This window comes from Nocardia sp. NPDC058244 (assembly GCF_042882065.1).
Lineage (GTDB): Bacteria > Actinomycetota > Actinomycetes > Mycobacteriales > Mycobacteriaceae > Nocardia.
The window spans coordinates 391,512-448,435 of the sequence record NZ_JBHVWX010000003.1 but is presented as its reverse complement, the minus strand read 5'-3'; the positions used below and the strand labels follow the sequence as shown (position 1 = coordinate 448,435).

The 56,924-nt window shown below is 67.7% G+C and carries 52 protein-coding genes (2 of these 52 cut by a window edge); 33 read left to right on the top strand and 19 right to left on the bottom strand.

What is annotated here, in order from left to right; translation table 11 throughout:
- Both ACFVW6_RS11750 and ACFVW6_RS11745 read left to right on the top strand, forming a co-directional pair.
- A protein-coding gene (locus ACFVW6_RS11750; protein WP_378831606.1) for an RND family transporter crosses the window boundary here: on the top strand, window positions 1–1,104 show its end. The gene continues 1,314 nt to the left of window position 1, outside the view; the window shows 1,104 of its 2,418 coding nt (coding positions 1,315–2,418); its start codon lies off the left edge, out of view; its stop codon occupies window positions 1,102–1,104.
- The gene (locus ACFVW6_RS11745; RefSeq protein ID WP_378831603.1) at window positions 1,101–2,861 is read left to right on the top strand and encodes an AMP-binding protein; all 1,761 of its coding nucleotides are present in this window, start codon (window positions 1,101–1,103) and stop codon (window positions 2,859–2,861) included. The genes ACFVW6_RS11750 and ACFVW6_RS11745 overlap by 4 nt, the downstream gene beginning before the upstream one ends.
- Window positions 2,862–2,886: 25 nt before the next feature.
- On the opposite strand, the gene ACFVW6_RS11740 is transcribed toward ACFVW6_RS11745, so the two are convergent.
- Window positions 2,887–3,582: a TetR/AcrR family transcriptional regulator gene (locus ACFVW6_RS11740; RefSeq protein WP_378831601.1), complete on the bottom strand. Its 696-nt coding sequence runs from the start codon at window positions 3,580–3,582 to the stop codon at window positions 2,887–2,889.
- Window positions 3,583–3,619: 37 nt separating this feature from the next.
- Here ACFVW6_RS11740 and ACFVW6_RS11735 point away from each other — a divergent pair, with 37 nt between their 5' ends.
- Complete coding sequence (locus ACFVW6_RS11735; protein ID WP_378831599.1) at window positions 3,620–4,351, top strand: alpha/beta fold hydrolase; 732 nt, start codon at window positions 3,620–3,622, stop codon at window positions 4,349–4,351.
- A gap of 58 nt (window positions 4,352–4,409) precedes the next feature.
- Here ACFVW6_RS11735 and ACFVW6_RS11730 read toward each other — a convergent pair whose 3' ends face one another.
- From ACFVW6_RS11730 to ACFVW6_RS11700, 7 genes are read right to left on the bottom strand one after another with little or no spacing between them, the layout of a single operon-like run.
- Entirely contained in the window at window positions 4,410–6,494 is a 2,085-nt protein-coding gene (locus ACFVW6_RS11730; protein WP_378831596.1) for an MMPL family transporter, read from the bottom strand.
- Window positions 6,491–7,414: a hypothetical protein gene (locus tag ACFVW6_RS11725; RefSeq protein ID WP_378831594.1), complete on the bottom strand. Its 924-nt coding sequence runs from the start codon at window positions 7,412–7,414 to the stop codon at window positions 6,491–6,493. Before ACFVW6_RS11725 ends, ACFVW6_RS11730 begins: the two co-directional genes overlap by 4 nt.
- The gene (locus ACFVW6_RS11720; RefSeq protein WP_378831593.1) at window positions 7,411–7,893 is read right to left on the bottom strand and encodes a type II toxin-antitoxin system RatA family toxin; all 483 of its coding nucleotides are present in this window, start codon (window positions 7,891–7,893) and stop codon (window positions 7,411–7,413) included. Before ACFVW6_RS11720 ends, ACFVW6_RS11725 begins: the two co-directional genes overlap by 4 nt.
- Window positions 7,886–8,920 (bottom strand): SDR family oxidoreductase, encoded by a 1,035-nt coding sequence (locus tag ACFVW6_RS11715; protein WP_378831591.1) that lies wholly within the window; start codon window positions 8,918–8,920, stop codon window positions 7,886–7,888. The genes ACFVW6_RS11720 and ACFVW6_RS11715 overlap by 8 nt, the downstream gene beginning before the upstream one ends.
- Window positions 8,917–9,732: an aminoacyl--tRNA ligase-related protein gene (locus tag ACFVW6_RS11710; protein WP_378831588.1), complete on the bottom strand. Its 816-nt coding sequence runs from the start codon at window positions 9,730–9,732 to the stop codon at window positions 8,917–8,919. Before ACFVW6_RS11710 ends, ACFVW6_RS11715 begins: the two co-directional genes overlap by 4 nt.
- The gene (locus ACFVW6_RS11705; RefSeq protein ID WP_378831586.1) at window positions 9,729–9,974 is read right to left on the bottom strand and encodes a hypothetical protein; all 246 of its coding nucleotides are present in this window, start codon (window positions 9,972–9,974) and stop codon (window positions 9,729–9,731) included. Before ACFVW6_RS11705 ends, ACFVW6_RS11710 begins: the two co-directional genes overlap by 4 nt.
- Entirely contained in the window at window positions 9,971–10,834 is an 864-nt protein-coding gene (locus tag ACFVW6_RS11700) for a diiron oxygenase (RefSeq protein ID WP_378831584.1), read from the bottom strand. The genes ACFVW6_RS11705 and ACFVW6_RS11700 overlap by 4 nt, the downstream gene beginning before the upstream one ends.
- Before the next feature lie 375 nt (window positions 10,835–11,209).
- Here ACFVW6_RS11700 and ACFVW6_RS11695 point away from each other — a divergent pair, with 375 nt between their 5' ends.
- Window positions 11,210–11,779, top strand: a complete 570-nt coding sequence (locus ACFVW6_RS11695) for a TetR/AcrR family transcriptional regulator (RefSeq protein ID WP_378831581.1) — start codon at window positions 11,210–11,212, stop codon at window positions 11,777–11,779.
- 83 nt (window positions 11,780–11,862) lie between these two features.
- On the opposite strand, the gene ACFVW6_RS11690 is transcribed toward ACFVW6_RS11695, so the two are convergent.
- The 5 genes from ACFVW6_RS11690 to ACFVW6_RS11670 form a co-directional block, all read right to left on the bottom strand.
- Window positions 11,863–12,270 carry a hypothetical protein gene (locus tag ACFVW6_RS11690; RefSeq protein WP_378831579.1) on the bottom strand — a complete coding sequence of 136 codons (408 nt, stop codon included), beginning with the start codon at window positions 12,268–12,270 and terminating at the stop codon, window positions 11,863–11,865.
- A 6-nt stretch (window positions 12,271–12,276) separates the two neighbouring features.
- Window positions 12,277–13,542 carry an aspartate kinase gene (locus ACFVW6_RS11685; protein ID WP_378831576.1) on the bottom strand — a complete coding sequence of 422 codons (1,266 nt, stop codon included), beginning with the start codon at window positions 13,540–13,542 and terminating at the stop codon, window positions 12,277–12,279.
- Complete coding sequence (locus ACFVW6_RS11680) at window positions 13,539–16,325, bottom strand: beta-ketoacyl synthase N-terminal-like domain-containing protein (protein ID WP_378831574.1); 2,787 nt, start codon at window positions 16,323–16,325, stop codon at window positions 13,539–13,541. Before ACFVW6_RS11680 ends, ACFVW6_RS11685 begins: the two co-directional genes overlap by 4 nt.
- Window positions 16,326–16,550: 225 nt before the next feature.
- The gene (locus ACFVW6_RS11675) at window positions 16,551–16,748 is read right to left on the bottom strand and encodes a hypothetical protein (RefSeq protein ID WP_378831572.1); all 198 of its coding nucleotides are present in this window, start codon (window positions 16,746–16,748) and stop codon (window positions 16,551–16,553) included.
- Window positions 16,749–17,054: 306 nt separating this feature from the next.
- The gene (locus ACFVW6_RS11670) at window positions 17,055–20,162 is read right to left on the bottom strand and encodes an amino acid adenylation domain-containing protein (RefSeq protein ID WP_378831569.1); all 3,108 of its coding nucleotides are present in this window, start codon (window positions 20,160–20,162) and stop codon (window positions 17,055–17,057) included.
- Window positions 20,163–20,476: 314 nt separating this feature from the next.
- Between ACFVW6_RS11670 and ACFVW6_RS11665 the strand changes: the two genes are divergently transcribed.
- Genes ACFVW6_RS11665 through thrB form a run of 4 tightly spaced genes read left to right on the top strand, consistent with a single transcriptional unit; the run spans window position 20,477 to window position 25,590 of the window.
- Window positions 20,477–22,186, top strand: a complete 1,710-nt coding sequence (locus ACFVW6_RS11665) for an MFS transporter (protein ID WP_387791491.1) — start codon at window positions 20,477–20,479, stop codon at window positions 22,184–22,186.
- Between the two features lie 2 nt (window positions 22,187–22,188).
- Window positions 22,189–23,529 (top strand): homoserine dehydrogenase, encoded by a 1,341-nt coding sequence (locus ACFVW6_RS11660; RefSeq protein ID WP_378831567.1) that lies wholly within the window; start codon window positions 22,189–22,191, stop codon window positions 23,527–23,529.
- Window positions 23,529–24,599 carry a threonine synthase gene (thrC, locus tag ACFVW6_RS11655; protein WP_378831565.1) on the top strand — a complete coding sequence of 357 codons (1,071 nt, stop codon included), beginning with the start codon at window positions 23,529–23,531 and terminating at the stop codon, window positions 24,597–24,599. The genes ACFVW6_RS11660 and thrC overlap by 1 nt, the downstream gene beginning before the upstream one ends.
- Before the next feature lie 25 nt (window positions 24,600–24,624).
- Entirely contained in the window at window positions 24,625–25,590 is a 966-nt protein-coding gene (gene thrB / locus ACFVW6_RS11650; protein ID WP_378832090.1) for a homoserine kinase, read from the top strand.
- On the opposite strand, the gene ACFVW6_RS11645 is transcribed toward thrB, so the two are convergent.
- Entirely contained in the window at window positions 25,577–26,032 is a 456-nt protein-coding gene (locus tag ACFVW6_RS11645) for a hypothetical protein (protein ID WP_355279752.1), read from the bottom strand. The two genes, thrB and ACFVW6_RS11645, sit on opposite strands and share 14 nt — an antisense overlap.
- 249 nt (window positions 26,033–26,281) lie before the next feature.
- On the opposite strand from ACFVW6_RS11645, the gene ACFVW6_RS11640 reads away from it, so the two are divergent.
- Window positions 26,282–26,845 (top strand): TetR/AcrR family transcriptional regulator, encoded by a 564-nt coding sequence (locus tag ACFVW6_RS11640; RefSeq protein WP_387791487.1) that lies wholly within the window; start codon window positions 26,282–26,284, stop codon window positions 26,843–26,845.
- A 252-nt stretch (window positions 26,846–27,097) separates the two neighbouring features.
- Here the strand turns inward: ACFVW6_RS11640 and ACFVW6_RS11635 are convergent, their stop codons facing one another.
- The gene (locus ACFVW6_RS11635; RefSeq protein WP_378831559.1) at window positions 27,098–28,036 is read right to left on the bottom strand and encodes an NAD-dependent epimerase/dehydratase family protein; all 939 of its coding nucleotides are present in this window, start codon (window positions 28,034–28,036) and stop codon (window positions 27,098–27,100) included.
- A 132-nt stretch (window positions 28,037–28,168) separates the two neighbouring features.
- Between ACFVW6_RS11635 and ACFVW6_RS11630 the strand changes: the two genes are divergently transcribed.
- Complete coding sequence (locus ACFVW6_RS11630) at window positions 28,169–28,852, top strand: TetR/AcrR family transcriptional regulator (protein ID WP_378831556.1); 684 nt, start codon at window positions 28,169–28,171, stop codon at window positions 28,850–28,852.
- A gap of 66 nt (window positions 28,853–28,918) precedes the next feature.
- On the top strand, window positions 28,919–29,371 hold the full coding sequence (locus tag ACFVW6_RS11625) for a flavodoxin domain-containing protein (protein ID WP_378831554.1): 453 nt from the start codon (window positions 28,919–28,921) through the stop codon (window positions 29,369–29,371).
- A gap of 42 nt (window positions 29,372–29,413) precedes the next feature.
- On the opposite strand, the gene ACFVW6_RS11620 is transcribed toward ACFVW6_RS11625, so the two are convergent.
- Window positions 29,414–30,034, bottom strand: a complete 621-nt coding sequence (locus ACFVW6_RS11620) for a DUF1345 domain-containing protein (RefSeq protein ID WP_378831551.1) — start codon at window positions 30,032–30,034, stop codon at window positions 29,414–29,416.
- Window positions 30,035–30,146: 112 nt separating this feature from the next.
- On the bottom strand, window positions 30,147–30,953 hold the full coding sequence (locus tag ACFVW6_RS11615; protein ID WP_378831548.1) for a TetR family transcriptional regulator: 807 nt from the start codon (window positions 30,951–30,953) through the stop codon (window positions 30,147–30,149).
- On the opposite strand from ACFVW6_RS11615, the gene ACFVW6_RS11610 reads away from it, so the two are divergent.
- From ACFVW6_RS11610 to ACFVW6_RS11595, 4 genes are read left to right on the top strand one after another with little or no spacing between them, the layout of a single operon-like run.
- Window positions 30,886–32,106, top strand: a complete 1,221-nt coding sequence (locus ACFVW6_RS11610; protein ID WP_378831546.1) for an acetyl-CoA C-acetyltransferase — start codon at window positions 30,886–30,888, stop codon at window positions 32,104–32,106. The two genes, ACFVW6_RS11615 and ACFVW6_RS11610, sit on opposite strands and share 68 nt — an antisense overlap.
- On the top strand, window positions 32,103–32,858 hold the full coding sequence (locus ACFVW6_RS11605; RefSeq protein WP_378831543.1) for an SDR family oxidoreductase: 756 nt from the start codon (window positions 32,103–32,105) through the stop codon (window positions 32,856–32,858). The genes ACFVW6_RS11610 and ACFVW6_RS11605 overlap by 4 nt, the downstream gene beginning before the upstream one ends.
- 30 nt (window positions 32,859–32,888) lie before the next feature.
- Complete coding sequence (fabG, locus tag ACFVW6_RS11600; protein ID WP_378831541.1) at window positions 32,889–33,647, top strand: 3-oxoacyl-ACP reductase FabG; 759 nt, start codon at window positions 32,889–32,891, stop codon at window positions 33,645–33,647.
- Entirely contained in the window at window positions 33,644–34,096 is a 453-nt protein-coding gene (locus ACFVW6_RS11595; protein WP_378831538.1) for a MaoC family dehydratase, read from the top strand. The genes fabG and ACFVW6_RS11595 overlap by 4 nt, the downstream gene beginning before the upstream one ends.
- A gap of 149 nt (window positions 34,097–34,245) precedes the next feature.
- Here the strand turns inward: ACFVW6_RS11595 and ACFVW6_RS11590 are convergent, their stop codons facing one another.
- Window positions 34,246–35,205 (bottom strand): alpha/beta hydrolase, encoded by a 960-nt coding sequence (locus ACFVW6_RS11590; RefSeq protein ID WP_378831536.1) that lies wholly within the window; start codon window positions 35,203–35,205, stop codon window positions 34,246–34,248.
- Between the two features lie 156 nt (window positions 35,206–35,361).
- On the opposite strand from ACFVW6_RS11590, the gene ACFVW6_RS11585 reads away from it, so the two are divergent.
- The 3 genes from ACFVW6_RS11585 to ACFVW6_RS11575 are packed head-to-tail and all read left to right on the top strand — an operon-like array spanning window position 35,362 to window position 38,127.
- Window positions 35,362–36,024 carry a hypothetical protein gene (locus ACFVW6_RS11585; RefSeq protein WP_378831533.1) on the top strand — a complete coding sequence of 221 codons (663 nt, stop codon included), beginning with the start codon at window positions 35,362–35,364 and terminating at the stop codon, window positions 36,022–36,024.
- Window positions 36,017–37,366, top strand: coding sequence for a glutamine synthetase family protein (locus ACFVW6_RS11580; protein ID WP_378831531.1), 1,350 nt, complete (start codon window positions 36,017–36,019; stop codon window positions 37,364–37,366). Before ACFVW6_RS11585 ends, ACFVW6_RS11580 begins: the two co-directional genes overlap by 8 nt.
- Window positions 37,363–38,127, top strand: a complete 765-nt coding sequence (locus ACFVW6_RS11575) for a gamma-glutamyl-gamma-aminobutyrate hydrolase family protein (RefSeq protein ID WP_378831529.1) — start codon at window positions 37,363–37,365, stop codon at window positions 38,125–38,127. Before ACFVW6_RS11580 ends, ACFVW6_RS11575 begins: the two co-directional genes overlap by 4 nt.
- 63 nt (window positions 38,128–38,190) lie before the next feature.
- On the opposite strand, the gene ACFVW6_RS11570 is transcribed toward ACFVW6_RS11575, so the two are convergent.
- Window positions 38,191–38,868, bottom strand: a complete 678-nt coding sequence (locus ACFVW6_RS11570; RefSeq protein ID WP_378831527.1) for a TetR/AcrR family transcriptional regulator — start codon at window positions 38,866–38,868, stop codon at window positions 38,191–38,193.
- Between the two features lie 283 nt (window positions 38,869–39,151).
- On the opposite strand from ACFVW6_RS11570, the gene ACFVW6_RS11565 reads away from it, so the two are divergent.
- The 15 genes from ACFVW6_RS11565 to ACFVW6_RS11495 all read left to right on the top strand — a co-directional run.
- On the top strand, window positions 39,152–40,759 hold the full coding sequence (locus ACFVW6_RS11565; RefSeq protein ID WP_378831524.1) for a class I adenylate-forming enzyme family protein: 1,608 nt from the start codon (window positions 39,152–39,154) through the stop codon (window positions 40,757–40,759).
- A gap of 10 nt (window positions 40,760–40,769) precedes the next feature.
- Window positions 40,770–41,534: an enoyl-CoA hydratase/isomerase family protein gene (locus tag ACFVW6_RS11560; RefSeq protein WP_378831522.1), complete on the top strand. Its 765-nt coding sequence runs from the start codon at window positions 40,770–40,772 to the stop codon at window positions 41,532–41,534.
- On the top strand, window positions 41,531–42,625 hold the full coding sequence (locus ACFVW6_RS11555; RefSeq protein WP_378831519.1) for a Zn-dependent alcohol dehydrogenase: 1,095 nt from the start codon (window positions 41,531–41,533) through the stop codon (window positions 42,623–42,625). Before ACFVW6_RS11560 ends, ACFVW6_RS11555 begins: the two co-directional genes overlap by 4 nt.
- 32 nt (window positions 42,626–42,657) lie before the next feature.
- The gene (locus ACFVW6_RS11550) at window positions 42,658–44,115 is read left to right on the top strand and encodes an aldehyde dehydrogenase family protein (protein WP_378831517.1); all 1,458 of its coding nucleotides are present in this window, start codon (window positions 42,658–42,660) and stop codon (window positions 44,113–44,115) included.
- A 114-nt stretch (window positions 44,116–44,229) separates the two neighbouring features.
- Complete coding sequence (locus ACFVW6_RS11545) at window positions 44,230–45,888, top strand: flavin-containing monooxygenase (protein ID WP_378831515.1); 1,659 nt, start codon at window positions 44,230–44,232, stop codon at window positions 45,886–45,888.
- Window positions 45,885–46,259 (top strand): hotdog domain-containing protein, encoded by a 375-nt coding sequence (locus ACFVW6_RS11540; RefSeq protein ID WP_378831512.1) that lies wholly within the window; start codon window positions 45,885–45,887, stop codon window positions 46,257–46,259. The genes ACFVW6_RS11545 and ACFVW6_RS11540 overlap by 4 nt, the downstream gene beginning before the upstream one ends.
- Window positions 46,260–46,264: 5 nt before the next feature.
- The gene (locus tag ACFVW6_RS11535; protein WP_378831510.1) at window positions 46,265–47,563 is read left to right on the top strand and encodes an NAD(P)/FAD-dependent oxidoreductase; all 1,299 of its coding nucleotides are present in this window, start codon (window positions 46,265–46,267) and stop codon (window positions 47,561–47,563) included.
- Window positions 47,564–47,710: 147 nt separating this feature from the next.
- Window positions 47,711–48,691, top strand: a complete 981-nt coding sequence (locus ACFVW6_RS11530; protein ID WP_378831507.1) for an NAD(P)H-dependent flavin oxidoreductase — start codon at window positions 47,711–47,713, stop codon at window positions 48,689–48,691.
- A gap of 214 nt (window positions 48,692–48,905) precedes the next feature.
- Complete coding sequence (locus tag ACFVW6_RS11525) at window positions 48,906–49,601, top strand: transporter (RefSeq protein WP_378832088.1); 696 nt, start codon at window positions 48,906–48,908, stop codon at window positions 49,599–49,601.
- 46 nt (window positions 49,602–49,647) lie between these two features.
- Window positions 49,648–51,006, top strand: a complete 1,359-nt coding sequence (locus ACFVW6_RS11520; protein WP_378832086.1) for a flavin monoamine oxidase family protein — start codon at window positions 49,648–49,650, stop codon at window positions 51,004–51,006.
- 136 nt (window positions 51,007–51,142) lie between these two features.
- Window positions 51,143–51,961: an SDR family oxidoreductase gene (locus ACFVW6_RS11515; protein ID WP_378831505.1), complete on the top strand. Its 819-nt coding sequence runs from the start codon at window positions 51,143–51,145 to the stop codon at window positions 51,959–51,961.
- Window positions 51,962–52,170: 209 nt separating this feature from the next.
- Complete coding sequence (locus ACFVW6_RS11510) at window positions 52,171–52,926, top strand: tyrosine-protein phosphatase (protein ID WP_378831502.1); 756 nt, start codon at window positions 52,171–52,173, stop codon at window positions 52,924–52,926.
- A 110-nt stretch (window positions 52,927–53,036) separates the two neighbouring features.
- Complete coding sequence (locus ACFVW6_RS11505; protein WP_378831500.1) at window positions 53,037–53,903, top strand: alpha/beta fold hydrolase; 867 nt, start codon at window positions 53,037–53,039, stop codon at window positions 53,901–53,903.
- 97 nt (window positions 53,904–54,000) lie between these two features.
- Window positions 54,001–55,371 (top strand): FAD-dependent oxidoreductase, encoded by a 1,371-nt coding sequence (locus tag ACFVW6_RS11500; RefSeq protein ID WP_378831498.1) that lies wholly within the window; start codon window positions 54,001–54,003, stop codon window positions 55,369–55,371.
- A 55-nt stretch (window positions 55,372–55,426) separates the two neighbouring features.
- On the top strand, window positions 55,427–56,924 hold the 5' portion of the coding sequence (locus tag ACFVW6_RS11495; RefSeq protein ID WP_378831496.1) for an AAA family ATPase. Its footprint extends 572 nt past the window's final position; only the first 1,498 of its 2,070 coding nucleotides appear in the window; the start codon lies at window positions 55,427–55,429; the stop codon falls past the right edge of the window.

Below are 56,924 nucleotides of genomic sequence, written 5' to 3'. Positions count from 1 at the left end.
TCCCAGATCTCGATTGATCAGAAGGTCAACGAAGAACTGCCCGCCGGCCATCCCGCACTGGTCGCGCAGCGCACCTTCGAACAGGAGTTCACCGGATTTCTCGGTCCTGAGCTGTGGATCCGACCGACGTCGGGCACGATCGGCGACCATCGTGAGCAACTCGTACAGTTGGTCGATCAGCTGTGCGCGCAGCCGGAGGTTCGCTACGTCGGTTCGGTCCTCGATCTGATCCCGCAGCCGATGGCCCCGGGCGCCGCCGACGGCCCGAACTGCCGCCGCGAAGCCGCCGACCTGACACCCGCGGTCGCCGCGCGAGCCGGCGCGTACGGACCCGGGCTGCACCAGCTCTCGCGGTCTGTGCTCGATGCCGATGCCACCCAGGCGGCGGTGATCATTCGCGTCGCCGATATCGGCACCAAGGCATCGATCCCGTTCTCCGTCCGGGTCCAGGACATCGCCCGGCAGGCGATGCCGTCGGCAGACATCGACCTCGTCGGGCCGTGGTGGCTGGCCCAGCAGGGGATGCACTCGTTGTCCTTCGAGATGGGATTGTCCGCCATCGCCGCGCTCGCGCTGATCCTGCCGGTGATGTGGGTCGCCATCCGGGACCGTCGCCTGTTCCTGGCGGCGATCGTGCCCACCGTGCTGCCGATCATGGCGGTGCTCGGATTCATGGGACTGGCCGGCATCACGGTTCGGATCGGCACCGCGATGATGCTGGCCATCGCGCTCGGTCTCGCCGCGAGCAACACGATTCATCTGTGCCTGCGAATCCGTGACCGGGTGCGCGCCGGAGTCGACGCCGAAAGTGCGGTGAGCGCCGTACTGCTGCGCACCGGAACCCCGGTGATGTTCGGTTCCTATGTCCTCATCGCCGGCTTCGTCTCCATGCTGGGCAGTTCGTTGCTCGCGTTGCAGGACATGGGCGCGGTCGGCACGTTCACCATGGCGTTCGCGATGGTCGCGGACCTACTCGTCGGCCCTGCGGTCTACCTCCTGCTCGTCCGTATCGGAAAGCCCGGATCGGCGAACCGGCCCGCCGACACCGAACCCGTACAGATCACGCCGGTGCTCGAGACCGTCCCAACAGGAGCCCTACGATGACCCACACCCTCGCCGCTGCCCTGCGCGACACCCTCGCGCGACACCCCGAACGACCGGCCATCACCTATCGCGCAGCACACGGTTGGCATACCGTCACCTGGCACGAGCTGGGCAGTCTCGTGGCCGACACCTGCGATCGACTCGACTCCATCCAGCTCGGCCGGGTGGTCGCGGTGATCGCCGAGACCGATGCCAGGTATCCGATTCTGGAGCTGGCGTTGGGACTGACCGGCCGGATCGTCATGCCGCTGTACACGACCAGCAGTCACGACGAACTGCGCGAACTGCTCGCCGCGGCGCCCGCCGATGCGGTCGTCGTCGGTGACGCCATGTCGATTCCGGGCAGCACATCAATCCCGGTACACCGCTTGGTCGACCTCGTTCCGCTGCCGGGTGTCGACAGGGGAGTGGAGGTGCTCGGTGCCGATGTCGAGCCGTTCGACTCGAGCGATGTCCTGCACCGGATTTCGGTGTTCGATCCACCCGCGCGAGCGGCCGCGCTGTACTTGCAGAGCACGGGCACTACCGCACCGGCCGGGCTGATCGAGCTCTCCGGCGCCGCGATGGCCGCCGCCGCCGACGCGCTCGCCGAGTATCCGACCCAGAAGCACCCGCGATTTCTGTCCTTTCTGCCGACCGCGCACATCTCCGAACGGTTGCTGACGGTCTACCTGGCGGTGTGGGTGGCCGGCCACACCTGGTACGGCGGGGGCCTCGCCGACCTGCCAGCCGATCTGCGGGATTGCCGACCCACGCTGTTGTTGGCGCCACCGCCGCTGCTGCGCACGATCCGGCAGGAAACCGAGACGGCCGCGGCGGGCTCCGCGCTCGGACGATCGCTCGTAACGGCCGCCGAACGGACTGTGGCCCGGATTCTGCTCGCTGGTCGAACGGGGGTCACCAGAAGAGGACTCGCGCCCCGGCTATTGGGGCGATCGGTGCGCGCCTCGCTGGGGCTCACCGCGGTCAGTGAGATCTTCGCTGGGACAAGCCCGCTGGACGCGTCGACCCAGGCATGGTGGGAGGCAGTCGGGTTGCCTGTGCGCAACGTCTACGGGCAGACCCAGATTGCCGGCGCGGTGTCGTCGACCGCGCTGGTCGGTGCGCGGCTACCCGGGGTCGGTACCCCGGAAGGATCGGTCAGGGTGCGGATCGGCGACGATGACGAGCTGCTGATCGACAGCCCGGCGAACTTCACCCGCTATGTCGGTCCGGATGGGCCCGAGCGCACTGCGGCGGCGTTCACCGCCGACGGCTGGCTTCGTACCGGCGACCGAGCGCGGTTGACGGAGGACGGCGAGCTCGAAGTGATCGGCCGGACGCACGGTGTGTTCGGCCCGCCGGCGGCCGCGTTGTCCGCCGAGGTATTGGTCGGGCGGCTGGTCGAGCGCTTCGGTTCGGTCGACGCCGTTGTCGCCGCCCCCGAATCCCGTGACAGCGCGGTGCTCTACCTCGCGTTCCGCCCCGATCGGTGGACCGAGGCGGACCGGAGCGCCGAATCCTCGATAGACGCTCTCGCCGAGGACGACGCGCGCTTCGGTTCGGTCGCCGACGCCCTCGCGGTGGCGGATCCGCTGGGTGTCGTCACCGCGGTGTGTCTGCTCGACGGCGCGTTCGGCATGAGCACCGGGGAGGTCGGCCCGACCGGCAAACTCCGTGCATGGCGTATTCACCAGCTGCGGTCGAACAGCCTGGTCGCCCGCGAGCGGATGGGGGTCGACGCGCTCTCGGCCGAGTCGGCGGGGCTGAGCACGTAGGCACACCGCGAACGAGCAGGCCTGATCAACGGGCCTGCTCGTTCGCCGTTCGCTCGTGATCGGCGTCCCGTTCGGTAGCGCCAGTGCGGCGGTGTGTTCCGTGCGCGACGATGTCGGCGATCGTGTCGATGTAGTCAGGGCTGAGCGTCAGCCCACGCAGCACCAGCCGCGCCCACAGCGAGCCTGCCAGTAGATCGATCACGGTGCCTGCATCGATATCGGCCGGTACCTCCCCGCGTGCGACGGCTCTGTCGAAGATGGCCTGCTCGCGCTCGAGTCGTTCGCTGAAGAACCGGTGACCGACAGTGGCGAGCGCCGGTCGTGACGCCGATGCGGACAGGACCGCCGCCGCGATGGCCGCGGTGTCCTCGGCTGTCAGCAATCGGGCGATCTCGCGCGCGAGCGCGGCGAGATCACCGCGGAAGGTGCCGGTGTCGGGGAGGGAAATCCGTAACGGTGCAGCAACAGTCAGGGCCGCGGCCAACAACGCGTCCTTGGATGGCCACCACCGATACAGCGTCGTCTTGTTGACCCCGGATCGGTGGGCGACCGCCTCCATCGTCATGGCGTCGTACCCGGCGTCGGCGAGAAGCTCCAGGGCGGCGAGGTAGATGACCTCGGCTTTGCGTGGGCCTGCGGTGGGTGGGTCGGTTGCGGACACACCGTCACGATACAACGCAACGTTGCGTTGGATATCCGGCTGAGATACGCTCGAATGCAACGCAACGTTGCGTTGCTTTTCGCGAGGAGGGGTTGCGATGTCGGATCGTCTGCCGGTGGTTCTCGTTCATGGAATCAGACTGAGCGGCGCGGCCTGGACCACGGTCGCCGATCGCGTCGCCGACGCTCATCCGGTGATCGCCGTCGATCTGCCGGGTCACGGACGGCGTCGTGGCGAGAAGTTCACGCTGGTCGCCGCCGCCGAAACGGTCAGCGCCGCCATCGATTCCGTCGGTGGTCGCGCTGTGATCGTCGGGCACTCCCTGGGGGGATATGTCGGTATCGCGGCCGCCGCCGAGGCTCCTGGCGCAGTGGCAGGCCTGGTCGTCGCCGGCTCGACCTGCGTGCCGAGCCGGTCGCTGATGCTGCCGTTCTCCGTGATGCATCGGGTGCTGTCGCTGCAGCCCGATGGCGGTCAGCGGTCGAGTGCGCGACTGTTCGACATGATGCTGCCGCGGCCGGTGGCAGTCGCCATCAACGGTGCGGGCATCGCTACCGAGGTGATCCCGGACGTGGTCGCCGAGCTCAGCCGATTCGACGTGCTCGCGGCGCTGGCCTCGTACCAGGGTCCGGTGTGGCTGATCAACGGCCGACACGATCACCTGCGGATACACGAACGCCGCTTCGTCCGGGCCTGCCACACCGGACGACTGAGCGTGGTCCCCCGAGCCGGGCACTACCTGCCACTGGCGGATCCGGTGCGTTTCGCCGACTTCGTTCTCGAAGCGGCGGCGTCGGCCGAGCACCGGCTGAGTACCGATCCGAACTGAATTTCCGAAGCCCGACGAATGATGGCCCGCAGGCGTGATGCCCGCGGGCCATCGACGGTCAGCGCTGCGACACCGTGGCCTTCGTGTCGGCCGCGGGCAGATCGTCTCGGTGTAGCGCCGAAGGCCACCAGTTGTAGCGGCCGAGCAGACCCATCAACGACGGCACGAGCAGAACCCTGACCAGGGTCGCGTCGAGCACGACAGCCAATGCCGCACCGGCACCGAGCATCTGCACCGGGGTGAGTTGTGAAGCCAGCAACGCGCCCAACGGAATGACCAGCAGCAGTGCCGCCGCGGTGACCACCGGCGCGGTACTCGCGAGACCGACATCGACCGACTCGCGAGGTGACGCCCCGGCCTGGCGGGCCTCGGTCATGCGGTGGAACAGGAACGAGGCGTAGTCGGTCGACAGGCCGTAGGCCAGCACCGCGACGATGACCAGCGCGGTCACTTCCAGTGCGGGCGAACCACCGATCGCGGTGTGCTGGAACACGATAACGAGGATGCCGAGAGTGGCGCCCAGTGACAGCACACCGATGACCGCGTTCTTGATCGGGATGACCACCGACCGGGTGAGGACGCCAAGGAACAGCCCGCTCAGCACGATCAGCAGGAGCGCGACGTACGGCAGTCGGTGCGCCAGGCTCTGCAACAACGATTCGAATCGCGCGACCTCGCCGAGAACCTGCGCATCGGGGACGGTGCCGCGCACCGACCGCAGAATTTCGCGACTGCGGGGCGAGGTGGCAGGGGAATCCACGGCAGCGTTGATCACACTGGATCCATCCGACAACGGGACGGGGGGCTGCACCCGGAGTATCCCGGGCAGGGCGCCGATCAGTTCGGCGGCTCGCTGTGGCGTCATGGGAGAGCTGGCGTCGACGAGCACGGCGATGCCGGTATCGGCATGGTCGAAGTCGTTGCGTAGCATCGTGGTTACCCGCGCGGCGGCGGAATCCGCGGGCAGTACGTCGGTGTCGTACCCTTGGATCCGGGCGCCCAGTGCTGGTGCCGCGAGTAGTGCCAGCACCAGCGTTCCGGTCACCGCGACCACGGCCGCATGACGTTGGACCAACCCACTCCACTGCCGCCACCGTCGGCCGGCATCGGCGGGACGTGCTCGCCGCAGGCTCAGTGCCTCGATCCGGTCGCCCAGCAACAACAGAATCGCGGGCAGCACCACCAGCGCGAAGATCAGGCACGCCCCCGTCAACGCGACGCCGGCGATCCCCATCGAATACAGGAAACGCTGCGGCAGCAGGCACAGCGTCGCGAGCGCCGACATCACGGTCAATCCGCTGAACGCGACAGTGCGCCCGGCGCTGCGCATCGCGACGTAGACCGCGTGCGGCACCGCCGACGTGCGACGCTCGGCGCGGTAGCGCGTAATGATCAACAGGCTGAAGTCGATCGCGAGCCCCGTGCCCAGGGCTGTGATGAGATTGAGGGCAAAGGTCGACAACTGCAGGGCCTGTTGGGCGACGAGCAACGCGACGAATGTGGTCAGGACGCTGAACCCGGCGCCGATCAGCGGAATCGCGGCAGCGACCGCAGTGCGGAACACCCACAGCAGCGCGATGACCAGCAGCGGAAACGCGACCAGTTCGGCGATGAACAGGTCCTCGGTGGAGATGGTCGCGGTGTCGTGGTTCGCCACGGTAGGACCGCCGACGATCGACCGCTGCGCGAGTCCGGGTACGGCCTCGATCGCACGCTGGACCTGGTCGAGGAAATGGGTGTCGCCGCCCGCGTCACGATCCAGGGCCACCAGCAGATAGGCGTGATCGCCATCGTTCGAGATCATCCGGGGGTCGCCGGTGGTGTCGAAATCCGCCACCGCCACGATGTGGGCGACACCGAGCAGTGCGGGGCGGATCTCGGTGAGTTCGGGGCACGGGTGTGTGCTCCCACGGGTGCAGTCGACGATCACCTGCAACCCTTGCTCGGAGTCGATTCCGGTGCGCTGGGTGTAGTCGGCCATCGCCGCGCTGAAATCGGAGTTGGGGTCGTCGTAGTCCGCCAGCGAGGCAGTCATCTTCGGCGCGACGAGCACGGCCGCCAGCATGCCGAGTGCGGCGAGCGCCAGGGCCGCGGCGACGACAGTGCGAGGGCGCAGCAGTGCGAGGCCGATCAGAATTCTCATGCGAGCACCCCGGTCACGGTTGTGAGATCGATGCACGTCCAATAGTTGTGCCCGCTCGAGACCGCCATCACCCGGTCGCCCGCCGCCATGGTCGGCGCGTAGGTGTCGAGGTTGACCAGAACATCGGCCGCCAGGCAATGGCCGTGCGCGGCGGTCTGCCGCAGCATCCGCGCCGGGTCGAAGCCGCCGAGGCGGGCGAACATCTGGACCACGGTGTCACCGAGATTGCCACAGATCAGGTGTGGGAACGCCGTCGGCGCGATATCGGCGAAGAAGCCGCGGTAGGCGCGCTGGATTCCGGCGACGGTGCCGCGAACCATGTCCATGGTGTCGACCGCCGGATCCACATCGTGCATGCCGTGGTCGACCGAGGGGGTGATCTTGCCGATCGCCCACGAGGTCGAGTTCGGCGCCGGTGCGGCGGAGACGATGGCCGCGGCGGCGGCATCGCTCATCAAACAGGTGCCCGCGTCCACGAGCCGCGGACGGTCGTCCCAGATGTCGGTGGTGACAATGAGAACGGTGCGATGCTCGCCCGATCGCACGGCGTTGCGTGCCGTCGCGAGCGCCGCGCCGAAGTTCGCGCAGACATTGCCGGTGACGGCGATCAACGGTGTCGTCCTGCCGCCGAGCGCGTCGGCGAAACGGTTGGGGTCCTTGCTGATATCGGCACGGGTGTCGGTTGATTCGGTCGAGTACAAGATCACATCGACCTGGGTGATATCGAGGTCGGCTCGTCGCAGTGTTGTTGTCGCGGCTTCGTGAGCGAGTTGCCATGGGGCGCAGTCGGCGCGGAAATAGTACTCGATGCCTTCGGCGCCGGTCCGTGCGCGCAGTGCCGGGTCGGCGTCGATTTCGTCCAGGAACGACTGCTTTTCGCCGTGCGCCCAGGTGATCGAATGCAGGTACGCGGTGGTCATGCGGGTACTCCCGGGTGTTGCGCCGCGCTCGAGGGCGGGGTGAACGCGGTATCCGGACCGAGCAGCGCGGTCAACAGCGCACGCATCGTGTCGTCGAAGGCGCGGTGGGCGATGGGTTCGAGTACGTCGGCGACAGCGGGCATCCCGAGGTCGAAGGTGGCGTTCAGGGTGACGCGGGTGGGTCGGTCGAGCTCGCCGGTCACCTGCCAGGCTCCCGCGAACTCGGCGAAGTCGCCGTCGATCTGGCGGAAATCGATGCGGTGGGCCGAGGTATCGATGGTGTCGTGCTCGCGCCATTTCAGGATTCCGCCGTGAAACCGCACTGCCCACTCCGAACTCGGTGGGTCGCCCGCGTGGTCGACGGTCAGCGAAACGATGACCTCGGGCACCAGGGCGGGATAGCGGCGGAAATCGGAGACCAGAGTGAATGTGGCTTCCGGCGGTGCCGTGGTGGTGGCGGTGATGGTGTATTCAGGCATGAACGATCGCCTCTTCCCTCGAACGCGGTGCTGCGCCGGCTCGAGCCCAGTGGTCGAGCGAGCGGTTCAGCTGAAGCAGTGGATCGGTGACGGCGGGCTGGTAGTCGCCGACGGTCGTGGCGTCGGGAAACGGGTCGACGATCGACACGTAGGGAGCCACATGGGTGAACAGGTTGTCGATCCGCCGGGCCAGGCCCGGGTCGAGCTCGGACAAGAAGACAGGGCGAATCAGTCGCTCGTATTGGTCACGGTCGATGAAGCGTGGGGCGCGGGGGCGTGGCTCTCCCGTCGATCGCGGGGCGAGGAAGGCCTCGATCACCTCCCAGACGCGAGGGGCCGCCGCGCCGCAGGTGAGCCACACCAGATCGTGCCCGGTGTCACCGCGATCCAGCGCGACCCGGCTCAGCTGCGCCAGTGCGGCAGCGACGACATCCTGGGTGATGATGTCGACGCGGGAATCGGCGCCACACGGGAAGAAGGGCAACCGACCGCCCCGAACGAGTTCGGCCAGCCGGAACAGGCCCTGGTAGTCGGCGATGTGACCGTCGCTCGAATCGCCGATCACGATGGAAGGGCGCACGATGGTCCAGCGTCGGGCGTGGTCGGTGACGAGGCGTTCGCCGACGAGTTTGGATTCGGCGTAGTTCAAACGCGCGCCGCGGTTCTCGGCCCGGTCGATGGCCTCGACGAAGGCGGTGCTGACGTGGATCAGCGGGACATCGGCGTCGTTGGCCAGCTCGATCGCGTGCCGGGTGCCGCGGGCGTTGTCCTCGGCGAGCACGGCGGGATCGGCATTGAGGGAGGTGTTCGCGGCACAGTGCAGCACGCACCCGGTGCCCTCGATCAGCTGGTTGTACGCGGTGTCGTCGAGGCCGAACCGTGGCGCGGTGATGTCGCCGGTGATGGTGTCGACGCCGGGGAGTGGCGTGCGATGGGTGAGGGCGGTGTAGGACCCGGCAGTGAGCCGCTCCCGCAACGCGGTGCCGACGACACCGGTGGCGCCGGTGAGCAGGATCGGGTTGCTCATTCGCCGCTCGCCGTCGTGTCGAAGGCGACGATGGCCGCGTGCGCGGCCGCCCAATCACCGTTGAACCTGCGGTCCAGTGCGTGCACCCAGCGTTCGAGGCCGAACGCCACGCAACTGGTGTGCACCGGATCGCCCCGGAAGCTGATGCGGGCACGATCACCGAAGAAGTTGCGGTGGCTGTTGAACGAGGCGATGGCGACGCCGTCGTCGGTCACGATCTCTTCCTTCACCGGCAGCAATCGCTGCATCAGCGCTCGGGATCCGTTCGGGTCGAAGAACGGATCGGTGGCGTGCTGCACCTGCACCGACAACCCGAGGTGTTCGGTCAACGACAGCACGCGGGGTTTGACATGGGTCAGGTGCGTGGTGGCATGGTCTGCCGGACCCAGGGCGACCAGCTCTCGCATCGTGAACTGGTGCAGTCGGCGTAAGCCGTGATAACGGGTTTCGTTGCGGCAGCACCGGCTCGCGACAGTCACGAGCAACGGCTCCTCGAGTACGGTGTCGGTCAGTGCGGCGTATGCCCCATAGCAGGCCGCCGAGGTGATGAACAGCTCCTCGTGCGAACCGTCGGCGTCGGCTGTCATGGTCGGTGTCGCGGCGACGGCGAGGTGCGGGAAGTTGTCGAAATAGTCGAAGGACGTCAGTTGCGAACGGGTGAGCAACGCGGGCAGATCCCACGGTTGCGCGTGGATCTCGGTGGCCCACTGCTGAAAGATCGCGTCGATGGCGTATTTCACGCGAGTGACATCCGGGCCGAATACTGCGAGGCCGTCGGTGACGCGGTATCCGGGTGTGGTCGTCTCGATCATGGATTCCTCGGGGTGAAGTAGGTGTCACGGAGCCCTCGTAGGCTGCGAATCGAGTCGAGATCGAGTGTCTCCATGTCGATTTCGTCTCCCGTGAGTTCTTGGATCAGCAGCAGGAACTCCACCAGGCCCAACGAGTCCAGGGTGCGGCTCTCGATCAGGTCCAGATCGGGATCGTCGCCGGTGAAGTCAGGGTTGCGGGTGGCGAGAAAGCTGATGACCTCCTGCGGTAGGTGGTGGGTCACTCGTCCCACCCACCCGCGTAGAGACCGAGGCGTCGGTAGAAGCGGTCCAGGCGGCGCATGATCTCGGTGTGGACTTGTGCGCGGGCGGGATGGGTCAGCAGCCGGCGACGCATCGCCAACGGGTTGTCCACGCCGGCGTAGGCATAGCAGCGGGGGTTGTACATACTGGCCACCGAATAGCGGATGTAGTTCTTGACGTAGTTCGCGACGTCGCCGTGTTCGGCTTCGCCGCCGTTGCTCATCGCCTCGGCGTAGAGCGACTCGACGAGCCGTTTGCCGAACGCGACGTGGCGGTTCTCGTCGTGGTGATGCACCGCATGTAATTCGGCGATGATCGGCGGGATGAGGGTGCTGCCACCCAGCCGCGCGTTGTAGTAGTCGAACAGCTCCTCGAAGACCAGGATCCTGCTGAACACCATGAAGTCGGTCCATGGGCCCTTGGCTACCGGACTCGCCAGTGGGCTGGGCGCCGCCGCGGGATACACCCCGTCCCAATAACGGTTGCAGAATTCGGCGAAGAACCACATGTGGTCGTTTTCTTCACCGATGAAATGGTGTAGATACTCCGATTCCGGACGGAATCGGGGAGTGTGGATTCGCGCGGCGACCTCGCCCATGAGTTCACGTATGCCGTGGACGTGCAGGCTGAAGAAGTTGATCGTCTCGGCCTGGGAGAGGCGTATCGCATCAGCGCTATCCCAGTGCTGCTCGGTTCCGTGACTGGTCAGGAAAGGTGGGTCCATCCACCACACTTCGCGGTCGACCTCGGCCGGCCAATCGAACCGTGTGTACGGGTTGTAGAAGTCACGTCGAGACAGGTCCGTCAACCGTCCCAACGCCGCCTCGAGTTTCGCATTCATCGCATTCCTAGGTAGGGCGGGGTCCCGCGCGGTTCCGGCGGACATGTCGGGTTGAGCATGCGTAATGCGAGGGCGTCGACTCAACGGGTTTCGTCACGGCCCCCTCGACTCGATGCCGGGTCGATTCGATGTGCGTCGACGATCCCTGTGAGCAACCGCGCAATCGAGGTGGGACCGACCTCTTGCGTTCCGGCGGACCGTGGGTCACAGTGGTGTCTGACATATGTCTGTCATCGTGTATGACATGCCGTTATTGCCGGGCCTGCCGCTGAGCTCTCAGCTCGTGTCCGAGCCGGTGGAGGAGGTTCCCGCGAGATGCTTACGAATCGGACGTCGTCTGCGAAAGCGCGCCGCAAGCAGGCCGCAGCGGATCTGATGGTTGCCTTGCGAGAGCTGCTCGAGGAGGGAACGGCCTTCTCCGACATCACCATCCAGCAGATCACCGAGCGCGGCGGGGTGTCACGCCCCGCCTTCTACAGCCACTTCGTCGACAAGAACGAGTTGTTGTCCAGGCTGGTGGTCGATGCGCTGTCGCCGGTCACCGCGCGGATGAGTGAACAGATGGGGGAGTGGCCGTCGGGGCCGGCGCACATGCCGGCGGCACTACGCGCTGCGATCGAATATCTGGAGCCGCACCGCGTGGTGATCGCCGCCTTCCTCGAGGTGGCCAACTATGACGCCGATGTCGCCGCGGCACTACAGGCCTCCCTCACCGCGTTCCGCGGCGAGCTGACGCAGCGGATCCAGCGACAGCAGGAGGCGGGTGTGGCGCTCGGCGGTGACGCGAGCACGATCGCCCTGGCGCTGTCCGCGCTCGCGATCGAAATGGTTCGTGAGTTCGTCAACGGCGAGAACGGCGTCGACGCGCAACGATGGGTCGAGATCATGTCACTGGTGTGGGGTCGCGTCGTCTACGGCGACCAGGCCGACGCCGCGGCGGGCTGACCAAGCGCCCTGTCGACGGACCGACGACACAAGGGGTCGGCCGGTGATTCGAGTCACCGGCCGACCCCTCGTCGATTATCTGGTCAGTCCGGGGTGGAGGTGAAAGCCACTACCACCGAAGAGATCGACGCAGCCGCGATCACGCCACAGACGATGTTTCCGCCGGCGGTCGTGATGCCCTGCCACTGCTGGATCGCGATCGGCATGAATGCGGCGGCGATCACGCAATCGACCACGATCACGGCGACGATCGACCGTTCGTCGGTGAGCAGCCGCCGTAGCTGTGTGATCATGGTGGCGCCGCCGATCACACAGGCGATTCCAGCGAAAGCGAGCAATGCGGGTGTCAATCCATGGTGGACCGGCCAGAGTCCGCTGACGATCGCCACGAGCGCGGTGCCGCCGAGGATTTTGACCGTCGCATCGAAGAGCAGGCCGATCCGTGCGGTGGATAGGGCGGAGGCGGGCGGCCGAGAATTCAGAACAGACACAGACGATCAGCGCCCCGTTCCCGCGTACACCACCGCGGTGGTGTCACCGGCCAGGTCGAAAGCCTTGTGCACGGTCTTGACCGCGGTGTCGAGATCGGTGTCGGCGACCAGGACCGAGATGCGGATCTCGGAGGTCGAGATCAGGTCGATATTGATCCCGGCCTCGGCGAGCGACTCGAAGAACATCGCTGTCACGCCGGGGTGCGACTTCATCCCGGCGCCGACCAGGGACACCTTGCCGACCCGATTGTCGTAGGCGATCCGAGTGAATTCGATGTCGGCGCGGTGCTCGGTGAGCAGGCCGACCACACGCTGACCGTCGGAGCTGGGTACGGTGAAGGTGATGTCGGTCCTGCCGCTCTCGATGACCGACACGTTCTGCACCACCATGTCGATATTGATGCCGGCGTCGGCGACGACGCGAAACACCTTCGCGGCATAGCCGGGCAGGTCGGGAATGCCGACAACGGTCACCTTGGCCTCGCTGCGGTCGTGTGCGACGCCGCTGAGGATTGGTTGTTCCATGACAATCTGCTCCATCGATCCGGTGACGAGAGTTCCGGTGTTGTCTGTGTAGGAAGACCTGACGTGGATCGGCACGTTGTATCTGCGGGCGTACTCCACGCACCGCAGCATCAGAACTTTCGCGCCACAAGCGGCCAATTCCATCATCTCCTCGTAGGAGATCGTGTCGATCTTGGTGGCATCGGTGGCGAGGCGCGGATCAGCGGTGTACACGCCGTCGACATCGGTATAGATCTCGCAGACGTCGGCCCCGAGTGCGGCGGCGAGTGCCACCGCCGTGGTGTCCGATCCGCCGCGCCCCAGGGTGGTCACATCATCGGTGTCCTGTGCGATCCCCTGGAAGCCTGCGACCAAGGCGACGCAGCCATCGGCCAGTTCCGGTTTCAGCCGGCTCGGAACCATGTCGATGATCTTGGCGTTGCCGTGGGTTCCGGTGGTGATCACACCGGCCTGGGCGCCGGTGAACGACTTGGCCCGGACTCCGAGTGACTGGATAGCCATGGCCACCAACGCATTCGAGATCCGCTCGCCGGAGGTCAGCAACAGATCGAGCTCACGAGACTCGGGCTCGGCGCAGACCTGGCGGGCCAGATCGACGAGATCGTCGGTCGTGTCGCCCATCGCCGAACAGACCACCACCACCTCGTGCCCTTGCCTCTTGGTCGCGACGATCCGTTCGGCGACCCGACGGATCCGTTCGGGAGTGGCGACCGACGAACCACCGAACTTCTGGACGATCAGACTCATGCGACCACCTCGGTGTCGCCCACGGCCCCTGCTGCCACCGCGGCGGTGAAGGCGGCCGCCAGCGCGGGCACGAGGTCGGCGTCGGTGAACATCGTGTAGTGGTTGCCGGGGACCGAGATGATGTCGACCTCGCCCGCCAGGTGGGCGATCCACGCGTCCTTGGGGACGAGTCGAATCCGCAGCGAGGCGAGTTCGTCCTCGGGGTGTTCCTCGGCGGCGTCGAAGATCACGCAGCGGCCCCGGAACCGACTGTCCGGGTAGTAGCCCTTGAGCGCGTTGTGGTTCTGGCGCCAGGTCTGGGCGAAGCCGACGATGTCCTCGTCGGAGATATTGAGCCACTCCGGGCGGGACTCGAGCAGGGTCGGCAGTTCTACCAGGGTGTCGGCGGTGCGGTCCGTGGCCAGAGTGAGACCGGGCACCGCGGCCGAGATCATCTGCGGCAGGGCAGTCAGGAACTCCGCTTCGGTGAGCTCGTCGCCGAGGTAGGCCAGCGGCGCGTGCGAGTCGAACAGGTAGAGCTCGGTCACTGTGTCACCGGCCGCCTGCAGCTGCAGCGCCATCTCGAGCGCCACATTGCCGCCGAAGGAGTAGCCGCCGAGGCGGTACGGGCCGCTGGGCTGGATGGCGACGAGCTCGGCCACGTTGCGCCGGGCCAGCTCTCGGATGGAGGCGGATTCGCCGTGGGCCGGCGCGGTGAAGGCCACGATCGGCCCGCTGTTGTCGAGGTGGCCGGCCAGCCGGGAGTAGCCGAAGTTGGTGCCACCTGCCGGTGGCACCAGGAACAGCGGCGCACCGTCTCCGGCGACGATGCTGACCGTCGCCGCGCGCTGCGCGGTTCCGGCGATGACGTCGGCGATGTGCGCCGCGATATCGGCGACAGTGCGCAGACCCTCGAACCCGTCGAAATCGAGCTGCACATCGAAGTGATCGCGGGCGGTGGTGACCAAGTCGACCATGGCGATCGACTCTCCGCCCGCGTCGTAGAAGTCCGAATCGAGTTCGATGGCCTCGTCTTCGAGGAGATCGCGGACGGTGTCGAGAACGAATTCCGCGATGACGGCCGGATCTTCCACGCGGGAGCTCCTGGGCGTCGCCTGCGCTACGGCGCTGTCAGCGCCGCCGGCGGCGGCTTGCGGCTCGATCCAGTACGACTCGGTGTCGAAGGCGTAGGTGGGAAGCGAGAGCTTCTGCGCAGCAACGGGTTCCGATGCCGAGCTCGGAGCAGGAACGCTGCCGGTGCGGGCGAACTGCGCCAGGACGGTCGCGGCCTGCGCGGCGGTCTGTGCGTCGAAGGTCAGCGTTTCCGGGAACTTCTTGCGGCCGGCGTGCAGTGTCCAGGCGACGTCGTCGATGCGGTGAGCCTCGGTCTGCAGAGCCGTGGCCAGGCGTGCGGCGTTCCGGCGCAACGACTCGGTGGTGTTGGCGCTGATCGTGATGCGATGTGCCCCTGCCGGTTCCGGACGAGCCGAGACCGGTCGGTGGTGGCGACGCAAGACCGCGTGGGTGTTCGTGCCGCCGAGGCCGAACGAGCTGACCGCCGCTGCTTCGATCGGACTGTCGGGGACGTGCGGCTTGATGTTGATGGCGTAGTTCGACTCCGTGAGCGGCACGTGGGGGTTGGCTTCGGTGAAGTTGATCTGGGGTGGGACCACCTGGTGGTGCAGTACCAGCGCGGTCTTGATCAGTCCGACCACACCCGCGGCGGCGTCGAGGTGGCCGACATTGGCTTTGATACTGCCCAGCAGGCACGATTCCGGCGCGCCGCCGGCGGCATCGCTGTGAGCCCGCGAGAGTGCGCGGAACTCGATCGGGTCGCCCAGTGCGGTACCGGTGCCATGGGTTTCGACATATCCCACCGCCGCGGCCGCGACGCCGGCGTTCGACAGCGCCCGGCCGATGACTGCGGCCTGCCCGGTCACACTGGGTGCGGTGAACCCGATCTTGTTGGAGCCGTCGTTGTTGATGGCGGTTCCCGCGAGCACGGCGTACACGTGATCGTTGTCCGCGATCGCGTCGGCGAGTCGTTTCAGCACGACGACGCCGCAACCGTTGCCACTGACGGTGCCGCTGGCGTCGCGGTCGAACGGACGGCAATGTCCGTCACGCGCGCCGATGCCGCCCTCCTGGTAGAGGTATCCGGAGGTCTGCGGGTTCACGATCGAGACGCCACCGGCGAGGGCGATGTCGTTGTCGCCGGTTCGCAGCGAGGTCGCCGCCTGATGAATGGCGACCATCGAACTCGAGCAGGCACTCTGCACGGTGGCGGCCGCGCCGCGAAGGCCGAGTTTGAACGCGACCCTGGTTGCCAGGAAGTCCTTGTCGTTGCCGATCAGGACGGGGTAGTTGAGATCGTCGACCCGGTAGCGGCTGTTGCGTTGGATGTTGTTGAGCAAGTACGTACTCAGCGTGGTCGAGGCGTAGATGCCGATGCGTCCCGCGGTCGACGCGGCGACGACACCGGCGTCCTCGAGCGCCTCCCAGGCTGTCTGCAGCAGGATTCGGTGCTGGGGGTCGGTGATCTTGGCTTCGTAGGTGGTGAATCCGAAGAATCCCGCGTCGAACTGATCGACATCGTCGAGCACGGTGCCCGCGGGCACGTACTGCGGGTTGTCGACGAGGTCGGCGGGAACACCGGCGGCCAGCAGTTCTGCTCGGTCGAACCGGCGTACCGATTCGACCCCGTCGAGCAGGTTTCGCCAGAGGCCGGTGTGGTGGGTGGCGTCGGGCAGGCGAGTGCCGATGCCGATGATCGCGATGGGCTCCTGCGCCCTGTTTTCGTGCATGGTTCTACTCCGTCGGAAAGGTGGTGGGATCGACTGAATGATTCCGAATCGACGTGGAATTCGGGAAAGCGTTCGCTGAGACCGAATTTAGTCGATTTACGAGTTCGGTGGACGGGTGTGAGCTGTGATCGTTCAGCCAGTCCATCGCGTTATGAAAGTCGTCGACGCGCCGGAATCCGTTGATCTCGAATGGAAGTCGCTGGAATCGCGGTGTCCGACGCCGGATTACATCGAGTAATCCGGTGTCATGCGCCCCGACACCAGTTCGCTGATATGTGCCAGCAGATGTCGTATTTCGTCGACCTGTCGACTCATTGCTGTCTCCCACCCGGTGGGAACGGCGCCGGACATCATTTCCGGATCGTCTATTTCGCTGATGGCGAGCACGAGATCGGATGTTCTGTCGATCAGATGGGTGTTCATTTCGGTGACCAAATGCTCGATATCCCGACCGGCGCGGTGTCGGCTGGTGAGCGATCGAGATGTGTTGTTCCCGGGTGCCATGGATTCCCCTGTCCGCAGCGAGTGGTGCCGGCAATTCCCGACACTGTGTCAGACTCCATGTCTGACAACCGTCAGGAGCCTATCAGGACTCCATGGGGGCTGAGGAGTGTATGTGACTCGCGGTTTCATGTGTGATGAGTCACAAGGGATCTGGGATGTACGCGCACGGGGCGGGGAACTCATCGGTTCCCCGCCCCGAGCGGTGGTGTACTGGTCGGCGACTAGTCAGGCTGCGACCAGAGTCTGCCGCTGAAGGCGCTCGAGGTGCTCGGACTGCTGCTGTGGCGTGGTGAATTCGAACATGTCCACCATCTCCAGTCGCTCAGGTCGTTCGCACGAACGGCGGAGCTCTTCGAGCACCCGGATGAGCTGTGTTGAGGTTCCGCCGGCATCGAAGAAGGCATCGTCGTCGCCGAAATCGTCACGGCCGAGCGCCGTCACCCACGCGGCTCGCACGGTGGCGAGTGCGCTCACTGCCCGCGAGGGGGCAGGTGCCGCGATCTCCGGCGCGGGGGCCGCTGTGGCCTCGGCCTCGCCTGCCCGGCTCGGCCACGGCAGGGCGGCATCGGAGACCTTGCCGTTGACGGTCAACGGCAGTGCCGCCAACGTGACGAATCGGTTGGGTCGCACGGCGGCCGCGAGTCGGTTGCGCAGCGCGTGGCGGATCTGGGCGTCGGTGATCGGGTAGGCGGTCACCACGAACGCGACCAACTCCGATTCCTCCGGTGATCGGTCGTCGACCCGGACCGCGCACTCGCGGATCCCGTCGACCGCCAGCAACGCCGCTTCGACCTCACCGAGTTCGATCCGCACGCCGCGTAGCTGGACCTGCTGATCCATCCGGCCCAGATAGACCAGGTCACCCGATTCGTCGATGCGGGCCAGGTCGCCCGAGCGGTAGTGCACACCGTCGCGTCCCGGCAACCGGATGAAGCGATCGGCGGTCAGATCGGGTCGCCCGAGGTAGCCGGCAGAGACACCGGCGCCGTAGACGAGCATCTCGCCGGTCACCCCGGCCGGAACCGGTCGCAGCTGCGGGTCGACGACCACGACGCCCATGTCGGGCAGCGGCTTTCCGATGACGCTGGCCCGTTTCGCGGCCAGGTCCGCGGCGGTGATGTGGTGGTAGGTGACATGTACCGTCGTCTCGGTGATGCCGTACATGTTGATCAGCTCGGCGCGGTCGCCGTAGAGCTCGAACCATCTGTCCAAGCTCTCGAACCGCAGCATCTCGCCACCGAACACCACCGATCGCACGGCGAAGCGTTCGGCATGCTCGGTGGTCATCGCCTGGGTGAGCTGGCGGAAGGCGGTCGGCGTCTGGTTGAGGACGGTGACCTCCTCGTCGGTGAGGAATCGGGCGAAATCGGCCGGAGAACGGCGGGTCCACTCGGGCACGATCGCCAATCGTCCACCGTGCAGCAGCGCCCCGAACAGCTCCCACACCGCGAAATCGAAAGCGTAGGAATGGAACAGCGCCCAGGTGTCGTCCGCACCGAACTGCATGTGCTCGCGCGCCGCGGAGAACAGCCGCAGCACATTGGCGTGGGTGACCGTGACGCCCTTGGGCACGCCGGTGGAGCCGGACGTGAAGATCACGTAGGCGGGGCGGTCGTGCAGGGCCTCGGCTGAGGTCTGGGCGAAGGGGGTCAACGCGGTCGTGTCCTGGAGCATCCGTCGGAGATCGATCCGCTCGGGACCATCGACATCGGGCAGTGCGCCGCGGCCGGCGATCACCGGCATGGCCTCGAATCGCGCGAGGATGTGCTCGACGCGTTGCTGCGGTGCGGCCGGATCGATGGGCACGTATGCCTTGCCTGCCTTGAGGATTGCCAGCAGTACGGTCGCCAGGTCGGCCGAGCGTTCCATCGAGACGCCGACGAAGTCGCCGTCGACGTTCTCGACGATCCAGCGGGCGAGTCGGCCCGCGCGCTGGTCGAGCTCGGCGTAGGTGTAGTAGCTGTCCTCGTAGGAAACCGCGACGGCATCGGGCGTGCGGGCGGCCTGGTGCTCGAACTGTGCGGCGAGCGAACCGAATTCCGGCTCGAAGACCGCACGCCGGCTGGTCGCGGCCTCGATCAGTGCCAGCTCCTGGCCGCTGACCCACGGAATTTCGCGCAGGCGTGCGCTCGGTCGGGTGGCCAGGAACGACAGCACGGTACTGATCACCTGCTCCGGTCGGCTCCGGGCCACCGTGTCACCCACCTGCAGGTAGTAGGTGTAGCCCGTGTCGTTCTCCTCGACATTGGCCATGAACGGGCACAACGCTTTGCCGCGTTCGAGGTGGATCGGGTCGATCTCGTAGCCCGGCAGGCTCAGCGACATCCGCTGGCGGTAGAACGTGAAGCTGCTCGACGGGCGCGATCGGCCGGCCTCCGCCGATCCGAAGACCGCGCTCGAATGTCCGGCGAGATCGAAGTCCTCGAATTCGATGAAGCGGCCCATCTGCTCCTCGACGTGCAGGCACAGACTCTCGAACGTGTCGAAATCGTCCAGATTCACCGTCAGCGGCAAGGTGTTGACATGGTAGCCATAGGCTTTCAACATGCGTTTGTCGCGGCGCCGGTTCGACAGCGGGACACCGGTGGTCACGGTCGACGTGCTGCTCAGGCAGCCGAGTACCAGCAGATGCGCGGCGAGGAAGAAACTGAACTTGCGCACACCGAGCGACTCCACAGCGCCGTCGATGTCGGCACTGAGCTGCGGGCCCAGGTCGACGGTGTGGTGCTGGCCGGGGAGTGCGCCGTCGCGGGTACGGTCGGCCTCCCACTCCGGGACCGACAGCGTCTCGACGCCTGCCAGGCTCGAGCGGAAGAACTCCACCGCGGCCGTCGTTCGCGCGGTGTCGGCGTCGACGAGCTCGGGAAACAGCGTCCCGCCGGGGATGGTGGCGTCGGGCACGCTGTACATCAGCATCAGGTCGGCGATGACGTTGTAGAAGGTGTGGACGTCGGCGATCATGTGCGAAGCGACGATCTTGATGTACACACTGATGTCGTCGCGGATGATCTCGGCGTCGAACAGCGGCCACTGGTCCATCGGAATCGGTGTGTCGAGCTGATCCGACACCTCGGCGCGCAGTTGTTCCCCGGCGTCACCGTCGCGCGTGATCAGCGGTGTTCGGTACTGCTGTGCCGTGTCGTAGACGGCATGCACCTCGCCGTCCTCGACGACGAAATACTCGTTCAGCGGCTCGGCCTGGCGGGCGACAGCGTCGATCGCTGCCCGCACTCGATCGACATCGATCTCACCTCGGATGCGCAGCAGGAATCCGACGTTGAAGGCCGGGTCGTTCGGAAAGAGAATCTGTTGGGTGTGAAGTTTTCGCTGCATTGCCGAAATTGGGCGACGACGCACGGTCACGTGGTCCTCCTCAGGTGTTACGTCGCGATATCAGGAGATGCGTCGTTGCGATCAACCTGATGAAAAGGGTGCTGTTGCACCTGCGCCCACCGGGGGTGCGAAATCGAGGATTGTTAGTTATGCACCGCGGGCGCAATCACTTTCGTCACGGGCGGGGCGGTATCGCGCCCGGTGGGAGCGTGATGTCGCTGACACGAGCGGGCCGTGACGCAACTCGTTGCCGTGTACGCAGCGGCCGGAAAGTATCGGTCCATACCGCACTACGGCAGAAATGAGGATCCGCTGTGGGATCACCCGTAACAAATTCCAGACGCTGGGTCGTGCTCGGTGTCCTGGTGTTCAGTCTGCTCGTTGTCGTCATGGACAACACGATTCTCAATGTCGCACTTCGGACAATTCAGGCGGAGTTGCCTGCGTCGCAGGCGCAGATGCAGTGGGCGGTCGACAGCTACGCGCTGGTCTTCGCCGCGCTGCTGATCGTCTGCGGTGTCCTGGGGGACCGATGGGGTCGCCGACGCATGCTGCTCATCGGGTTGGCGGTGTTCGCCGTCGCGTCGGTCTTGTGCGCCTTCGCCGACACGCCGCTCGAGTTGATCGTCTGTCGCGGTCTACTCGGGGCCGGCGCGGCCGCGGTACAACCTCAGACGCTGTCGATCATCCAGAACGTGTTTCCCGCCGACCAGCGGGCCAAGGCCATCGGCATCTGGGCCGGGGTCGCGGGTATGGCGATCGCGGTGGGCCCGATCGCCGGTGGCGTCCTGCTCGAGTACTTCTGGTGGGGCTCGGTGTTCCTGGTCAACGTCCCGGTGGTCGCGGTCGGACTCATACTGACCTGGCTGTTCGTGCCGGAATCGAGTGACCCCAAGGAGGGCGGGTTCGATCCGATCGGCGTGGCGTTGTCCTCGGCGGCGATGTGTCTGGTGATTCACGGGATCATCGAGGGCGGCAACAGCGGTGCGTGGCTGCAGTGGGCCAGCACGGGCACGATCCTGCTCGGCGTGGCATGCGGCGCGGCTTTCGTCTGGCACGAACGTCGAATCGAGCACCCGCTGATCGCGATGAATATGTTCGCCCACAAGCACTTCGCCGCCGGAGTAGGTGCCATCGCGGTCGCGTTCTTCACCCTGATGGGGGCGACGTTCTACCTGTCGTACTTCTTACAGGCGGTGCGCGGCTACTCGGCACTCGCGACCGGAGTCGCGCTGATCGCGGTGGCTGCCTCGGTGATGGTGATGTCTACCCTGGCACCCCGATTGAGTGAACGATGGGGAGCGAACATCGTCGCCGGCACCGGCATGACGGTTCTCGCTGTCGCGATGCTGTCGTTCGTCGAAGCCACCGCGACCATGCCGCAATGGGTGCTCGAGATCCAGATGGCACTGATCGGAATCGGGCTCGGCCTCACCATGACTCCGGCCACCGAGGCCATCATGAGTACCGTGCGGGCCGATGAGGCCGGCGCCGGCTCAGCAGTCAACAATACGATGCGACAGCTGGCTGGAGCACTCGGCGTCGCCGTACTCGGTTCGATCCTCACGGTCGGCTTCCATGACAGCTTCGGCGATGACCGGCCCGCCGAACTCGCCGCGCGACTGGATCAGCCGACATCGTTGGTGGCCCTGCCGGACTCCGCGCTGGCGACCCCACAGCTGGACGCCAACAGCAGCGGATCGATCACCGAGGCACTGGATTTCGCGCAGCGGTCGGTCGATGCCCTCGAGCAGCGCGAGCGGTTGGTCGCGGGCGCGCTGCCGGAATCGGCGATCGCCGGGTTCCGGCAGACCGCCGAGGCGGATCTGCGGGCCTACGTCGCCGCCGCCGATGATGCCTTCGTCCACGGAATGCGGATCTGTGCCCTCGTCAGTGGCCTGAGCGCACTCGTCGGCGCTGGTATCGCTTTCGCGTACCTCCCTTCTCGACGGCGAGCGCAGTCGGGTCCGCCTGATGAGCGTTCGATCGAGGCGCCCACCGAATTCGCCATGGCAAAGGAATGATGATGGTCGACAGCACACAGCAGCCGCGCGCGCTCGGGGTCGCGGTGATCGGTATGGGAAACGTGGGCTCGCAGGTTGTGCGGATGCTCCAGGTCCACGGCGACGAGCTGCGCCAGCGGATCGGTGCGCCGCTGGAATTGCGGGGTGTGGCGGTCCGAAACCCACACCACGACCGAGGTATCGGGCCGGAGCTGGTGACCACCGACGCCCCGTCGCTGATCGCTCGACCCGACATCGACCTTGTCGTCGAGGTCATGGGCGGAATCGACCCCGCCCGTGAGCTCATCGCGATGGCACTCACGGCAGGCAAATCGGTGGTGACGGCGAACAAGGCGCTACTGGCCGACTACACCAGCGAGCTGGCGCAACTCGCCGATCGCCATGGCGCCGACCTGTGCTTCGAAGCGGCCGTCGCCGGGGCGATCCCGGTGGTGCGACCACTGATTCAGTCGCTGTCGGGTGACCGGATCAATCGCGTCGTGGGCATCGTGAACGGTACGACGAACTACCTGCTGTCCGCGATGTCCGAAAGTTCGGACCGCTACGAGGATTTGCTGGCCGCGGCCCAGGAGCTCGGCTATGCCGAAGCCGATCCGACAGCCGACGTCGAGGGACACGATGCCGCCGCGAAAGCGGCGATCCTCGCGTCGCTGGCGTTCCACACCCGCGTCACCACTGCTCAGGTGTACCGGCAGGGCATGACCCGTCTGACCGCCGAGGACTTCGCGGCGGCCGCGGCAGAGGACTGCACCATCAAGATGCTCGCCGTGTGCGAACGCGTGGATGCCGGCCCCGGCGAGCCTGCTATCGCCGACGGCGGCAAAGAGCGGATCGCGGTTCGTGTGTATCCGGCGCTGATCCCGCGCAGACATCCACTGGCAGCCGTCGGCGGCGCGTTCAACGCGGTGGTGGTCGAGGCCGACAATGCCGGCCGGCTGATGTTCTACGGCCAGGGCGCGGGCGGCGCGCCGACCGCGTCAGCGGTGATGGGTGATCTCGTGATGGCTGCTCGCAACAAGGTGCACGGTGGTAGGGCCCCCGGAGAATCGGTCTACGCCGAGCTGCCGGTCGCACCCATCGGAGACATCGTGACCCGCCACCACCTGCGACTGACCGTGTCCGACCGGGCCGGTGCGCTGGCGGCGGTCGCCGGCGAATTCGCCCGGCGGGGCGTGAGTATCGCCTCGGTGCGCCAGCAGTTGGACGGCCCGCACGCGCAATTGGTGGTCCTGACCCATCACGCCAGGGAATCCGTTCTCGACCAGATCGCGACATCGTTGGCCGCACTGGATTCGGTCACCTCGGTGACCAGCGTTCTCAGACTGGAAGGCACCGAAGAATGATGACTACTCCGCAGGCCGGCTGGCCGGGTGTGATCGCGGCTTACCGCGACCGGCTGGCCGGTGCGGCCGATTGGGAGCCGGTCACCCTGTTCGAGGGCGGGACCCCGCTGGTCCCCGCGACGCATCTGTCGGAGCTGACGGGGTGCGAGGTGTACCTCAAGGTCGAGGGTGCCAATCCGACCGGTTCGTTCAAGGACCGCGGTATGACGATGGCGATGACCGACGCGAAGTACCGCGGTCAGAAGGCCGTGCTGTGCGCGTCGACGGGCAACACCTCGGCTTCGGCCGCCGCCTACGCGACTCGCGCCGGCATGGAGTGCGCGGTGCTGATCCCGCAGGGCAAGATCGCGATGGGCAAGCTGGCCCAGGCGGTGATGCTGGGTGCGAAGATCATCCAGGTCGAGGGCAATTTCGATGACTGTCTCGAGCTGGCTCGCAAGGTCACCTCGGATTTCCCCGAGGTCGGTCTGGTGAACTCGGTGAACCCGGCGCGGATCGAGGGTCAGAAGACCGCGTCGTTCGAGATCTGCGATGTGTTGGGCAAGGCGCCGGATGTGCATGTGTTGCCGGTGGGTAACGCGGGCAATATCACCGCTTACTGGCGTGGGTACCGGGAGTACCACGCCGATGGTGTCACTTCGGTGCTGCCGCGGATGCTGGGTGTGCAGGCCGCGGGTGCGGCGCCGCTGGTCAACGGCGCGCCGGTGAAGGACCCGGAGACGGTGGCGACCGCGATCCGGATCGGTGCTCCGGCGTCGTGGAACGGGGCGATGGAGGCCAAGGAGCAGTCCGGTGGCGCGTTCCGCGCGGCTACCGACGAGGAGATCCTGGCCGCGTACCGGCTGGTCGCGGCGACCGAGGGTGTGTTCGTCGAGCCGGCGTCGGCGGCGAGTGTGGCGGGTCTGCTGGCCGCTCGTGCGGAGGGTTGGCTGGATTCGGGTTTGACGGTGGTCTGCACGGTGACCGGTAATGGTCTGAAGGATCCCGACAACGCGTTGGCGGGTATGCCCGAGGTCAAGCCGGTCGCTGTCGATCCGGTGGCGATCGCGCACGAGCTCGAGCTGGCCTGAGTTGAGCGCACGCGAGAGCAGGCTGATGACGGCTACCCCGCCCGCCGGGACTCAGCAGGTGAGGACGCTGCCCGTCGGTCTCGAAGTGACCGTGCGGGTTCCCGCGTCGAGCGCCAACCTGGGCCCCGGATTCGATGCGCTGGCGATTGCGCTGGCAATCGAAGACCGAATCCGAGTGCGCACCATCGAATCCGGGCTCCGGATCGAGGTCAGCGGCGAAGGCTCGGAAGATGTGCCACGGGATGAGACGCATCTGGTGGTCCGTGCCGTCCGCCGTGTGTTCGACACCATCGGAGTACGGGCGCCAGGTCTGTATGTGCACTGCCACAACGAGATTCCGCATGCGCGGGGTCTCGGCTCGTCGGCGGCTGCCGTTGTCGGTGGTTCGGCGGTCGCAGGTGCGCTGGCCGCCGCATTCGATCCCGCGCTCGCGCTGGACGCCGATCGGCTCCTGCACCTGTCGGCAGAGGTCGAGGGCCATCCGGACAATGTGGCGGCGTGTGTACTCGGCGGTGTGGTGGCGGCCTGGGCGGATGCCGAGTCCGCACGCCCGGGAGCGCCGCTGCGCTACCGAGCCGCCAGGTTCGAGCCGCATCCTGGCCTTCGGCCGTTCGTCTTCGTGCCGAAGGAGCGGTCCTCGACGCATCACACCCGGGGCTTGCTGCCGAAGTCGGTGCCACATCGGGACGCTGCGTTCACTGCCGGACGGGCGGCATTGACCCTGGCCGCGTTGACGACGAGCCCTGAGCTCTTACTGCCCGCCACCGAAGACAGTTTGCACCAGAACTATCGGGCCTCTGCCTGGCCGCTTACCGCGACCTGGGTAGCCAGGTTGCGGGCGAGCGGAATCGCCGCGACGGTGTCAGGCGCCGGCCCCAGCGTTCTCGCCCTGTGTGATCGAGACCTTCCGCGGCGGCTGTCCGAAGACGCCGCGGCGGCCGGTCTGGCCGTGCTGGAGCCGGGTATCAGCGCCGGGGTCAGGATCGAGTGAGCTCGTTGCCGGTCCGCAGGACGCGTCCTGCGGACCGGTAACGGTAGGCGATTTGGGAATGGTCGTTGACGGCCTCGTGGATACGGTCGGCGAGGTAACGGAGTTGCCGTGTCGACATCGCCACCTCGGTCTCCCAGCCACTGCTGTGGTCGTGTCCAGGCGTGTCCGGCGCGGTGGAATCTCGCACCGCCAGGGTCGCGGCGAGGTGTCGGGAAGCCGCGTCGAACTCGAGGCGAATCGCAGAGAGGCTGTCCCGGAGCCGAGACGATTCCGCCATGGCGTGTTTGACGGTCTGTCGCGCGCGGTAGGCGGCTTGGCGGCATGCGCGTGAGCAATACACCTGAGGCCGTCCGGTGGCCGGTTGACTGAAACGAGTCGAGCACACCCCGCACTGTGGGTCGATCGAGGCGTTGAGCGTCGAGCTCGGCACGGTCCGGTTCATCTCTGAAATCTCCGTTCCCCAAACGGTTTACGAACGCCGCATGCACCTGCTCATTGTCGGCGTTCTGTTTGTTCCCCACCAACTTAACAGGCGTCTGACACCGTGTCGAACGCTTGTATTTCATTGTGTTCGTATGTAGGCTGTTCGACTACTGAGGCGCAGCAGTCAGTAGTAATCCGCAACGAAGGGGTGCCCGTCATCATCGCCAGAGGTGCCTCGGGTCGAGGCAAAGCTCCGCAGGTGGAACGCTTGCTCGTCGGTGCGCTGTCGCAGTTGCTCGGCGACGGAATCTCGTTCTCCGACATCACCATCGAGCAGTTGGCAGGTCGGGCGGGCATCTCGCGACCGATGTTCTATTACTACTTCGAGGACAAGGTGGCGCTGCTGGCCCACGCGTTCGAAGCCGCGGTGCCGTTGGATCTGCACGCGCGGCAGCAGGTGGATACCTGGACGTCGGGAAAGCTCACCGTGTCGACAGTGCTCGGGGCCACGGCGGATCTCATCGAACGCGACCGCGATCTGTTCGCCGCGGCCATGCAGGTCTCCAGCAGCGATGAAGCGATCTCCGCGCTCCTGCACCGCACCTGTGACACGGTGCGGCTCATGCTCACCGAGCACCTGCGTTCGCCACAGGCGTCGCCGACGGCGGTCTCGGCACAGGCGGACTCGATAGCCTTCGGGCTCACCATTCTTGTGCGGGCGATGGTGCGCCAATTGGTGGCGGAGAACGACCTCGGTGGCCCCCGCGACATCGTCGAGGCGACGACCGCGGTATGGGAACGCATGCTGTCCACGTCCCAGCCTGTTCATTGAAGTGGTCGGTTCAGTGCTGCCGCACACCCTGAAGCGCCCGATGTCTGGACACAAACCACGGCATTCACGAGAATTCCGACCACCAGATGGAGCCATCCGACACTGACACCTCGACACCCGAGTCGAGTAGGCCGAGACCACAGCCGAACCGCGTCGAGTTATGAGGGGCGACCGACACCTGGCTGCGCCGACCCCACCGAACCTGAATTGCTCGAGCGCCACTGGGCGGCCCAGGCGCACCCGTGGAGGGCATCATGCCGATGCGGTCGTGTGTTCCCGGGCGGCCGTGATCATCTCGTGCAGCGCCACCTCGGTCGGGGTCGGTGTGAGGCCGAACGCGGACATAGCCGCGGAGGAGTCCATGACGAACGGGCGGTCCGTCTGGTAGCGCATCTCGATCATCGCGCGGGCGGCGGGATCGAACAGGCCCGCCAGGCGCAAGGCTGCGACCGGCAGCGGGCTCACCCGGGCGGGTGCGGTGCCCGCCAGTTCCGCCAGGCGCTCGGCGAGTGCGCGGACCGACATCGGCGGTGGGGTCGGGACGTGCCAGGGCCTGCCCCAAGCGGATTCGTCGGACGCGACGGTCACCAGCGTGCGGGCGACGTCGCCGACGTAGGTCCAGCTGTGCGGGGCGTCGAGATCAGCGGTGATCGAGGCTCGGCGCCCGGCCAGGATCCGGGGCAGGACCAGCACGGTGAACGACGACACCACTGCCGCGCCCAGGTAGTCCGACCCACGGACTTCGACGGTGCGCAGTCGCCCGGCCTCGTGGTCGGCGAGCGCGTCCAGCCAGATCTGCGCTCGGACACGGCCTTTCACGGTGTTGGGGCGGAGCGGAGTCTGCTCGGTCATCGGTCCGTCGACGAGGCCGTAGCAGTAGAGGTTGCCGGTGGTCGCCAGGACCGCGCCGGTCCGCTGGGCGGTGGTGCGCAGTGCGGCGCTCAGCGGCGGCCATTCCTGCGGCCAGCGGTGGTAGGCCGGGCCCGCGCAGCTGTACAGGGCCACAGCGCCTTCGGTGAGGCGGGTCAGGGCGGCGGCATCGTTGGCGTCGGCGGCGATCAGCTCGATCGACGAGTGCGCCGGGCCGCCGCCACGGCGGGTGACCACCCGGACGTCGTGTCCCGCGTCGGCCAGCAGGTGCGCGGTCGCGGTGCCGACCGGACCCGCGCCGACGACGACATGCAACGACATGGCTGCTCCTTCTCGGAGAGGTGAGAGAACAGTGTTTCCGTTCCAGTTCACCGTACTCGGGAGGAGGGAAACGCGTCAAGAACGGTGTTCTCGAATCGGCTCGGTGTTCTCGAAGTGTGCGACACTGATTCCATGACGGCCAGATCACTGCGCTCGCGCGTGCGCGAGGAAATGACCGAGGAGATCAAGCGGGTCGCGCGTCGCCACCTCGCCACCCAGGGCGCGGACCTGTCGTTGCGGGCGGTCGCCCGAGATCTGGACATCGTGGCGTCCGCGCTGTATCGGTACTTTCCGAACCGGGACGCGCTGCTGACCGCGCTGATCCTGGAGGCCTACGAGTCGCTGGCGCAGGCGGCGGTGACCGCGGACGCCGCGGTGGATCGGGCCGACAGTCGCGGGCGCTGGTATGCGGTCTGGCGCGGTGTGCGTGCGTGGGCGCTGGCGCATCCCGCCGAGTACGGATTGCTCTACGGCACACCGGTTCCGGGGTACAGCGCGCCGGCGGACACCGTCACCCCGGCGGCTGCGGTCGTGCTGTCGCTGGTGCGCGTCGTCGTCGACGCCGATCTCGGGCCGGCTCCGGTGTCCACTCCGATGACCGAGCCGCTGCGCGCCGACCTGCGCCGCCTGATCGACGAGCAGCCGGGAGACCTCGACGAGCATCGCCTCGCGCTGGTCTTCGCCGGGTGGACGCAGTTGTTCGGCCTCGTCGGCTTCGAGGTGTTCGGCCGGCTGGATCAGACCGTCACGGCGGTCTCCGACTACTTCGACCACCAGGCGGCGCTGATGGCCGACCTCGTCGGCCTGCCTGGCTGACCCCACGCACTGCCACGAGATGTTAGGTTAGGCATAGATAACCTGATGAGAGAGTGAGGTCTCCCCGTGCGCGTGGTCATCCTCTTCGGATCGGAGCTGGGCACGTCCGAATCGGTGGCGGACTGCCTGGCCGACGAGCTGGCGAGCCAGGAGGTCTCGGTCTACGACATGACCGATTTCGACCCCGGCGATCTGGACGCGGCGGACTTCCACATCGTCGTCTGCTCGACCTACGGCGACGGCGATCTGCCCACCGGCGCCGAACCGTTCTTCGACACTCTCGACGCCACCCGCCCCGATCTGACCGGTCTGCGCTTCGCGGTCTTCGGTCTCGGCGACAGCGTCTACGGTGACACCTTCAACCGGGGTGGTGAGATCGCCGCCGAGAAGCTGACCGAGCGCGGCGCCGCGCAGGTCGGCGAACACGCCCGCCACGATGCCTCGTCCGAGATCAAGCCCAAGGACCTGGCCAGGCAGTGGGCGGCGACGCTCCCGCTGCACAGCTACGCGGCCGTCTGATTCCCGGCGCCTGAGGCGGTTCAGTCGGCGAACCGGTGTACGTCATGCGCCGGTCGTCACGACGTCGACCGCGACGCCGATGACCGCGACGTTGTAGAAGAACCCGATCACCGAATGGAGGAGTACCTGGGAGCGAACTCGGCGGGTTTGGGTGGTCACATCGGAGACCGCGAACGAGACGCCGATGGTCAGGGAGAAGTAGGCGAAGTCCAGCAGGTTCGGCCGTGGTGTCTCGGGGAACGACAGCGACTGTTTCGGTAGGTGCCGATGGTAGGTGCGAGCGTACTGTTCGGCGAAGCCGAGGTGCAGGAGAAACCAGGCCAGCAGCGCCACTGCCACCGATATCGCTTCGGTTGACACCATGTGGGTGTCGTCGTCGGTACCGATCGCGCTCGACAAGACGGCAGCCAATCCGACGCCGCTCGTCACTCCGGTCAGCAACAGTGCGGTCCAGCTGTCGGGGATCTCGTCCAGCCACTCGTCGGGGTCCTCGGCGTCCTGTCTCCGCAGCAGCTGCACCAGCCAGGCGCCGATATACACGGCGGCGATGAAACTCCAGGCGATCAACCAATTACGTGGCTCGGCCACCACCAGCGCCGCCACGCCGACCGCGACCAGTCCCGCTTCGACTGCGCGGATGACGATCACCCTTGCATTCAGCACTGTCGATAGACCTCTCCACTGACGAAGGCGACGGCCCGGTCGGCGCCGGGATCGGAGGAAGCCGGACCAAATCGGCCAGTGCTCGGAGCCTATCGCTCCTCGTTCGGGCCGATCAGCCGGCGCCGACGATGCGCAATGCCATGTCGGCGTAGGCGGTGGCGATGTCTTCCGGCGACCAGTCGCCACCGTCGCGGTACCAGCGCGAGATATCGATGCCGAGCGACAGCAGGGCGGTGGCCGCGATCCGCGCGTCGGGGGTGTCGAAAGCGCCTGTCTGGATGCCGCGCTGGACCAGATCCCGAATGGTCTGCTCGATCCGGTGGCGGATGCCGCGAATCTCGGTGCGGTGTTCGGGGCTCAGGGAGTTCAGTTCGTAATTCACGATCCGGGCGCTGGTGTGCCTGCGGGCGTGGTGCACGGCGAAATCGTGGACGACAGCGCGCAGCGCGGTTGCCGGATCGTCGGACGACGCGGCCGCCTTCTGGATCAGCTCGAGCGTTTCGTCGTGGCCCGATCGCGAGATCAGGTACAGCAGTTCTTCTTTGGATTTGTGATGCACGTAGACCGCGGCCGGGCTCACGCCCGCGGCGGCGGCGATATCGCGCGTCGTCGTCCCGTTGAAGCCTTTCTCTGCGAACGCTGCGATCGCGGCTTCCAGGAGGCGGGCGCGGGTCGCGTCGCTGCGGGATTCGGTGGTGTCGGTCATGGGAACGCCATTATCTCGCCTCGGTGGATCGGCACTCGGTGGGGGCGGTGTGATGTGGATAACAGGTGGTGGGGGTTGGTTGACGTCGATCCGGGTCGCATGCACCATCTTGCTAAGCAAGCGCTCATTCATCAAGGAGACTGTGATGCCGGAAGCCGTGATCGTCGCCGCTGCCCGTTCCCCGATCGGCCGTGCGGGCAAGGGTTCGCTCAAGGACATGCGTCCCGACGACCTAACCGTCCAGATGGTGCGGGCCGCTCTGGCGCAGGTGCCGAACCTGGACCCGACCGAGATCGAGGACCTCGTTCTCGGCTGTGGGCAGCCGGCGGGGGAGTCGGGCTTCAATATCGCCAGGGTGGTCGCCGTGCTGGCGGGGCTGGACACCGTTCCCGGGACCACCGTCAATCGCTACTGTTCGTCGAGTCTGCAGACCACCCGCATGGCGCTGCACGCTATCAAGGCAGGTGAGGGCGACGTCTTCCTCTCGGCGGGCGTTGAGACGGTGAGCCGCTTCGTCAAAGGCAACGCCGACGGCCTGCCCGACACCGAGAACCCGATCTTCGCCGACGCGGTCGCCCGCACCGCCGAGCGTGCCGCCGGTGGTGCCGCGTCCTGGGCCGACCCGCGCGGCAACGGCGTACTGCCCGATGTCTACATCGCCATGGGGCAGACCGCGGAGAACGTCGCCCAGTTCACCGGGATCACCCGCGCCGAGCAGGACGCATTCGGTGTGCGTTCGCAGAATCTGGCCGAGAAGGCCATCGCGAACGGCTTCTGGGCTACCGACATCACCCCGGTCACGCTGCCCGATGGCACCGTGGTCAGCGCCGACGACGGCCCGCGTGCCGGTGTCACGCTGGAGGCGGTGAGCCAGCTGAAGCCGGTGTTCCGCCCGGACGGCACGGTCACCGCGGGTAACTGCTGCGCGCTCAACGACGGCGCGGCCGCCCTGGTCATCATGTCCGACACCAAAGCGAAGGAACTCGGCCTGACCCCGCTCGCGCGCGTCGTCAGCACCGGGGTCTCCGGTCTGTCGCCGGAGATCATGGGCCTCGGCCCGATCGAGGCGTCCCGGCAGGCGCTGCGCCGCGCCGGTCTCGGCATCGACGACATCGATCTGGTCGAGATCAACGAGGCCTTCGCCGTGCAGGTGCTCGGCTCGGCCCGGGAACTCGGCATCCCCGAGGACAAGCTCAACATCAACGGTGGCGCGATCGCGGTGGGTCACCCGTTCGGCATGACCGGCGCCCGCATCACCAGCACCCTGATCAACTCGCTGCGCTTCCACGACAAGCAGTTCGGGCTCGAGACGATGTGCGTCGGCGGCGGCCAGGGTATGGCGATGGTGCTGGAGCGGCTGTCGTGACCGAGCGTTTCGCGGGCAAGGTCGCGATCGTCACCGGTGCGAGCCGTGGCATCGGCCTGAGCATCGCGCAGCGGCTGGTCGACGAGGGCGCGAAGGTCGTCGTCACCGCACGCAAGAAAGACGCTCTCGACGAGGCGGTGCTGCAGCTCGGTGGCGCCGAACACGCACTGGGTGTCGCCGGCCGCGCCGACGATCTCGACCATCAGCGCGACACGGTCGAGCGCGCCATCGCCACCTTCGGCGGTGCCGACCTGCTGGTGAACAACACCGGCATCAACCCGGTCTACGGCCCGATGATCGAGATGGACCTCGACGCGGCCCGCAAGATCATCGAGGTCAACTGCCTGGCCGCGCTGTCGTGGACCCAGCAGGTGCACAAGGCGTGGATGGCGGAACACGGTGGCGCGGTGGTCAACGTGTCGTCGGTGGCCGGGGTGAAGCCGGCGCCGGGCATCGGCTTCTACGGCGCCAGCAAGGCGATGCTGACCTACCTCACCCAGGAACTGGCCGTGGAGCTCGGCCCGCGGCTGCGGGTGAACGCGGTCGCGCCCGCAGTGGTGAAGACCAAGTTCGCCACCGCCCTCTACGAGGGCAGGGAGAAGGAGCTCGCCGAAGCCTACCCGCTCAAGCGCCTCGGTGAGCCCGAGGACATCGCGGGTGCGGTGGCGTTCCTGCTCTCCGACGACGCGTCCTGGGTCACCGGCCAGCTGCTGGTCCTCGACGGCGGCGTCACGCTGACCGGCGGCGTCTGACCACCACATCGAACTTTTCAGGAGACAGTGATGAGTACCCCCACCAAGACCGCCATCGTCACCGGGGCGGCCCGTGGCATCGGCGCGGGCGTCGCCCGCAGGCTCGCCGCCGACGGCATGGCCGTGGCCGTGATCGACCTCGACGAGGTCGCCTGTAAGCCGGTGGTCGAGGCGATCGAAGCCGCCGGCGGCCGCGCGATCGCCGTCGGCGCCGATGTGTCCGACGAGGCCGCGGTCACCGCCGCCGTGGACCGGGTCACCGCCGAGCTCGGCGCCCCGACCGTGCTGGTCAACAACGCGGGCGTCCTCCGCGACAACCTGCTGTTCCGGATGACCACCGACGACTGGGACACCGTGATGAACGTGCATCTGCGCGGGTCGTTCCTGATGACCCGCGCGGCGCAGAAGTCCATGATCGACGCTGGATTCGGCCGCATCGTCAACCTGTCGAGCACCTCGGCGCTCGGCAATCGCGGCCAGGCCAACTACGCCGCCGCCAAGGCCGGTCTGCAGGGCTTCACCAAGACGCTCGCCCTCGAGCTCGGCAAGTTCGGTGTCACCGCCAACGCCATCGCCCCCGGATTCATCGAGACCGAGATGACGGCCGCCACCGCGGCGCGCGTCGGCATCCCGTTCGAGGACTTCAAAGCCGGTGCCGCCAAGGAGATTCCGGTCGCCCGGACCGGTCTGCCCGAGGATATCGCGCACGCTGTGTCGTTCTTCGCCAGCGAGGGCGCGGGTTTCGTGTCCGGTCAGGTGCTCTATGTCGCGGGAGGGCCGAAGGCATGAGGACTTTCGACGGCATCGCCGATCTCGAGGCGGCGGTCGGTTCCCATGTGGGCTACTCCGAGTGGCACACCATCACCCAGGCGCAAATCGATGCCTTCGCCGACGCGACCGGTGACCACCAGTGGATCCACATCGACACCGAGAAGGCGGCGACCGGACCGTTCGGCACCACCATCGCGCACGGCTACCTGACCCTGTCGCTGGTCCCGTTGCTGGTCGCGCAGGTATACCGGGTCGAGGGCGTGCGGATGGCGGTCAACTACGGCGCCAACAAATTGCGCTTCCCGGCACCGGTGCCGGTGGATTCGAAGGTGCGTGCCGGGATCGAGCTGGTCTCGGTCGCCGCGGGTGCCGCGGGCCACCTGGTCACCACCAAGATCGTGATCGAGACCGAGGGCGGCGACAAGCCGGCCTGCGTCGTCGAGTCGCTGACCCTCGTGGTGGCCTGAGCGACACCCGGACCGACCTGTCCGGTACCTCGGGCTCGCCCGGCTCGACGATCGGGTCCGAAGCGGGAAGGGCGGCAGTGCCACAGGCGCTGCCGCCCTTTGTCGGCTTTCGGGTGGCGGTGCTCGGCCAGGTCGCTCACGCGCGTCGTCTAGGCGAGCGCGCGCAGATACGAGCACACCTCGTCGACCGCTGCCTCGGCCTGGGCGAAAACCCCTATCTCGGTGAAGAATCCGTGGAAGACGCCGGTGTACCTGGTCGACGACACCTCGACGCCCTCGGCGTGGAGCCGCCGCGCGTAGGCCTCGGCGTCGTCGCGGATCGGGTCGACCTCCGCGGTGATGATCAGTGCGGGCGGCAGGTCACGCAGCGACGTCGCGCGCATCGGTGCCGCCAGTGGGTCGCCGCCCGGGTGTCCGGCGCCGACGTACTGCTCCCAGAACCACCGGCCCTCCGCGGCGCCGAGCAGCGGCGCGTCGGCGAAATCCGACCACGACGGCCGGGTGAACGTGTCGTCGACGGCCGGGTAGGCGAGCACCTGGGCCACGGGCAGGGCGCTGCCCTCCGCACGCCGGTGCAGGCACAGCGCGGCGGCGAGGTTGCCGCCCGCGGAATCACCGCCGACCGCGATTCGATCGGGGTCGATGCCCAGGTCGGCCGCTGATCGAGTCAGCCACGCGAAGGCATCGAGGCAGTCTTCCAGCGCCGCCGGGTAGGGGTTTTCCGGGGCGAGGCGGTAGTCGACGGACACGACCGTCCAGCCGGAACCGGCGGTGATCGCGCGACACAGTTCGTCGGCCCCGTCCAGGGTGCCCAGGACGAAACCGCCGCCGTGCAGGTAGACGAGCGTGGGCGTGGCGCTGCCGGGGGACGTGTCGTCCGCGCGGTACAGGCGGGCCGCGATCGTGCCGGCGCGGGTCGGCACGATCAACTGTTCGACCTGTCCCACCCGCGTGATCGGGTCGCTGGACGGGGTCGAGTTCACCAGCGCGCGGGCTTGTTCCGGCCCCAGTTCGCGCAGGGGTTTCCGCAGGATCTGGTCGATCATCCGGGCCACGGCCGCGGCCTGGTCGTCGAGCAGATCCCACCAGGCGGGGGCGGTGTCGTTCATCAGGAATCCTCGCTGGTCGTTGACAAGAGGGTGATCTGTGCCTCACCATCATAGTCACGTGACCCAGACATTTGACTATGAGTTCACGTTTCGTTGGGGATCCGCTGTCGACGCTGTACCGCGCACACGATCTCGTCGAGTCGAAAGGACAACATGATGACCGAAACGACGATCGGTCCCGCGACACGCGGGGCCGACGCGGTCGGCGGAGTCGATATCCGGATCGAGGACGACGCCAGTCCGATCGTCCGGCTGATCGCCCGGACCATCACCGATTCCCTCCGGGCCGACAGTTCTCTGCTGTCCGCCGGTCCGGCAGGCGCGATCGCGATCCGCTCCCATGACACGCCGCAGGCCGCGACCATCACCATCGCCGAGGGCGCCGTCGCGGTGTCGGGCGGCGTGTTCGTCGAGCCCGACCTCGATGTGACCGTCGACCTGAACCAGTTCTTCGCCCCGGTCGGCGAGCCCATCGGCGCGCCCGAGTTCGTTGCCGTGGCCGTCGCGCTGCTGTCGCCGCCGCTGCCGGACTGGAAGAGCGCGGCCGCGAGCTTCTGGGCGGCGACCAGGTCGGTTCCCGGCATCCCGGACATGCTGATCGCGGTCATCGAGGGCCCCGAAGGCCTGGATCAGGTCGTCGCGGGCGAGGGGGAGACCCACTACGTCATCGCGGGCCCGCCGGAGCTGCTGGCCGCCATCTTCACCGGCGCGGTCGATCTGCTCGCCGCGCTGTCCACCGGCCTCATCGGCGTGCGCGGCACGCTCGCGCAGCTGTCCGTGCTGGTCGCGGCATCCTGGAAGGTTCGTTACGATGTCTGAAATCGCCACCACCGCACCGGCTCTCGATCCCGATGTGCACACGGTCCGGATCGAGTCGACCAATCACGACGGCTCGTTCCACGGCAAGAACATCGCACCGAAGAAGTTCGCCACGACCGCGGAGTTCGGGATAGCCGACCTGCTGTTCGGGCTCGACCTGGGCAACGCTCCGACCATGGGCTTCGCCTACCCGTCCTGGCGCGGGCACCTCGCCGACCTGCAGTTGCGGCCCGACCTGTCGACATCGGTGCAGTGGGAGCCCGGCGTGCAGTCCGTGATCGGTGACTACTGGCAGGCCGACGGCACCCCGGTCGGCATCTGTCCGCGCAATCTGGCTCGTACGCTGGTCGATCGGCTCGCCACCCGGGGATTCACCGCGACCATCGCGGTCGAGATCGAGGCCACGCTGTTCCAGGAGCCCGTCCACGAGGCCAGGGCGAAGGGATACCGCGATCTCACCCCGCTCGGTGGCTCCGCGGGCACCGCCCTGAACCTCGCGAAGTCCAAGGACTGGGTCGACTACATGTCGGCGGTCGTGCGGCGGCTCGAGCAGATCGGCATCGAGTGGGAGGCCTGGAGCGACGAGGACGCGGCCGGTCAGGTCGAGCTCAATCTGGTTCCCGGTGACCCGATCTCGGTGTGCGACAACTGGGCTCGCGCCCGGCAGGTGATGCGGGAGGTGGCCTTCGAACGTGGGCACACGGTGACCTTCATGGCCAAGCCGACCGCGGGCTACGGCCAGGCCTCGCACGTCAACCTGTCGCTGCAGCGCGACGGTGTCAACGCGTTCTACGCTCCCGACGGGCCGTCGGCGACGATGCGGCACGCGGTCGCCGGGCTGCTCGCGACGATGCGTGGGGCGACCTCGGTCATGCTCCCGCAGATCACCTCCTTCCGGCGCCTGGTCGACCTGAGCGGTCCGCCGACGACGGTGACCTGGGGCATCGCGAACAAGACCACCGCGGTGCGTGCGGTGGTCGGGCACCCCGCCTACTCCCGCCTCGAGTACCGCGTACCCGGCGCCGACGCCAACCTCTACCTCGCGGTCGCGACGATCCTGGCCGGCGTGATCGCCGGACTCGACGGCGACCTCGAGCCCGCGGACCCGGTGAGCGACATGGCCTGGTGCGCACCCGATCTGGAGCGGCTGCCCGAGACCATCACCAAGGCGGCCGACGCGCTCGAAGCCGATCTGATCCTGCGCGAGCAGCTCGGTGACGAGTTCGTCGACTACTGGGTCGGCACGCGGCGCTGGGAGTGGATGCAGTTCCACACCGGCGGCGGCGACCCCTTCTCGGAGCTCTCCGAGTGGGAGTCGACCCGCTACTTCGAGTTCCCGTGACGGCCCGCTCGGCGCGGGTGAAACCGCTGATCGGCCTGACCGGGCGACGGTTCCGGATCGAGCTGATCAGCGGCTCCCACCCGGGCTACGGTCAGCGCCTCACCGACAGCTTCTTCACCGATTTCGCGGACCGGATCACCCGCGCCGGCGGTGTGCCGGTGATGCTGCCCTACGACGCGGACCCGGAAGCGTTGGGCGACTGGCTCTCCGGTGTGCTGATCACCGGTGGTCAGGATGTGCATCCGGCCTGCTGGGGTGGGGACGAGTCGGTCGTCGGCGACGTCGATTCGCTCGCCGACCCGTCGGTCCACGACCGCAGCCGCGACGAGTTCGAGATCGCGCTGACCCGGGTCGCGCTGGCGCGGCGGATTCCGCTGCTCGGTGTCTGCCGCGGCATGCAGGTGCTCAATGTGACCCTGGGCGGCACGCTGATTCCCGACCTGCCGGACGGGCCGATCCGGCACCTCCTGCCGGTGGGTCCGCTGTCGGACGGCGACCCCGAGCACGTGGTCTCCTTCGACGCAGGGACGACCGCCCAGAAGGTGTTCGGCGATCGGCTGGTGACCAACTCGTGGCACCACCAGGCGATCGATGTGTGCGGCGAGGGGCTGGTGGTCACCGGCCGCACCGACGACGGTGTCGCCGAGTCGGTCGAGCTCCCCGGTGCCGCCGTGCTCGGGGTGCAGTGGCATCCCGAGTGGATGACCAGCGACGACGGTGCGCTGCGCTGGCTCGTCGACGCGGCCGCCGAGCGGCGCTGAGCGACGCGGAAACGACTGTGGCCGCCACCTTTTGCGGTGGCGGCCACAGCGTTCGTGGTGTGCTCACTCCACGCGTACCCAGGACACCAGCGACCGCATGTCCGGCTCCGGCGCGACCTCCACGGGTCGGGGCCCCGGCGCGGCGGCGTCACCCAGGTTGGTCGCCATCCACGCGTCGAGCACGCCGACGGTGAGTTCCACCTGGGCCCGCGCCGCGGCGGCATCGGTGAACACCAGCCAGTTGAGCGCGAAGCCGTCGGACAGCGTGGACACCACGTAGATCAGTTGATCGATCGTGTTCGAGTCGACGGGTCGGCCCGCGGCGGTCGTCGTGCTCTCGATGATGGTGCGCATGGTCGCGAAGGCCGCCGAGTACACGACCTCGGCCTTCTTGCCCTCGCGCTGGCCCCAGCTGATCAGCTCGAGGATGGTCGCGCCGAAGTCCGGATTCTCCAGGTACCACTGCAGTACGCCGCGGAGCAGTCCCCGCGCGGTGCTCTGGGTGTCGCTGTGCACGTCGCTGCGGTTCAGCACGTCGCGGTACTCGCCGGCGAGGAACTCGAACACCGCCCCGAACAGCACCTCCTTGGTGGCGAAGCAGTAGTGCAGGGTCGCCAGCGGAGCGTTCGCTTCCTCGGCGATGCGGCGGGTGGTGGCGCCGTCGACTCCGTGGGTGGCGATCACGCGCACGGCCGCGGCGACCAGGTCGGCGCGGCGTTCGGCGGCGGGAATGCGAGCCATGCGGTGCTCCTTCGCATCAAATCTGAACGATTGATCAAGTCAACCACGACATTACCAGTCCGACCAGCGCGTCGGGCGATCACCGGGGGAGCGCCGCGGCAAGTAGTTAGTCATACGCCTTGATCAAATGACCCACAACAGTTACCGTTATGGCAGGCCTCACATTCCCAGGCGCTCCGGGCGTCGCGAGAACCCACCGTGACGGCGAGCGTGCCGGCCTTTCCAGCCCGGCGACTGCAGGTCGATCGACGACCTACCACCTGCTACCCGCGAAGAGGACGACATGACCCACGTCGAATCGGTCCACCCCGAGCGCGCGATCGCGCTCGAACGGCTGACCGTGGACCCGCCGATCGACACCCTCGTCGGTCTCCTGGCCGAGCAGGCCGTCCGCGCCCCCGGCCGGGAATTCCTCCGGTTCGCGGACGGGTCCTGGACCTTCGCCGAGATCGACGACTGGACCTCGCGGCTGGCCCGGCGGCTGGTCACCGAGGACGGTGTCCGTCCGGGGGACCGGGTCGCGATCATGCTGCCCAACGTGGTGCAGTGGCCGATCGCCTGGCTGGCGATCCTCAAGGCGGGCGCGGTGACGGTGCCGGTGAACTCGGCGTATCAGCGGGCCGACCTGGAATTCGTCCTCCGGGATTCCGGCGCCAGGGTGCTGTTCACCGACGCCGAGCACACGCGGCTGGTCGACGAGGTGCGCGCGGCGAACCGTGAGCTTGCCGACGTTCGCATCGTCGAAGCGACCGCGGCCGGCGACCTCGCGGCCTACCCGGCGGACCCGCCCACGCTCGCCATCACGGGCGAGACCCTCGCGAATCTCCAATACACCTCGGGGACAACCGGATTCCCCAAGGCGTGCATGCTCACCCACGACTACTGGACCCGGATCGGCTGGGTCGCCGCGACGGTGGCCGGTCTCGGTGCCGACGACGTGGCCCTCACCTCGCAGCCGTTCTCCTACATGGACCCGCAGTGGAACACCGCGCTGTGCCTGACGATCGGAGCGCCGCTGGTGGTGCTTCCCCGGTTCTCCGCCTCCGGTTTCATGGCCGACGTCCGCAAGCACCGAGCCACGTTCTGCTACGTGCTCGGGTCGATGCCGACGCTGCTGTTCAAGCAGCCGCCCACGCCGTCCGACCGCGACAACGACCTGCGCATCGTGCTGTGCTCGGCCATCCCCGTCGCGCTGCACGCGGAGCTCGAGCAGCGGTGGGGCGCGCCGTGGCGGGAGATCTTCGGCATGACCGAGACCGGCGTCGACGTGGTCAGCCTGCCGGAGAGCGTCGGTGATGTCGGCAGCGGACGGCTGGGGCAGCCGGTTCCCACCAAACGGGTGCGCGTGGTGGACCCGCAGGGTCGCGAGGTGGCCGAGGGCGAGTCCGGCGAACTGATCACCTCGGGCAAGCCGATGATGCTCGGCTACTGGAACCGGCCCGAGGACACCGCGCAGGTCCTGCGCGACGGCTGGCTGCACACCGGTGACATCGCCGTGCGCGAGGCGGGCAGCTATCGCCTGGTCGGCCGGATCAAGGACATGGTCCGCCGCGGCGGGGAGAACATCGCCAGCGCCGAGGTCGAACGCGTGCTGGAACGCGACGACACCGTGGTCGCGACGGCGGTCGTCGGTGTGCCCGACGAGCTGTTCGGTGAGGAGGTCAAGGCCTTCGTGCAGCTGGCCCCCGAAGTGGAAGCGAGTCGCGAGACCGCCGAGCGCATCCTCGACAACGCGCGAAACCAGCTGGCGCGCTTCAAGCTTCCGCGCTACGTGGAGTTCGTCGCCGACTTCCCGCGTACCCCATCCGAACGGGTGTCCAAGCCCGCGCTGACAGCGCGCGCGGCCGAGCATCCCGGCACCACCTACGACCTGCAACCCCCGCGCGACTGAGGAGCCGGCCATGACCGACAACTACCTGGACATCCGCATCGACGAAGACGTCGCGGTGCTGACCCTGAACCGCCCGGCGAAGCTGAACGTGCTCGACGTGGCCACCCGGGTGCGGCTCGCGCAGACCATCCGCCAGTTCGGTACCGGTGATCTCGTCCGCGGCATCGTCCTCACCGGCACCGGCCGGGCCTTCTCCGCCGGTGAGGACCTGCAGTCGGTGCCCAGCACCTACGACGAGATCCGTGAGGCCTTCGCGACCTTCCACGACATCACCCGCGCGATCCTCGAGACGAAGATCCCGGTGATCGCGGCCGTGAACGGCATCGCGGTCGGCGGCGCCTCGGAGATCACCCTGTGCTGTGACGCGCGGATCGGCGGCCCGGCCGCCGAATACTTCCAGCCGGAGAACCACCGCGGGATCATCATCTCCAACGCCTCGAGCTTCCTGCTCGGCCGTCTGGTGCGCAACCACGCGATGCGGATCGTTCTCGGTTCCGAGCGCGTCGGGGCCGACGAGGCACTGCGCATCGGCCTGCTCGACGAGATCGTCGCCGAGGACCACCTGGTGGCTCGCGCGGTCGACACGGCCCGCCGATGGAATTCCGATCCCCGCACCACCGCACTGCATCTGGGCCTGTTGCGGCCCCGCGCCGACGAGATCGAGGCCGCGTTCGCCCGCGAAGACGACGCGGCCCGCCAGTCCTGGGAGTCCGGTGCCCTGTCCGAGGGCATCGACGGCTTCTGGGCATCGAAGAACGAACGGAGACAAGGATGATCACCACCGAAGCAGCAGTTCTCACCGCGGTGAACGAACCGCTGGAGTTCACCGAGATCCTGGTCGACGACCCGGAGCCCCACGAGGTCCGCCTGGCCGTCACCAATGTCGGTCTGTGCCACAGCGACCTGCACTACATGACCGGCACGGTCGGCGCCGACCTGCCTGTGGTGGTGGGTCACGAGGTGGCGGGCGTGGTCGAGTCGGTCGGCTCCGCGGTGACCTCGCTGCGTCCCGGCGACCGGGTCGTCGGCGCGCTCACGCCCTCGTGCGGGCAGTGCCGCAACTGCCAGGTCGGGCACTCGACCCAGTGTCAGCGCGTCGCGCAGATCCGGCAGCGACCCCGGCCCGCCTTCCAATTGCCCGGCGGCGAGGTTGTGCACCGGCTCGGCGACATCGGCGCGTTCTCCCGGCACACCCTGATGCGGGAGAACGCCCTGGTGAAGGTGTCCGACGACGTCGGTCTGCACGTGGGCTGCCTGCTCTCGTGCTGTGTCATCACCGGTATCGGCGCCGTGTTCCGCGCGGCCCAGGTGCGTCCGGGTGCCACCGTCGCCGTCATCGGTTGCGGCGGAGTGGGTTCGGCCATCATCCAGGGCGCGCGCCTGGCGGGTGCCTCGGCGATCGTCGCCGTGGATCTGGACGACGCGCGGCTCGCCGCGGCCCGCACGTACGGTGCCACGCACGTCGTCAACGGTGCCGCCGACGTCCCCGCCGAGATCCAGCGTCTGCTCGGCGACGGCGTCGACTACGCGTTCGAGGCCGTCGGCAGTGCGCGGACCGCGGCCACCGCGCTCGCGGTCCTGCGCGCCACGGGCACCGCGTGCATGGTCGGGATCGCCCCCGACGGAACCGATCTGGTCCTGCCCGCCTGGAACTTCTTCTTCAGCGAGAAGCGCCTCATCGGCTCGTACATGGGTTCGGGTCAGGCGCAGGAGGACATCGCCCAGTTCGCCCGGCTGTACCTGCAGGGCCGCCTGCTCCTGGACGAGATGGTCAGCGACGTCATCCCGTTCCACGACGTCGGCAAGGGCTTCGAGGCGATGAAGTCCGGCGAGGTCACCCGCATCGTCGCCGATCTCACCGTCTGACCCACCCCATTCGAGCATCGAAGGAGTCCCGGATGTCGAATCCACAACTGCCCCAACCGATCAACTACATCGCCGACGAGTGGTCCGAGTGCGCGACGATCCCGGACGCCTGGAATCTCGACCCCAATACCGGCCTGCCGGTGCACCGCGCCGTCACCACCACCCCCGCCGACGTGGAGCGCGCCCTGCGCCACGCGGAGCGGTCCTACGGTTTCGAGCGCTGGGACGACGCGGCGAGCGAGGAACGCGCCGCCGTCATCGAGCGCGCGGCCGACATCGTCGAGTCCCGGATCGAGGACATCGCCCGCACCGATGCCCTCACCAGCGGTGTCCCGATCGCCAAGGCCCGGATGTTCGCGCAGTTCCTGCCGCACCGGATCCGGGCTTCGGCCGCGGATCTGCGCACCACTCCCCGTCGCACCGCGCTCGCGGCCGGTGGGCGCGACGTGCGGCTCTACAAGGTCCCGTGGGGCCCGGCCGCCATCCTCACCCCGTGGAACGGCCCGAGTTTCATTCCGGCCGCGAAGACGGTGAGCGCGCTGGCCGCCGGCTGCCCGGTCATCCTCAAGCCGTCGGAGCACGCGCCGAGCAGCGCGCAGATCATCGTCGAGAGCTTCGTGAAGGCCGGTCTGCCCGCCGGTGCGTTGCAGCTGCTCCACGGTGCGGGCGACGTGGGCGCGGCCGTCACCGGCGACCCGCGCGTGAAGATCGTGTCGTTCACCGGCGGTCCGAACGCGGGCCGGGCGATCGCCCGCGCGGCGGCCGAGGACTTCAAGGTGCTCCAGCTCGAGCTCGGGGGCAACAACCCGGCCCTGGTGCTGGACGATGCCGACATCGACGTGGCGGCCGACGGCATTCTCGATGGAATGACCAAACTCAACGGGCAGTGGTGCGAAGGCCCCGGCAAGGTGCTGGCGCACCGGAGCCTGGTCGAACCGCTGCTCGAGGCGCTGCTCGATCGCATCGCCCGCATCGGGATCGGGAACTCGCTCGACGAGCGCACCGAACTGGGCCCCATCTCGAACGCCCCGCACTTCGCGACGCTGCAGAGCCGCATCGACGGGTTGCGGGCCAACGGCGCGACCATCCATCAGCCCGCGAAGCTCCCCGGTTCGGACGGCTTCTTCCTGTCGCCCACGATCGCGACGGATGTCGACGCGTCGCTGGCGACCGCCGAACTGTTCGGTCCGCTCGTCAGTCTGCACGCCGTGGAGTCCGACGAGGACGCGCTGCGCGTGGCCAACGCCAACCCCTCGGGTCTGGACGCCTACGTGTTCGGCGGGGACCTGGACCGCGCCGTCGAGGTCGGCTCGCGGGTGCTGTCGGGCGAGGTGCGGGTGAACGGCGCCAAGGTCGCCGACCTGGCCGACGGCTCGGCCCAAAGTTTCTGGGGCGCTTCGGGAATCGGCGGCCACGGCCCCGGTGAATCCGTCCGGGTGTTCTGCGGCGACCGGGTGGTCGGCGTCGATTCTCCCGACCTGCCGATGTAGCGATCGCGGACCTTCTTCCGCCCCATCCCTTGACTATGACCGGGACCGCTGGCCTACTTCGATTAGGTCAATTGATCCAGTCGTTCGACCATACTAAGGAAAGCGGCTTCTGCCATGAACTCCACTCCCCACTCAGAGATCGTCGACGTCATCGGTGTCGGTGCCGGCTTCACCGGCGTCTACCTCGCACATCGGCTGACGACCGCAGGCTGGACCTTCGCGGGTTTCGAGGCCGGACCCGGCGTCGGCGGCACCTGGTTCTGGAACACCTATCCCGGCGCCCGCTGTGATGTCGAGAGCATCTACTACTCGTACTCCTTCGACGAGGCACTCCAGCAGGAGTGGACGTGGAGCCAGCGGTTCGCCCCGCAGGCCGAGATCCTCGGCTACATCGAGCACGTCGCCGATCGGTTCGACCTGCGCAAGCACTTCACCTTCAACACCCGCGTGGTCGGTTCGACCTGGAACGCGGACGACAACCTGTGGGAGGTGCGGCTCGACAGCGGGGAGATCCGGCGCGCCCGCTATCTGATCTCGGGCGCGGGCGGCCTGTCCACCCCGAAGGACTTCGACGTGCCGGGGCTGTCGAACTTCGCCGGCCTGCGGGTCTCGACGAGCCGGTGGAACATCTCCCTCGACGATCTCGCGGGCAAGCGCGTCGCGGTGATCGGCACGGGATCCTCTGGTGTGCAGGCGATTCCGCTGATCGCCGAGGTCGCCGAGCATCTGACGGTGTTCCAGCGCACCCCGAACTACGTGATGCCCGCCCGCAACGCCGAACTCTCCCCGGAGCAGGTCGCCGCCGTCAAGGACGACTACGTGGCCATCCGCGAGGAGTGCAGGCACTCGCCCGGAGGCATCCCCGATCGCCCCGTCACCGACCGGGCCTTCGACGTCTCGGACGAGGAACGCAAGCGGCGCTACGAGGAGGCCTACGAGCGCAGCGGCTTCCAGGGTGTCGGCGGCGAGTTCGTCGACCTGCTCTTCGATGCGGCGGCGAACCGGACCGCGTCGGAGTTCATCCACGACAAGATCCGCGAGATCGTCGAGGATCCGGCCACGGCGGAACTGCTGGTGCCCAAGTACCACCCGCTCGGTGCCAAGCGCAGCGTGTTCGGCACCGACTACTACGAGACCTACAACCGGCCGAACGTGTCGCTGGTGTCGCTGCGTGACGAGCCGATCGAGACCATGACCGAGAACGCGATCGTCACTCCGAACGGCACCTACGAGGTGGACGCGATCGTGCTCGCGATCGGTTTCGACGCCTTCACCGGGCCGCTGTACGGCCTGAATCTCACCGGGGCGTCCGGTGCGAAGCTGCAGGAGGCCTGGAGCGACGGCATCCGCTCCTACCTCGGGTTCATGGCCGCCGACTTCCCCAACTTCTTCATGGTCGGTGGACCGCTGAGCCCCGCGCTGGCCAGCAATGTGGTGGTGACGATCGAGCAGGCCGTCGACTGGATCGCCGACCTCATCGAACACGCCCGCGACACCGGTGCCACGGTGATCGAGGCCACCCCCGAAGCGCAGCGGGAGTGGGTCGATGTCACCGAGTGGACTGTCGCCCAGACGCTGTACGCCACAACGGACTCCTGGTACCGGGGCTCCAACATCGCGGGAAAGCCCAACACTTTCATGGGTTACCTCGGTGGTGTCGGCAAGTACCGCCGCATGTGCACCGAGATCGCCAAGCGGGGCTACCCCGGCGTCGCGCTCGACGGCGAAGCGCAGTCGCGCACCCTCGGCCCGATTCACGAGGAGATCGCATGAGCACGGCGGTCCACCGGCGCTATGTCGCCTTCTCCGACGCCCACTACGCCGGGAACCTCGTCGACGGTGCCTTCGCCTTGAAGCTCTTCGGCGACGTCGGCACCCATCTGGCGATCGAACTGGACGGCCACGAAAGCCTGTTCGCCGGGTACTCGTCGGTGGAGTTCCTCGCCCCGGTCCGTGGCGGCGATGTCGTCGAGGCCGAGGCCACCTTGGTGAAGAAGGGAAACCGAAGCCGCACAGTCGCTTTCGAGCTGCGGGTGATCTGTCGCGGCTCCGACGACACCGGCCGCGCGGAGGTGCTCGACCCGCCCCTGCTCGCGGTGCGCGCGGTCGGCACCGCGGTCATCCCCGCCGACGGAACGGAGTAGGCGCCATGGAATTGATCCAGGACACCGGGTGGGCCGGACAGCCCACGACGGTCGAGCCGTCCCTGACCGCGGATATCGACTGCGATGTCGTGGTGATCGGCGGCGGTGGCGGCGGCATGTCGGCTGCCGTGCGCCTCGCCGAGAAGGGCGTCGACGTGGTGCTGCTCGAGGCGCGCACGCTGGGCTGGGGCGCCACCTCGCGCAACGCCGGATACATCACGAACTCGGTGGCCGCCGATCCCGAGATGCTGGGATTTCTGCTGAAGCGCGAGCGGTTGCGCGAGCTGTACCGCTACGCGGAGAACGCGGTGCACTTCGCCGAGGACGCGATCGAACGGCACGCGATCGACTGCGATTACCGGCAGGAGGGCATCGTGATGGCCGCGGTGTCGAAAGGGCAGTTGCGGCACGTGCGCCGCAATGCGAAGGTGCTGGCCGAGGCCGGGTCGTCGGGGGAATTCGTGGAGGGCCCCGAGGCGGGTCTGCCGGAGGGTTTCCTCGGTGGTGTCCGTGAGGGTGTCGGCGGCACCGTCAACCCGGGCAAGTTCGCGCTCGGCCTGCGCGCGGCGACGATCGCCGCGGGCGTGCGTGTCTACGAGCACACTCCCGCGCGCGATATCGCCGACGTCGGCGACGGGGTCGTCGTCGATACTCCGCACGGCAAGGTCAGGGCCCGCAAGGCGCTGCTGACCACGAACGCCGCGAGCAACAGCCTGTCCATCGCGCCCAAGCACCTCGCCACCCCGGTGTGGACCTCGCTGATCGAAACCGAACCCATCGCGCCCGAGCGGCTCGACGAGATCGGCTGGACCAGCCGGGCTCCCATGGTCACGCTGCACATGATCCTCGAGAGCTACCGCGTCACCCCGCGCGGAACCATCGCGTTCGGCACGCGCCGGGTCCAGGCGGGCCGCAACCCGCTGCCGGATCGCACCCCCTCGCCGACCGTCGCCGACGATCTCGTCCGCGGATTCCACGACCGCTTTCCCGGACTGCGTGACATCAAGCCGGTGAAGGCCTGGGGCGGCTGGATCGGCATGAGCTCCACGTGGCTTCCCGTCGGGGGCGCGGCCTCCGACAACGTGCTCTACTCGGCGGCTTGCAACGGTCACGGCTTCGCCCAGGCGCAGTACGTGGGCCACCTGCTGGCCGACCACGTCACCGGCGCGCCGCGGCACGCGGACCTGGAGGCGATCTGGCACGGCAGCAAGCGGTTCTGGCCCAGCTTCGTCAGCAACCCCGCGCTGTATCTGGGCTGGCTCGCCGACCGCGCGACCGATCGGATGGCCGCGCTCGGGAGGTAAGCGCCGCCTGGTTCGCGCCGGTCGTCGGCGGAAGGGCGTCCGCCCTCGACGGCCGGCGCTGCCGAACGCCTCTCCCAGCAGGTCTGTGGCCGACCCCATCGACTTGGTCGTATGACTTGGACGTTACGACATCTACTCAGGACTCACATGTTCACCAACACCTTCACCATGACTTTCGGCATCGAGCACCCCATCGTCTGCGGTGGGATGACCGCTGTCGGCACGGCGGATCTGATCGGGGCCGTGGCAAACGCCGGGGCCCTCGGGTTCCTCACCGCCCTCACCCAGCCCACTCCCGAGGCGCTGGTCAAGGAGATCGGCCGGTGCCGCGATCTCACCGACAAGCCGTTCGGGGTGAACCTCACGATCCTGCCCACCATCAAGCCCGTGCCCTACGACGAATACCGCGACGCTATCGTCGAGAGCGGCATCACGATCGTCGAAACCGCGGGCGGCAACCCGCAACCGCATCTGCCCACCTTCAAGGCCGCCGGCGTGAAGGTCATCCACAAGGCGGTCACCGTCCGGCACGCGCTCAAGGCCGAGCAGCTCGGTGTCGACGCGGTGAGCATCGACGGATTCGAATGCGCTGGGCACCCCGGTGAGGACGACGTCCCCGGCCTCGTGCTGATCCCCGCCGCCGCCAGGGCGCTGTCGATCCCGATCATCGCCAGCGGCGGAATCGCCACCGGCGCAGGTCTTGTCGCCGCTCTCGCGCTCGGCGCGTCCGCGGTCAACATGGGCACCCGGTTCATGGCCACCACTGAGGCGCCCATCCATCACAACGTCAAGCAGCAGATCGTGGACAACTCCGAACGCGACACCGTCATCGTGTTCCGCGAGTTCCGCAATTCCGCCCGGGTCGCCCGCAACACGGTCTCGGAGGAGATCGCCGCGGTGTCCCGCGAGCCCGGTGCGACCTTCGACGACATCGCGCATCTGGCCAGTGGCGCCCGCGCCCGTGAACAGGTCTACGGCAACGGCGATGTCGAAGGCGGCATGTGGTGGGCCAGTCAGGCCCAGGGGTTGATCCACGACATCGGCAGCTGCGCCGACGTGGTCGACGCGATCCTCGCCGACGCGCGGAAGATCATCACCCGGACCCTGCCTGGACAGCTCGAGGGCTGATAGTGGGTCAAATGGCTTGATCATATGACCCACTCTCGGTAGTGTTATGACTGGCATCACATTCGGACCCGCGCCGGGGTGGTAGCACCCGCTCGGCGGCCAGATGCCTCCGGATTGCCGAAGCGAGATGGCTCCCCTCCGCCTTCGCTCGGCAGCGCTGACAAACGACCCAATTGCCGCTGGTCGGCGGGCGTCACCATCAAGGAGAAAGATCATGTCCATCAAGGAACTGCTTTTCGCGGCCGCGGACATCTGGATGATCGCCGTCGGTTTCACCTACGGCATCAAGTTCATCCGGAACTATCGGAATTATCTGCTCGGCATCGAGTGGATCATCGTCGCGACATCGGGCACGAATTTCCTGCTGTACGGTCTGCTCAAAGCCGGCCACGACAGCCCGATGTATACCGCCGCGGCCTTTTTGGACGCCTTCTCTCGTTCGGTCGGCATCACGCTGATTCTGGTTCTGGGCCTGATGCAGGTCACCCACCGGTACAAGCCGTCGGTGGCGGTGGATATCGGGGCGTTCGCGCTGGCGGGTGTGGCCGGTCTGCTGCTGGTCGCCTTCCATGACGAGATCGGCCTGCCGGGCAAGCTCTACCTGGTCGCGGCCAACGTCGTCACGACGATCTTCCTGATCTATTTCAGCAAGCGCCTGTGGGACATCGGTGAACGCGGGCACGCTGTCTCGGCGGCCGTCGCCACGGCGTGCGGATTCGTCATCGCGGCGACCTACGACTTCGTGCGAATTCCGGGCGACGATGCCGAACACACGATCTTCTACATTTTCGCGCTGTCCACCTGGGGCCTGCAGATGTTCGCGTATTACCGCGCGTACCGGGCATTCGACGCCCACAACAAGCGCGCCGACGCTCCCGTGATGACCGATGGCGCCCCGGTCGTCGCGTAAGCCACCGGACCCTCTTTTCGAACGATCAATACAGTCAGGAGCCGAGATGGCAACGCACGATGTGCAGGAAGAAACCACCGAGGTCGTCGTCATCGGTGCCGGAATGGCGGGGTTGATGGCAGCGACCACCCTCGCGCCTCAGGCGCAGGTGGTGGTGCTCGAGTCGACCGATCGCACGGGCGGCCGCGTCGACACCGTTCGGCAGGGCGACTACTGGATCAACCTGGGCACCCAGTTCACCGAGGGCACCGGCACGCTGATAGAGGCCCTCGACCGGCACGGCATCGAGATGGGTTCGCTCGCGGGGAAAAGTGTCGCGTTGCACCTGAACGGGTCGACCGTCGACACGTCGAATCCTTTCGCCCTCATGTTCCGCACCCGGATGACCATGCGGGACCGGCTCGGCCTGGCCATGGTGGGCACCCGCATCCTCACGGCCGCACCGTTTCTCGAATCGCAGAGCCGATTCGCGCAGCGGGTCCGCGCCCGGCTCGACTCCGAGCTCGCGTCGTATCTACTGAACGGCGTCCGTTCGGAGCTGGCCGCCACCATCGTCCGATCGTGGTCGGCGCAGTGGATGGGATGTGATCCGGACGAGACAGCCGCCGCCCAGTTCGTCTACTCGGTCGGCATCGCGCTGACCGATCCGGCGAAGGTCCCGAACTTCTCGCTGCCCGTGGGCGGCAACCAGACACTGACCGATGTGCTGGCCGAGGATCTCGGCGCCCGTGTCCGCCTGAACTCGGTGGTGCGATCGGTGCGCCGCGACGGTGACGGCGTGGTCGTCGACTATCTCGACGGCGACCGCCCCCAGCGGTTGCGCGCCGAGCGGGTTGTCGTCACCACACCCGCCGATGTCACCGAGCGGATCGTTCCCGACCTTCCGCAGCGGTATCGGAACGCGTTCAACGACATCACCTACGGCCGCTATGTGGTGGTCGGCTTCTTCACTGACGAAGACGGGCCGCAGTCGTGGGACGAGTACTTCGCGATCTCCTCGCCGCAGCTGTCGTTCCAGGCGATGTTCAATCACGCTGCGGCACTGCGCACCGGCAGCGATCGCAAGCCGGGCGGCGCCCTCGCCTGTTTCGCGGGCGGTGGCAAGGCCGATGCCCTGCTGGACCTGCCCGACGAGGAGATCGTGTCGCGCTTCCGGAACGACCTGCTCACCCTGCTGCCCGAGCTGGACGGGAAACTGGGGGAGGGCATCCTGCGGCGGCACCGCCGGGTCGTCCCGTTCTGGGCGCCCGGTCGGCGCAAGACGCTCCCGATTTTGCGTGACCCGCTCGGCCCCATCTATCTCGCCGGCGACTATCAGCTCGACGTGCCGTCGCTCGCCGACGCGGCCGCCTCCGGTGAACGTTCGGCGCAGGCGGTGCTGGCCAGTCTGGGCCGCTCGCGATAGGCGGGGGAGCGGCGCTCGCCGCGGTGGTCGGTGATTGACAGCGCGACCTCGTTGACGCAAGCTAAGCAAGCGCTTACTTATTCGGGTGGCGCTGGCTCCGGTGTCGACCGGGCGGATCCGCGGAGGAATAGCGCCGATGAATATTGCTGGGAAGGTGGCTGTCGTCACCGGTGGTGGTGCGGGCATCGGGGCCGCGACGGCGGCCGCGCTGGCCGCGGCCGGTGCGCGGGTCGTGGTGTCGGATCTGCACGAGGCGACGGCGCTGGCGACCTCGGAACGGATCAATCTCGCGCACCCGGGCGCGACCGTGGGTGCCGGCGCCGACGCGACCGATCGTGCCGCGATCGAGGGCCTGGTCGCGCTGGCGGAGAGCCGCTTCGGGCCGGTGGATCTGTATTTCGCGAACGCGGGCATTCTCGAAGCGTCCGGCCTCGGTGACGACGCCGAGTGGGACAGGGCGCTGGAGGTCAACCTGCGCGCGCATGTCCGGGCCGCGCAGGTGCTGGTCCCGGGCTGGCTCGAGCGCGGTGCGGGCTATTTCATCAGCACCGCGTCGGCGGCCGGCCTGCTCACCCAGATCGGCTCGGCGACCTACTCGGTGAGCAAGCACGCCGCGGTCGGATTCGCCGAATGGCTCAGTGTGACCTACGGCGACAGCGGAATTCGCGTGAGCTGCCTGTGCCCGATGGGCGTCAACACCACGCTCCTGCACGGCCGGGAAGCGGAGCCGCAGGTCGCCGCCGCGACCCGGGCGGTGACCACGGCGGGAGCGGTGCTCGAACCCGAGCAGGTGGCCACCGCGGTCCTGGCCGCGATCGCCGCCGAACAATTCCTCGTCCTGCCCCATCCGGACGTGCTGGAGATGTACCGCCACAAGGGTTCCGACTACGACCGCTGGCTGCGCGGAATGCGCCGTTTCCAATCCTCCCTGCTCGCCGCCGAGGGGCAGCGATGAAGCGTGACACGGAATCTCGATTCGGGAGCCGGGATCATCGACGGGCCGACTCGCATTCGAAATCGCGATGAGTTCATTGCTTTTCGCCATCGAACAGCCATCAGAAGCCGTTCTACCTGCGGAAACAGTGCGGTGGGTGGTCCAGCGGCGCAGTCGGGATCGAGTAGCTTTCGATCGCGAGTGTGCCGGCGGTGTGACGGGGAGTTGCGATGAGAACTGGTGAGAACACGGTGTTCGAGCGGGAATTGCCGCTGCGGTGCGCGGTCAACGCCCGCGATCTGGGTGGTCTGCGGACCGAGGACGGCCGCCGGGTGCGGCCCCGCCTGGTGCTGCGCTCGGATCTGGTGGCCGAGCTGGGGCCCGACGACCGGGCGTTCCTGGTGGACGACTGTGCCCTGCGCACCGTGATCGATCTGCGCGGCGCCGACGAGATCGGGACGGACGGGCGCGGCGCGCTGGCCGACGTCGTCGCGGGGTACCACAACGCCCACGTCTACGGCGCGAGCCGCACTCGCCTGGACCTCACCGAAGTCGCCCCCGGGGACACCATGTTCGGCCGGTACCGCGAATACCTCGAGCACAGTGCGCACAGCATCGTCGCCGCGCTCGACCTGCTGACGACGCCCGCCCACCTGCCCGCGCTGATCCATTGCGCCGCGGGCAAAGACCGGACCGGTGTGGTGGTGGCCATCCTGCTGGCCCTGCTCGACGTCCGCGCCGACGACATCGTCGCCGACTACGCCGCCACGGCACCGAATGTCCCCGCCCTGCGCGCCCGCCGCGACTCCACCGCGCCGCTGCCCGACTGGATCTTCGCCGCCGACGCCGACACCATGCGCCGATTCCTGTCCCACCTCACCACCGAACACGGCGGCGCCCACGCCTGGGCCGCGAGAGCCGGTCTCGACGAATCGGCCCAGCGTCAGCTCGCGACGATCCTCCTCGAGGACGCGCAAAGCCACTGACCCGGAAATATCTGTGGCTGGGCGGCCGGTGTTGCTGCGGGCGCTGGGGTAGGTTTCGGGCCGGAGATGGGTCGGGTACTCCCGATCCGTTGAGTGGAAGGACTGGTGCGATGGCGCGGGCGCTGGACGAGTGGCTGGCAGGCGGAACGAGGTCGACGGTGCTGGGGCACACCGTCTTCCACCGCCAGGACGGTCCCGCGGACGGGCCGCCGGTGACCCTGATGCACGGCTTTCCGACCTCGTCCTACGACTGGGCGGGGATCGTGCCGCGTCTGGTCGAGGCGGGGTATCGCGTGACGACCTTCGACTTCCTCGGTCTGGGCGCCAGTGCCAAACCCCGCGGATACGACTATCGCCTCACCGAACAGGCAGATATCACCGAGGAGCTGTGGCGCCGGCTCGGGATCGACCGGACCGCCCTGGTCGCCCACGACTACGGGGTGAGCGTCGCCCAGGAACTACTGGCCCGAGATGCCGACCGGATCGTCGCCATGACCTGGCTCAACGGCGGTCTCTACCCCGACCTGCACCGTCCCGTGCTGATGCAGCGACTGCTGCACGGCCGCCTGGGCCCGCTACTGGGCAGACTCGGCAGCGAACGCAGCTTCCGCGCGGTCATGGGCCAGATCATGGGCCGTGCGGTCGGTGACGAGGAACTGTCGGCGATGTGGGCCACGATCACCCTCGACGACGGCAAGCTGGTTCAGCATCGTCTGCTGCGCTACATCGACGAACGCCGGATCCACGCGCGGCGCTGGCAGGACGCCCTCGAAACCTATCCCGGCCCCAGCCAGTTCATCTGGGGCCCCGCCGACCCGATCAGCGGCGCCCACGTCCTGGCTCGGCTGCGCGACCGCCTGCCGGGCGCGGCATTCACCGTTCTCGACACGCCACCGGCCGTGGGCCACTACCCGCAGGTGGAAGCCCCCGACGAGGTCGGTGCGGCACTGGTCTCCTTCCTGACCGGCGCACAGTAGAACCGTCAGGGCGGGCACATGAGCAGTGAAGTGGACTGGTAACCGAGCAATCGTGTGCCGCAGGCTCGCGCCATCGCCGAAACTCAGGAGGTGCGCGATGGTTCGCAGAGGTGAACATGCGGTGGTGCTCGGCGCGAGCATGGCGGGGTTGCTCGCGGCACGAGTGCTGGCCGATTCCTACGACCGCGTGACGGTGGTGGAACGGGATCGGCTCGGCGCGGGAGACGAGCCGCGCCGGGGAGTACCGCAGGGCAAGCATGTACACGCCTTGCTGCCGAGTGGATCCGCGGCGCTGGAGGTGTTGTTTCCCGGTGTGCTCGCCGACCTGGTCTCGGGAGGCACCAAGGTGGTCGAGGACTATACGGAGTTCTATTTCTCGGTCGGGGGCAACCGGCTCTCGTCCGAGGTACAGCCGCGCGTCCTGACCTACCTGCCGACCAGGCCGCGTCTGGAAGGGGCTGTGCGGGAACGTGTTCGGGCGCTGCCGACGGTGAGGTTCGCCGATGGCAACGACGTGGTCGGTCTGGTCTCGGACGAAACCCGCGGGCGGGTGCTCGGTGTCCGGATCATGGCTCGGGCGGCGGGGAGCGCGGAGGAGGTCCTGGCCGCCGATCTCGTCGTGGACGCGATGGGCCGTGGTACGCGGACCCCGACGTGGCTGCGCGGACTCGGCTACGAGATGCCTGCCGAGGAATCGGTGTCGGTCCACATGGGCTACTCCAGCCTGTCCGTGCGATTGCGGCCCGGCACCGAGCCGGAGAAGCTGGTGCTGATCGGTCCGGCGCCGGACCGGCCGAGAGGGATGGCGTTGTTCGCGACCGAGGACGACACCTGGCTGTTCACCGCGACGGGTTACCGGGGCCACCACCCGAGCACGAGTTTCGCGGAAATGGTCGACGGCGTCGCGGGATTCGCCCCGCCGCGGGTGGTCGACGCGCTGCGTCACGCGGAGCCCCTGTCGGAGGTGGTGACCTACCGCTACGACGCCAACCGTCGGCGCCGCTACGACCGGGTGCGTCGATTCCCGCGGGGGCTGATCGTGCTCGGGGACGCGCTGTGTGGCTTCAATCCCATCTACGCCCAGGGGATGTCGGTCGCCGCGCTGCAGGCCGTCGCGCTGCGCGATTGTCTGCGTGACAGCGGTGACGATCTGGAACGACGCTTCTTCCGCGCCGCCGCCCGGCCGGTGGGTGTCGCGTGGCGGCTGGCCATCGGCGCGGACCTGACGCAGCCGCTCGTCGAAGGTCCGCGGCCACTTTCGATCCGGCTGGTCAACCGCTACGTCCGCCACCTGCTCGACGTGGGTCGACACGATCCGGTGGTGGCCACGCAGTTCCTGCTGGTCTCGGCGTTGCTCGACCATCCGGCGCGGCTGCTGCGACCCGAGATCATCGCGCGGGTACTGCGCGGGACGGCTCGACCGGAGCGGGTCGAGGGCGTGTCGGCACAGCGAGTTCCGGTCCGCTGAGCACCGGTGTCGGCAAAGACGAACAGAGCGGATACGGAGCTGATACACATGGCCGGTGAGTAGCGCCTCAGCACAGTCGAGAACCGTCGCCGACCGGCTCCGGCTGGCCCGCCGGCGCCGGTTCGTCGGCCGCGTCGGCGAGATCGAGTTGTTCCTGGCGGCGCTCGATGCGGACGAGCCGCCGTTCTCGGTGCTGTTCGTCCACGGGCCGGGCGGGGTCGGTAAGACAACCCTGCTCGCCGAACTGCTGGAGGCGGCCGCGCACGCCGGACGCGGCACGGTGCGGGTCGACGGCCGCTCCATCGAGCCGTCGCCCGCGGCGTTCGACGCGGCCGTGTCCGAGCTCGCGGAGCGCGGGGACCAGCCTCTGTCGGTGTTGGTCATCGACGGCTTCGAACGCCTTGCGCCGTTGGAGGATTGGCTCCGTGAGACCTTCCTGCCCGGCTTGGCGACCGATGTCCTGGTCGTGATCGCCGGTCGGCATCCGCCCGCCCGGGAGTGGTCGAACGACCCCGGCTGGCGCGAACTGCTGCGGGTGGTCTCGCTGCGCAACCTGGCACCCGATGACGCCCGTACCTACCTTCGCGTCGCGCAGGTCCCCGAGGACAAGCACGACCGGATGCTGGCGCTGACCCATGGCCATCCGCTGGCACTGTCGCTCCTCGTCGATCTGCTGGCCCAGACCGCGGGCGAGCTGCCCGCCACGCTGGTCGACGCGCCGGACGCGGTGCGAGCGCTGCTCGCGCGGTTCGTCGAATCCGTGCCGAGCAGACGTCATCGGGCGGCGCTCGAGGTGTGCGCCCACGTCCGCTTCACCACCGAGGCGCTGCTGCGGGCCGCGCTCGACGAACCCGACTGCGCGGAGGAATTCGGATGGTTGTGCGAGCTCGCGATCATCGAGCGCGGACCGCTCGGGCTCGCTCCGCACGACATCGCTCGCGACGTCCTCGACGCGGATCTGCGCTGGCGCGATCCGGAGTCCTATCTCGAGGTGCATCGCCGGGCGCGCGGGCACCTCCTCGAGGTGCTCGACACTACCGCCGAACACGGTCGATGGCCCGTCGCGGACCTGGTGTTCCTACATCGGCACAACCCGACGATCTCCGGGTATTGGGATTGGTCGAGCTTCGGCCGGGCCTTCCCCGACCGATACCGCCCGGCGCATCGAGAATCGATCCTGGCGATGACGAAACGGCACCAGGGGCCCGAACAGGCCGAGCTGGTCGACTTCTGGCTCGCCCGCCAGCCCGAGCACTTCGTCGTCGTCCAGGGCTCGGGCGCCGCGCCGATCGGCTTCTTCTGCCGGCTTGCCCTGCACGAGGCGACCGAGGCGGACCTGGCCGCCGACCCGGGCACCCGCGCGATGTGGGACTACGCGACCCGCTACGGCCGACCCCGACCGGGGGAGCCGGTGTTCGCGGGCCGGTTCCTCGTCGACGGGGAAATGAACCAGCTCCCGTCACCGACGATCAATGTGGTCACCGCCCGATCGACCAAGAACTGGCTGTCGCAACCGGATCTGACCTGGGAATTCATCGGTGCCTTCGCGGATT

Coding starts and splice junctions, on each gene's coding strand:
- ACFVW6_RS11680 (WP_378831574.1), bottom strand. CDS start 16,325: ATGCACGAAAACAGGGCGCAGGAGCCCATCGCGATCATCGGCATCGGC.
- ACFVW6_RS11630 (WP_378831556.1), top strand. CDS start 28,169: ATGACGGCCAGATCACTGCGCTCGCGCGTGCGCGAGGAAATGACCGAG.
- fabG (WP_378831541.1), top strand. CDS start 32,889: ATGAGTACCCCCACCAAGACCGCCATCGTCACCGGGGCGGCCCGTGGC.
- ACFVW6_RS11645 (WP_355279752.1), bottom strand. CDS start 26,032: ATGAACCGGACCGTGCCGAGCTCGACGCTCAACGCCTCGATCGACCCA.
- ACFVW6_RS11660 (WP_378831567.1), top strand. CDS start 22,189: ATGGTCGACAGCACACAGCAGCCGCGCGCGCTCGGGGTCGCGGTGATC.
- ACFVW6_RS11550 (WP_378831517.1), top strand. CDS start 42,658: ATGTCGAATCCACAACTGCCCCAACCGATCAACTACATCGCCGACGAG.
- ACFVW6_RS11560 (WP_378831522.1), top strand. CDS start 40,770: ATGACCGACAACTACCTGGACATCCGCATCGACGAAGACGTCGCGGTG.
- ACFVW6_RS11555 (WP_378831519.1), top strand. CDS start 41,531: ATGATCACCACCGAAGCAGCAGTTCTCACCGCGGTGAACGAACCGCTG.
- ACFVW6_RS11720 (WP_378831593.1), bottom strand. CDS start 7,893: ATGCCTGAATACACCATCACCGCCACCACCACGGCACCGCCGGAAGCC.
- ACFVW6_RS11595 (WP_378831538.1), top strand. CDS start 33,644: ATGAGGACTTTCGACGGCATCGCCGATCTCGAGGCGGCGGTCGGTTCC.
- ACFVW6_RS11635 (WP_378831559.1), bottom strand. CDS start 28,036: ATGTCGTTGCATGTCGTCGTCGGCGCGGGTCCGGTCGGCACCGCGACC.
- ACFVW6_RS11710 (WP_378831588.1), bottom strand. CDS start 9,732: ATGATCGAGACGACCACACCCGGATACCGCGTCACCGACGGCCTCGCA.
- ACFVW6_RS11715 (WP_378831591.1), bottom strand. CDS start 8,920: ATGAGCAACCCGATCCTGCTCACCGGCGCCACCGGTGTCGTCGGCACC.
- ACFVW6_RS11685 (WP_378831576.1), bottom strand. CDS start 13,542: ATGAGTCTGATCGTCCAGAAGTTCGGTGGTTCGTCGGTCGCCACTCCC.
- ACFVW6_RS11695 (WP_378831581.1), top strand. CDS start 11,210: ATGGTTGCCTTGCGAGAGCTGCTCGAGGAGGGAACGGCCTTCTCCGAC.
- ACFVW6_RS11745 (WP_378831603.1), top strand. CDS start 1,101: ATGACCCACACCCTCGCCGCTGCCCTGCGCGACACCCTCGCGCGACAC.
- ACFVW6_RS11565 (WP_378831524.1), top strand. CDS start 39,152: ATGACCCACGTCGAATCGGTCCACCCCGAGCGCGCGATCGCGCTCGAA.
- ACFVW6_RS11585 (WP_378831533.1), top strand. CDS start 35,362: ATGACCGAAACGACGATCGGTCCCGCGACACGCGGGGCCGACGCGGTC.
- ACFVW6_RS11525 (WP_378832088.1), top strand. CDS start 48,906: ATGTCCATCAAGGAACTGCTTTTCGCGGCCGCGGACATCTGGATGATC.
- thrB (WP_378832090.1), top strand. CDS start 24,625: ATGACGGCTACCCCGCCCGCCGGGACTCAGCAGGTGAGGACGCTGCCC.
- ACFVW6_RS11500 (WP_378831498.1), top strand. CDS start 54,001: ATGGTTCGCAGAGGTGAACATGCGGTGGTGCTCGGCGCGAGCATGGCG.
- ACFVW6_RS11545 (WP_378831515.1), top strand. CDS start 44,230: ATGAACTCCACTCCCCACTCAGAGATCGTCGACGTCATCGGTGTCGGT.
- ACFVW6_RS11510 (WP_378831502.1), top strand. CDS start 52,171: ATGAGAACTGGTGAGAACACGGTGTTCGAGCGGGAATTGCCGCTGCGG.
- ACFVW6_RS11505 (WP_378831500.1), top strand. CDS start 53,037: ATGGCGCGGGCGCTGGACGAGTGGCTGGCAGGCGGAACGAGGTCGACG.
- ACFVW6_RS11670 (WP_378831569.1), bottom strand. CDS start 20,162: ATGCAGCGAAAACTTCACACCCAACAGATTCTCTTTCCGAACGACCCG.
- ACFVW6_RS11520 (WP_378832086.1), top strand. CDS start 49,648: ATGGCAACGCACGATGTGCAGGAAGAAACCACCGAGGTCGTCGTCATC.
- ACFVW6_RS11725 (WP_378831594.1), bottom strand. CDS start 7,414: ATGACCACCGCGTACCTGCATTCGATCACCTGGGCGCACGGCGAAAAG.
- ACFVW6_RS11730 (WP_378831596.1), bottom strand. CDS start 6,494: ATGAGAATTCTGATCGGCCTCGCACTGCTGCGCCCTCGCACTGTCGTC.
- ACFVW6_RS11540 (WP_378831512.1), top strand. CDS start 45,885: ATGAGCACGGCGGTCCACCGGCGCTATGTCGCCTTCTCCGACGCCCAC.
- ACFVW6_RS11535 (WP_378831510.1), top strand. CDS start 46,265: ATGGAATTGATCCAGGACACCGGGTGGGCCGGACAGCCCACGACGGTC.
- ACFVW6_RS11530 (WP_378831507.1), top strand. CDS start 47,711: ATGTTCACCAACACCTTCACCATGACTTTCGGCATCGAGCACCCCATC.
- ACFVW6_RS11580 (WP_378831531.1), top strand. CDS start 36,017: ATGTCTGAAATCGCCACCACCGCACCGGCTCTCGATCCCGATGTGCAC.
- ACFVW6_RS11700 (WP_378831584.1), bottom strand. CDS start 10,834: ATGAATGCGAAACTCGAGGCGGCGTTGGGACGGTTGACGGACCTGTCT.
- ACFVW6_RS11570 (WP_378831527.1), bottom strand. CDS start 38,868: ATGGCTCGCATTCCCGCCGCCGAACGCCGCGCCGACCTGGTCGCCGCG.
- thrC (WP_378831565.1), top strand. CDS start 23,529: ATGACTACTCCGCAGGCCGGCTGGCCGGGTGTGATCGCGGCTTACCGC.
- ACFVW6_RS11735 (WP_378831599.1), top strand. CDS start 3,620: ATGTCGGATCGTCTGCCGGTGGTTCTCGTTCATGGAATCAGACTGAGC.
- ACFVW6_RS11590 (WP_378831536.1), bottom strand. CDS start 35,205: ATGAACGACACCGCCCCCGCCTGGTGGGATCTGCTCGACGACCAGGCC.
- ACFVW6_RS11610 (WP_378831546.1), top strand. CDS start 30,886: ATGCCGGAAGCCGTGATCGTCGCCGCTGCCCGTTCCCCGATCGGCCGT.
- ACFVW6_RS11675 (WP_378831572.1), bottom strand. CDS start 16,748: ATGAACACCCATCTGATCGACAGAACATCCGATCTCGTGCTCGCCATC.
- ACFVW6_RS11515 (WP_378831505.1), top strand. CDS start 51,143: ATGAATATTGCTGGGAAGGTGGCTGTCGTCACCGGTGGTGGTGCGGGC.